Source organism: Aliirhizobium smilacinae, assembly GCF_006335145.1.
Taxonomy (GTDB): Bacteria; Pseudomonadota; Alphaproteobacteria; order Rhizobiales; family Rhizobiaceae; genus Neorhizobium; species Neorhizobium smilacinae.
The window spans coordinates 115,344-170,980 of record NZ_VDMN01000001.1; the positions used below are offsets into that span (position 1 = coordinate 115,344).

The window sequence follows — 55,637 nt, forward strand, 5'->3', positions numbered from 1 at the left end:
TGATCGCTTCGCGCGCCGCGGCCAGATGAGCCTCCGGAATTTCCTGGGCGCGCGCCTGAACAGCCACGGAGCCGGACAGAAGAACGGCTAGCACAACGGCACGGCCAAAAACCGCGGATTTGATCATGAGTGAATGCTCCTACTTTAATTTGGCCTGAAGCGTCCGCGCTCTCGCCGGGCCGGCGATGATCGCAAGGGACGCCATATGAATGAAAAGTCCGTGTTCCACGACGCCTGGAATTGAATGCAGTTCGGCAGACAGTGCCTCTGCATCAGGAATGCGGCCAAAAGATGCGTCGACGATGTAGTGGCCGCCATCGGTGGTGAAGAGTTCATCACCGCTTTTGCGCATGGAAAGCGAACCGCCGAGACCCAGTCTCGCAGCCGCCTTTTCGATCGAAATGCGCGTCGCCATCTGCCCGAACGGATTGATCTCGATCGGCAATGGGAAAGCGCCGAGCGTCTCCACCAGTTTGCTCTCATCAGCAATCACGATGACACGCTCGGATGCAGCCGCGACGATCTTTTCGCGCAGCAATGCACCGCCGCCGCCCTTTATCAGGGTCAGGTTGCCATCCAGCTCATCGGCACCATCGATCGTCAGATCGAGCTCCGGAAGTTCGTCGAGAGATTTAAGCGAAACGCCAAGCTCCAGGCAAAGCCGTGCAGTGCGTTCCGATGTCGGGACGCCTTGAACGCGCAATCCTCCATGAACCTTCTCGGCCAGCAGGCGGACGAATTCCTCTGCCGTCGATCCGGTTCCGATGCCGAGCCTCATCCCGTCCTCGACATGCGCAAGTGCCGCAGCCGCCGCCTTGACCTTCATTTCCCGGGCGTCCATCCGCCTGTCGCTCCCCGCTGTTTTCGCCGAGAGGCTGTTTACACGCCTCATCGGGAGAGCGGAAGACCCTTGCCGTCGTTTCTCACTGCCAACATGCGGCACTGGTGGCCTTTCAAATGGCGCCCCGGCATGCTTAACCGGAGCAGCCATTCAAAGCAGCAGTGAGGTAATCCCCCGTGAGTTCTCCCCTCGTCATCTTCGATCTCGACGGAACGTTGATCGATACCGCGCCTGATCTGATCGATAGCCTCAATCACACGATTGCGTCAGCCGATCTCGCTCCCGTGACATTCGACGACCTGACCCACCTTGTCGGCCAGGGCGCGCGGGTGATGATCAAGCGTGCTTTCGAGTTGCGCAAGGTGAAGCTCGACGAGACGGAAACGGATACCCTGTTCAATCTGTTTGTCGACCACTACCGCCAGAACATGCCCGGCAAGAGCCAGCCGTTTGCAGGTGTCGTAGAATGCCTGGAACGCCTCGCGGCCGCCGGCATGACGCTTGCCATCTGCACCAACAAAAGCGAGGCGCTGGCTATCCCGTTGATCGAAGCGCTCGGCCTCTCCGGCCATTTTGCCGCGATTACCGGTGGCGATACGTTCCCCGTTCGCAAGCCCGATGCCGCCCATATCTTCGGAACGATCGAAAACGCTGGCGGCAAGCGGGATCATGCGATCATGGTCGGCGATAGTATCAACGACATTCTCGCCGCCAAGAATGCAGGCATTCCGTCGATCGGGGTCGATTTCGGTTATTCCGACGTTCCGATCGCCAGCCTTTCGCCAAGCACGGTGATCAGCCATTTCGATGCGCTCACGGTCGACCTGGTGAACGACCTGCTCGTGACCAGCAAAGTCGCCTCCTGAAGCCAAAAACAAAAGAGGCGGCCAACCGGCCGCCTCTTTTCATATCGGAAACGCTTTAAGCAGATCAGCTACGCGTAGCGCGCGCCGTGGTCGTGGCATCGAAAGCCTTCTTGACCGACGTGTCGCGGTCATAGACGTCGTCGAAATATTCGACCGCACCATCCTTGTTCGGCCATGCTGTGAAATAGGCGACATAGACCGGGATCTTCGCGTTCACCTTTTCGGCAACATTCTTGCCGGCGGCAATTTCTGCATCGACCTGCTGCTCGGTTATCCCAAGCACGGCGGCCGCCATCTTGCGCGGCTCCTGCAGACGCACGCATCCATGGCTGAGCGCACGCATGTCACGCTGGAAGAAGCTCTTCGAAGGCGTGTCATGCATGTAGATCGCATGGGCGTTCGGGAACAGGATCTTCAGATCGCCGAGAGCATTGTCGCTGGATGGCGGCTGGCGCACAGAGATGTTCTGGGTCGAACCATACCAGTTGACGCTGCTTGACGGCATGACCTTGCCGTTGACGGCCACTTCGTAACCCGTACGGTCGAGATAGCTCGGGTCCTGACGCAGCTTCGGCAGCATCTCGTTGACGATGATCGACTGCGGCACACCCCAATAGGGGTTGAACTCGACCGTCTGGATCATGTCCTGGAAGAAGAAGGTCTGGTGGGCCTTGGCGCCGACGACGGCGCGCATCGAGAACTGTTCGGCGCCGTGATCGTGATAATAGACGCGGAAAGCCGGCTGGTTGATGAAGACGTAACGCTGGCCGAGATCGTCCGGTAACCAGCGGGCCTGTTCCATGGCAACGACAACCTTGTCGATCATCGCCTGCGGCGAATGACCTGCCATCTTGCGCAACGTCGCAGTGCCGATGACGCCGTCAGCCTTCAGGCCGACTTCGCCCTGGAACGACTTTACCAGATCGACGAGCTCCGGCGTGTATTCCGGGGTCTTCTGGTAGGCCGCAAGCGTTGCAGCGTGCTGCGTCTTGAGTGCCTCGGAACCCTTCTTTTCGATCACCGCAACGATCAGCGGAAGGTCGGTGCTGGCATTGCCGGGCTTGATCAGCAGTTTTTCCGGAAGCGCAATATCGTCACCGGCATTAGCTGCCTCAGCCTTCAGCTTTGCAAGTTCGGTCTTCAGCGCCTGGAAATTAGGTCCCTGCGGCGCCAGGCCGGCCAGGTAACCGGCAGCATCGGCTTCCTTGGCGGCAAACGGAAGGACAGATGCAAGGTTGGCGTCCTTGCGCTTGAAGTCGTGGTAACCGGAAATCCGGTTGGGGTCGATGCGACCGCGCACCATGTCCTGCGCAAACAGCATGGCCTTGGCAGACAAGGCGAGCTCGAACTGCATCAGCGCCTGTTCATGGGCCAAAGCCGGGGCAGGTTCGCTTGTAGGCGCAGCCTCAACGGTCGTGGCAGCAGCCTCGGCAGTCGGCGATTCTGCAGGAGCAGCAACATCCGTCACGGGTGCGGCGACAGTCTCGACGCTTGCAGTCGTCAGCGACGGCGCGGAAAGCAGATAATCGGCAGGATCGAGGCCATATTCTCCGGCTCGTTCGAAGAGGGCCAGAACGCTCCTCGCCTTTTCGTTGACATCGTCCTGCGACACCCAGACCGGCTCGCCGGCCTTGCCGTAATAGGCTTCAAGAGCCGAAGCGATGTCGGCAGGCGCCGAGACCCTTGCATTGACGAGCGAGTGAAAAGCACCGGTTGCGGCGGCAGCCGCTGCAAAGCCCGATGTCCTTACCAGACGCTGGCTGTCTGCCTTGTAGGTGTAGTAACGGGGTCCGGAAACCTTCGGCAGGGGCTCGGGGTCTGCCAGAGCGCGTTCACTCGGCATGGATTCCTGCGCCCTGGCATTCGCTTGCGCAGCACTGTCCCGCTTGCCCGGACCTCCGCGAAGAATGTCCATGAGAGTGATTGCATGGGCGGGAACGGATGCTCCTGCAAAGATCGAAATACCCGACACGAGCGCCAGCGCGATCGATGTCTTCTTATGTGTGTGCTGCAATGTAGTCCCCGTGACCTTCGTCCGCGTCTCGTTGGCGGGCTCGACTTCAGTATCACGCCATCTATCCGATCGCGTGAGGGATGGAAAGAAAACGGTCGTTCACTTCTCGGTTCCGACGGACGGAAATAAGCGACGCTTCATTCAGAGCAAAGGTTAAGAAATTATTGGTTAATTTTTTACTGACGAACGCTTGTTGCAAATCAAAAAGATCCGCAAATCCACCATATAAATTGCATCACCGTGTCATGAACGACACGCATTACCTGCTGCAAAAAGCCGCAACGGCCGCTTGCGGACATTCGGCAATCGTATAGTAATGCGCCGCGCCGGTACGGTACGCCTCCCTTCATATACTCCAAGGAGTGCGCCGCCGGCTGAAGCATCAGGGAGAAAAGGCAGCAACCATGGCATCGACCCGCACCGAAACCGATACTTTTGGCCCGATCGACGTCGCGAGCGACCGTTATTGGGGCGCTCAGGCACAGCGTTCGCTTGGCAATTTCAAGATCGGCTGGGAAAAGCAGCCGCTTGCAGTGGTTCGCGCACTTGGCATCGTCAAGCAGGCCGCGGCCGTTGCCAACATGGAACTTGCAGGACTCGACAAGGGCATCGGCAAGGCGATTATCGACGCCGCCCAGGAAGTCATCGACGGCAAGCTCGACGACCATTTTCCGCTCGTCGTCTGGCAGACAGGCTCCGGCACCCAGTCGAACATGAATGCCAATGAAGTGATCTCGAACCGGGCGATCGAAGTGCTCGGCGGCGTGATGGGCTCCAAGAAGCCCGTTCACCCCAACGACCACGTCAACATGAGCCAGTCGTCGAACGACACTTATCCGACGGCCATGCATATCGCCTGCGTCGAAACGATCGTCCGTCACCTTCTGCCGTCGCTGAAACATCTGCACGAAGCACTGGAAGCGAAGGTCAAGGCCTTCAGCCACATCATCAAGATCGGCCGCACGCATACCCAGGATGCGACGCCTTTGACGCTCGGCCAGGAATTTTCCGGTTATGCGGCGCAGGTCGCCTCGGCGATCGCCAATATAGAACTGACACTGCCGGCACTTTCGAAGCTTGCCCAGGGCGGTACCGCCGTCGGGACCGGCCTCAATGCACCGATCGGTTTTGCCGAAAAGGTCGCCGACGAAATCTCGAAGATTACCGGCCTGCCCTTCGTCACCGCGCCAAACAAGTTCGAGGCGCTTGCCTCACATGATTCGATGGTTTTCGCTCATGGCGCCATCAACGCTGCGGCCACGGCTCTGTTCAAGATCGCCAACGACATCCGCTTCCTCGGTTCCGGCCCGCGCGCCGGCCTTGGCGAACTGTCGCTGCCGGAAAACGAGCCGGGTTCCTCGATCATGCCAGGCAAGGTCAACCCGACCCAGTCGGAAGCCCTCACCCAGGTTTGCGCCCACATCTTTGGTAACAATGCTGCGCTTACCTTCGCCGGCAGCCAGGGGCATTTCGAACTCAACGTCTACAACCCGATGATGGCCTACAACTTCCTGCAGTCGGTGCAGTTGCTCGGTGATGCCGCGGTATCGTTCACCGACAATTGTGTTGTCGGTATCGAGGCGCGCGAAGACAACATCAGGAAGGGTGTCGAAAACTCGTTGATGCTGGTCACTGCGCTGAATTCGAAGCTCGGCTACGACATCTGCGCCAAGATCGCCAAGACCGCCCACAAGAACGGCACGACACTGCGTGACGAAGCGGTTGGCGGCGGTTACTTGACGAATGAAGAATTCGACCAGTATGTCCGTCCGGAAAACATGATCGGTCCGAAGTAAAAAATAATGAATGAAACTCCGCATTCCGGCGCATCGCCGGAATGCGGCCTCTGAATACCGCAAATTTCTCTATAGAAATACATATATAACTAAAACGAATAATCCTCAAATACCATACGTAACTACCTATCACATTGAGTAGAAACAAATTTTAGCGATAACGAAACTTCTTCCCGTAACTGTGGAGAAGTGCTTCTGAAATAGAACATTAATTATTTTCCAATAGTTTTTAATATAAGATTTTATCAAATACATGTAGTGGGGTCTAACTGGGGGTCGTCTATGACGACGATATCTGCATCGAAGCCGCATTCGGGTGACCTAATGGGGCAGATCATCTATGCAGTGCGGTCTATGGGCGTCTCGCCCATTCCGCGCAACTATCAACTTTTTTATGAAGCTTATATCGGGTCGAATCCAGATCTGACGCGAGAACTCGCTGCGCTTGGCAGCAGGGCCACTCAGGAAGACCTGGATATCATTTCAGAACGTTATCTTGGCGGGCCTCAGGCTGCCGTTATCGAGAAAGCAAACGACCGTTTGCTTGGGGAACTCGATGCGCTGCTGAAACTTTTGCGCCAGGAACAGAACTCGCTTGAGAGCTACGGCAAGCTGCTCAGCGAGACCGCGTCCAGAATCAACACGAAGAGCAGCTTCTCTACCGACATCATTCGCAGCGCTATCAGCCTTTTGCATCAGGCTACCGATGACAAGATGGTGCAGGGAGAAAAGACCGTCGACGACATGGTGCAGCGATCCAACGAGATGGATCAGGTGCGCCGCGAACTCGATGAGTACAAGCGCATCGCCAATACAGATTCGCTGACGCGGCTGTCGAACCGCCGTGCCTTCGATGAACGCCTGGCGAGTTCCTTCGATAATCAGACTGCACTGCCCCTCACTGCGCTGGTTCTGGCGGACATCGACAATTTCAAGAAGATCAACGACAATTTCGGTCACCCGGTTGGCGACAAGATCCTCGCGACGGTCGCTTCGGTCCTGCGCGCCAATGTCCGCAAGGATGTGTTCGTCGCCCGCACCGGCGGCGAAGAATTCGCCATCATCGTGGAGGGCAATACGCCCGACGAGGTGATGGTGATCTGCGAGCGCGTGCGCCGAGCACTCGAGACCCGCACCTTTCGCAATTCCCGCTCCGGCGTGAACTACGGACCGGTAACGATCTCGCTCGGTTATTCGATGGCCGTGCAGGCAGCCGATCCCGGCGAACTTTACGCACAGTCGGACGCGGCACTTTATTATGCCAAGAACAGCGGCCGCAACCGCTCCGTCTTCTTCGAAGATAGCATGAAGAGCCACTACATCAGCAAAAACTGGCTGATCTACAAGAAGTAAGGCGTTCGGTTCGGCCGTTTTTCAACTCTGGCGCAGAATCCTTTGTTTCACCACATGGTTTTGGCCGCACGCTGCGGCCACTCCCGATCATATGTATCGCGATCGAAATCGGCCTTGGCCGCCTTCAGCAATTGTCCAGGGGTCGGCAGTGTTGCAGGATCGACAAAACGATCGGCATTCCACAATTCGGATCGCATCAGCGCACGGGCACATTGGAAATAGACTTCGTCGATCGTGATAACCGCTACCGTTCGCGGATGTTTTCCATCCATATCGAAACTGTTCAGCAGCGCCGGGTCGATAGAGACCACGGCCTTGCCGTTGACTCGCATGGTCGTGTTTGAGCCTGGAACAAGAAACATCAAAGCGACCCGCGGATCGCGCACGATGTTGATCAGCGAATCGACACGGTTGTTGCCGCGCCAGTCCGGCAGAAGAAGCGTGCTGTCGTCCTTCACCCTCACCACACCGCCGGCATCGCCGCGTGGAGAACAGTCGAGCCCTTCCTGACCGACAGTCGCCAAGGCGACAAACGGGGCAGTCTCGATCATCAGCCTATATTCCGGTGTCAGTGCTGTGGTCACCTTCGCCACAGATGCCTCGCTGACACCGTCATAGATCGCCTTCAGCGCCTCGACCGAAGTTATGATCGTAACTGTATCGCTCATGTTGCAGCCTCCTGCGCCGCAGCCTGCGCGGCTGCGCGGCGTTCACGCTCGCGGCCTGTCCTTGCCGCGATGACGTCTGCCGGCTGCGCATTACCCTTCATCAGCGAGCGGCCTGCGTAAATTCCGCCGATCTGCTCAATGGCGAAACGTTCGCGATCCGTCTCGCGGAACTCCTCGATGATCTGGGCTGCAAGCTCCACTTCCTCGCCGAGCGTGGTCAGCACTTCGCTGCCGAAATTCAGCGCCGATTCGTAGGTCTCGCGGATCTGGTAATCGACACCGGCCTTCAGAAGATCGATGGCGTGGCCACGGTCGTAAGCGCGCGCCAGAAGCGGCACCAGCGGAAACTCGTCCTTGACGATCTGGGCGATCTTCACCGCGGCTTCCTTGTCGTCGATGCAGATCAGGATCGCCTTGGCACTCGCAGCGCCCGCCGCATGCAGGATTTCCGGCCGCGATCCGTCGCCGTAATAGACCTTGAAGCCGAAATCGCCGATGTCGCGAATAAACTCGGCATCCCTGTCGACGATCGACAATGTATAGCCACGTGCAAGAATAGGCTGGCTGACGATCTGGCCGAAACGGCCGAAACCGATCATCAGCACTGTTCCGGCAATATCCTCCGGCGCATCCAGCCCACTGGTATCGACCTGCGGTTTTGGGGCGATCCGCACATAAATGGCCACGACCAGCGGGGTCACCACCATGGACAGCACGATCGTCGCCGTCAGCAGAGCATTGGTTTCAGCGTCAAAAATACCGACCGACGTGGCGGCCGCATAGAGCACGAAGGCAAACTCGCCGCCCTGCGCCATCAGGATCGCTCGTCCCACACTTTCCGGGTGTGGTGCACCGAGAAGCCTTGCGACGCCATAGATCACCAGCGCCTTGACGATCATGTAGGCGATCACCGCGAGGATCACATGCTGCCAGTTGGCCGCGATGACAGCCAGATCGACTGCCATGCCGACGCCGAGGAAGAAAAGGCCGAGCAAAATGCCGCGGAAGGGTTCGATATCGGCTTCCAGCTGATGCCGGAAAGATGATTCGGAGAGCAGCACGCCGGCCAGAAAAGCGCCCATGGCCATGGAAAGGCCGGCAAGATCCATCAGCAGCGCCGAACCGAGGACCACGAGCAATGCTGCGGCCGTCATCACCTCGCGGGCGCCGGAATTGGCGAGCAGCCGGAAGAACGGGTTGAGCAGATAACGCCCGGCCACGACCAGCGCCACGAGCGCGGCAAAGCCGACACCGATGGATTTCAGACGTTCCAAAAGCGATACAGCCTCGCCTTGCGAAGCAAGCAGCGCCACGATGGCCAGCAGCGGCACGATGGCAAGATCCTCGAACAGCAGGATCGAAACGATATGCTGGCCCTTCGGGGTGTGCAGATGATTGCGCTCCTGCAGCATCTGCATGACGATTGCCGTCGAGGTCAGCACGAATCCGGTTCCGGCCACGAATGCCACCGGTGCGGACTGTCCGAAGCCGATGCCGATCGCCATCAGCGCCACGATACAGGCACAGACCTGCAAGGCGCCAAGCCCGAATATATCTTTGCGCATACTCCACAGCCGCGATGGCTGCATCTCGAGTCCGATGATGAACAGGAACATGACCACGCCCATTTCGGCGATATGCAGAATGGCCTGCGGATCGGAAACGAGTTTCAGGCCGAAGGGGCCGATGACCAGCCCTGCTGCCAGATAGCCCAGAACGGATCCCAGCCCGATCTTCTTGAACAGCGGCGCCGCAATGACGCCCGCACCGAGAAGGGCCACGACCTGGACCAGTTCACTCGCATTTGATTCTGCTGCCACCCGTTGGCCCCCTTTTATATTGTTCTGCCGTTACCGCGCTCGTGCGACACTATCGCGACTTAAGCCCTTAGCGGCCAGATCATCTTCGTATTGTCGAAATAGATCGTCGCCGTCCGTGCCAAGCTCGCGCAGATAGCGCCAGGTGAAGATGCCGCTATCGTGACCGTCGTCGAAGGCGATGCGCACGGCGTAATTTCCGGCCGCCACGAGATTGCGTATCCCGACCGTCCGCTTGCCCGGAACCGTCACTTTCTGGCCCGGTCCGTGCCCCTGAACCTCGGCCGAGGGCGACAGAACCCGCATTCGTTCTGCAGGCAAGGCAAAGCTCGCGCCGTCATCGAATGTTACAGTCAGCGTTCTTTTGTCCGCCGAGACGCGCAATTCCGTCGGCCAGCTGTCGTTCAAACCCTCGGTCATATCCGCTCTTTCAATTTGATCGGCTCAGGATTATGGATTTCGGCAATTCGCTGCAACCCTGTCCGCATCATCACGTTCCAGAACCTATCCTTGACGTTAAGCAAGATAGCCACCAGATTCGGACAGCAGGAGTAAAAAGACGTGAATTCGATAGTCGCCCCACCTCTACTGGCAGATCCGACAGCGGCCCACGCGCCGATGATCGATCCGTTCGGCCGATCGGTGACATATCTTCGCGTTTCCGTGACGGACCGCTGTGATTTCCGCTGCACCTATTGCATGGCGGAAAACATGACTTTCCTGCCGAAGAAGGATCTGCTGACGCTTGAGGAGCTCGACCGGCTCTGTACCGCCTTTATCGCCAAGGGCGTGCGCAAGCTCCGCCTCACGGGCGGCGAGCCGCTTGTGCGCAAGAATATCATGTTCCTGGTCGAAGCACTCGGCAAACATATCGAGGCCGGCCGCCTGGACGAGTTGACGCTGACAACCAACGGCTCTCAGCTTGCCCGCTATGCGCAGGAGCTTCATGATCACGGTGTGCGCCGGATCAACGTGTCGCTGGATACGCTGGACGAGGCCAAGTTCAAGGCGATCACCCGCTGGGGCAATTTCCGGCAGGTCATGGATGGCATCGACGCGGCGCAGAAGGCCGGTATCAGGATCAAGCTCAATGCCGTGGCGCTGAAGGATTTCAACGATCTCGAAATCCCCGAGATGATCCGTTTCGCGCATGGCCGCGGCATGGACCTGACGCTGATCGAAACAATGCCGATGGGCGAGATCGACGAGGACCGCACCGACCGTTATCTGCCGCTGTCGCAGGTGCGTGCAGGCCTGGAAGAGAAGTTCACGCTTTCCGACATTCCCTACAAGACCGGCGGCCCGGCGCGGTATTTCGAGGTGAAGGAAACCGGCGGTCGACTCGGCTTCATCACGCCCATGACGCATAATTTCTGCGAGAGCTGCAACCGCGTCCGCCTCACCTGCACCGGCACCCTCTATATGTGCCTCGGCCAGGAGGACGCCGCCGACCTGCGCACCGCGTTGCGTGCGTCGGGAGACAACGAATATCTGGCGGCCGCGATTGACGAGGCGATCACCCGCAAGCCCAAGGGCCACGATTTCATCATCGACCGGACCCACAAGCGGCCCGCCGTCGCCCGGCATATGAGCGTCACCGGCGGGTAGCCACTCGTCGCGGTCTCACATCATCGTTGACGACATCCGGCGAACGGTCGGCAAGCAGCAAAAAGCCGCCGTCGTTTCCGAAGGCGGCTTTTCGAGATTTACCCAAGACGCGAGCTCATGCCCGCATGTCAGGCTGCATCGCTGCGATATCCACGCTGCCGCGTCTCTCCATAATGCTGGCCGGTGTCTCCCGTTCTGAAGCGGCCGATCTTATGGGTCAGGTCCTCCACCCTGTGACGCAGACCACGGATCTCGGCATTGTTCTCCTCGACCATTGCGGCATTCTGCTGGGTGATCAGCTCGACGTCATGCACGGCCTGGGTGACCTGGGTAATGCCGGTGGACTGTTCTGCCGCAGCAGAGGAAATCTGTGCCACCAGTTTACGGACGTCGGTCACATGCGCGATGATCTTCGAAAGCGCCTCGCCGGTTTCCTCGACGAGCTGGACGCCGCTTTCCACCTGGTTTGCGCTAGCCGAGATCAGCTGCTTGATCTCGCGTGCAGCACCGGCACATCGCTGCGCCAGTTCGCGGACTTCCTGGGCGACGACCGCAAAGCCGCGCCCCGCCTCGCCAGCGCGAGCAGCCTCGACGCCGGCATTGAGCGCCAGAAGGTTCGTCTGGAAGGCGATCTCGTCGATCACACCGATGATCTGGCTGATCTTGTCGGAGGAACGGCTGATCTCGCCCATCGCATTGACGGCGCGCGACACGACTTCGCCGGAGCGCACCGCAAATTCTTCCGTCTCGTTGACCGATTGCGATGTCTGCCGGGCATTTGTTGCCGTGCTGCGCACGACATCGCTCAGGTGGCGCAAAGCCCGCGAGCTTTCCTCGAGTGCTGCGGCCTGCTGTTCTGTGCGCCGCGCCAGATCGTCGGCAGAGGCAGACAGGTTGGCGGTACCGCCGTTGATCTCCTGTGCAGCAAACCCGACTTCCGACAATGTCGCACGCAGCGCATCGACAGCCTGGTTATAGGTTCTGGCCATCACGACGAAATCGGCCGGCAGGTTTTCGTCCATGCCTGTCGCCAGATCGCCTTCCGCCAGATTGCCGAGCACGCCGGACAGCGCCGTCAGCGCATGCTTCTGGTCCGCTGCGACGCGGGCACGTTCGCTGGCGCGCTGTTCGGATTCAGCGGAAGAGAGTTCGCGCGCGAGGGCGGCTTCCTGCTCCAGCCGGACATTCTCCCTCGCCGCATCGCGAAACACCGTGACGGAGCGCACCATCTCGCCGATCTCGTCGCCGCGCTCTCGGCCCTCGATCGAAACCTCCAGATCGCCATCGGCAAGACGCTTCATTACTTCCGTCACCCGACGCAGCGGTCCACGCAGCGTCTCGACCAGCATCAGGCCACCGGCGATTGCCAGAACCGTACCGACGACCATGGCGACGACCGAAAGGTTTGCCGACCGTTCACTGTCTTCCTTGCCGACTTCCTGAGCCTGGGCGACAAAATCCTTCAAGCCCGCCATGGCAGCGGTCAGAGTAGCGGCCGAAGCCGTCTTCTTCTGCTGCCAGTCACCGGCAATCGCGATCAGCTTGGCTGACCCTGCGTCCAGCAATGCCAGCTGCGGCTCCAGCTTCACGCCAAACCCAGCCATGGTGAAATTGGTCTTGGCAAGCTCCGAGACGCGGGCCGAAACGGTACGCAGGCCCGCAGTCGCCTCAAGAAGCGGCCTTTGTGAAGCCTCGCTCATCGTGCCGCTCATCCGCTCGACAAGAAGTTTCAACTCGTCGATACGACGTAGCGAATCCTCTGTCTGGCCAAGCAGTTCACGCTGAGCGGTGACATCACCTTCAAGGCCGACGAACCTTTCAGCGGCGGTTACCGCCCTGCTGTTGGACAGATTATCCAGATCCCTCTGGATCGGCATGAGGGCGCTCGTTCCGACACGCGCCGCCTGCGCCTTGTCGGCAATCGCACCCTCCCCTGTAACCGCCGCCTTCAGCTTGGCAGCGGCCTGACGCGCAGGATCGAAGGCCTTGCCCGCCTTTTCGGAGATCAGCGTACTGATCTTGGCGAACTCCTCTTCCAGCGGGCCGAGATAGAGCTTTGCCGTATTGATCGCCGCGTCGTCGCTTTCGGCGCGGCGCATGGCTTCGCGCAGATCCGAGATTCGACCCGACACGGCGTTATAGGCATAGGCCTCCAATAGCATGCCCTTGGCGAATTTCTCCTTGCCCGCACTCTGCTTGCGCAGAGTGCCAATCTGCGCTTCCACCTCCGTGCCGAGCGCATCGATCTCCGCCACGGCGGTTGCCATCTGCGTATCCGTTTCATCCCGAAGCATTTTGACCGCCCACAAGGCGTCCGCATGGCCGCGCATGGCGGACGCGAGGCCGATGACCGGCGCGACGCGCGCGCGATCCCCCTCGTTTGCCAAAAGGCCATTCAGCGTGACGACACCTTTTTCCTGGGTGTCGATATCCGCCTTCAGCGCCGCCAGCGTCTTTTCGTTCGGGACTGAGGAATAGTCCTGCAGGCTTGCCTGAAGTCGCTCGAAGTCGCCGATATTCTCAATCGTCGCGCGGGTAACGGTCATGTGGCCGTTCAGCGTGTTCGCCGTATAATACCCGGCAAGGCCCACGCCTGCGATCAACAGAACCAGGGGAACAACAAACAGAAGAACCTTGGTGACAATTTTCCGGCTTTGCAAAAGTCGATCGATAAACAATTTTTTCCCCGTCATTTGGCTGCGCTGAGGGCACGACTGCATGTGTGCGCAACGGAGCGATTCCTGCCTCATGCGGGAACATTGGCACACGATGTCCACTTTCGGTTGAGCAACCGTTAATGGCAACTGGCGACATTTTCGCGCGGGGAAAAGAGAGCGGAAAAACGCTGGCAGCGACCATGCCGATCACGTAAACACGCACAGCAGGGGTGGAGGAATCAGGATGGCATTGTCGGACAACACGCGGGGCGCGCTGCTCATGGCGACCGCGATGGCAGTGTTTTCCTGCAATGACGCCATGGTGAAGTCTTTGACCCATGATCTCAGCATCCCCCAGATCATGGCGGTGCGCGGCGTATTGACGACGGCACTCGTTTTAGCGGTGTCGATCGCACTCGGCGCACGACTGTCGTTCCGCACGCTCACCCATCCACTGGTGCTGTTGCGGACCGCATTCGAGCTTGGCGCAACGCTTTGCTTCTTCAATGCGCTTGCCAGGATCGACTTTGCCTCGGCCGCATCGATCATGCAGTCGCTGCCGCTGGCGGTAACGCTCGGAGCTGCGCTTCTGTTTCGTGAACCGGTCGGCTGGCGGCGCTGGAGCGCCATCATCGTCGGTTTTCTCGGCGTACTGCTGATCATCCAGCCCGGACCGGAAGGTTTTTCCACCGATGCACTGTTCCCGCTTGCTGCCGTCTTTTTCACCGCGTCCCGCGATCTGGTAACGCGCCGGATCGCGAAGGAAATCCCGACCATTCACGTGACCCTGTTCACGTCCTTCATCATCATGGCAGTCGGCTTTGCTCTGATCGGCCCGACCGGTGGCTGGCATCCGATTTCAAGCTTCAACTGGCTGCTTCTTGTACTTACCGCAATTGCCGTATTCTGCGGCTACCAGACCATTATCCTTGCCATGCGCGGAGGAGAGATCTCCTTTGTCGCCCCGTTCCGCTACACGAGTCTGATCTGGGCGCTGGTGATCGGCGTTCTTGTTTTCGGCGAACGTCCGGGGATGACCGTTCTTGCGGGCGCGGTCGTCGTTATCTGCTCCGGCCTCTATACATTCTATCGGGAAAGCCGCCGCTCCATCGATACGGCGAAAGCGGCCGCCGTACCTCCGGCGAGCGGCTGACGATGCGCCCGCCCGGTCTGATCCTCGCCGGCGGCAGGTCGAGCCGCATGGGAGAAAACAAGGCGCTTCTCCGGCTCGGTAACGACACCATTCTCGGTCATATCGTGCGCAGACTTTCGCCGCAGGTCTCGACGCTCGCAATCAACAGCGCTGTTTCCTTTTCAGGGTTTGAGACGTTCCACTATCTTGAAGACCGTCCCGGCAGACGGCTCGGACCGCTCGCCGGCATTCTGACCGGGATGCGCCATTTTTCGGCCCAACCATCGGAACCGTCCCATTTCGCCAGCGCGCCTTGCGACAGCCCTTTCCTGCCGCTCGATCTGGTGCCTCAGCTCACCGCAGCCTGCCCCGATCCCGAGACCATCATCATCGCGACCTCACTGGATCGCCGCCACCCGGTTTTCGGGCTCTGGCCGGTGGCTCTGGCCGATGATCTCGAACAATGGCTGGTGGATGACGGAAATCGCCGCATCAACGCATTTCTCAATCGTCATCGCACGGTGACCGTGAATTTCCAGCCGCTTCATACGCGTCACGGCGCACTCGATCCCTTCTACAACATCAATACGCCCGAAGAGCTTGCCCATGTCGCAACTTTCGCGGAGAGCCTTGAATGAACAAGACGCCCGCCTTCGGCATTTCCGGATGGAAAAATTCGGGAAAGACAGGACTGACGGTTCGTCTGGTCCAAGAGCTTACCGCTCGCGGTTACCGCATCTCGACCATCAAACATGCTCACCATGAGTTCGACATCGACAAACCCGGCGCCGATTCCTTCCGGCACCGGGAAGCAGGTGCCGGGGAAGTGGCGATCGTATCGGGGACGCGCTTTGCCATCATGCATGAATTGAGAGGCGCCGCAGAGCCGACGCTTGCCGAGATCCTTTTGCGAATGGCGCCCTGCGATCTGGTGCTGGTCGAGGGCTACAAGCGGGAGGCCATCCCGAAAATCGAGCTGCGCCGAATGGAATCGAAAAACCTAGAGCCATTGGCTCCGAACGATCCCCATGTCGTCGCCATCGCTGCGGATCATCCGATCGAAAAGCAGGCATTGCCCGTCTTCGATCTGGACGACACAACGGCGATCGCCGATTTCATCGTGAGCTCAATCGGCCTTTCAATACGCTGAAAGCCGCCGGCCGGATGGCCGACGACTTTCTTTTTCAGAACATGCAGCCGAACTGCTTACTGGTTCGAGGCGACCGGCTTCACCAGCGGCGTGATACGACGGATCGTGACACGACGGTTCTCCTGGTTGGCGGCCTCGGTGTTCACCTTCAGATATTGCTCGCCATACCCCTGTGTCGTCAGGTTTTCCGGCGGAATACCGAAAGCATCAGACAGGACCACGGCGACCGATTCCGCCCGGCGGTCGGAGAGAACCAGATTGCTGTCGTCGGATCCGACCGCATCCGTATGGCCTTCGATCAGGAAGGTTTCGGATGGATCCTTCTTCAGAACCTGATTGATCGCATCGGCGACCTTGCGCAGCGAACTTGCCTGGTTCATCGGAATTTCAGCGCTTCCCGTGGCAAAGGTGACCGTATCGAGATCGATACGCGGAACCTTGTCACGGATACGGGCTGAATAACGGACCTCGTCGAGCGAATAGGGACGTTCGACCCGCTCGACCGGCGGCTGCTCGAGGAACCGGTAATAATCGCGGTCCGGCTCGCTGGACGTATCGATGATATAATCATCGACCGGCACACCGAGACGCATCGGCGGCAGATCGTCGCCCGGATCGCGCCAGGTGTAGTCCTTACGGTCTTCGAGAAGCTCCGGCGCGTAATAGAGCACGTATTCCTTGCCGCCGCGCACGATACGCGAACGCTGGACGACCTCGCCGTAGCGGTTGCGGATGGTGACGACACGGGTGCCGTCATCGCGCTCGATGACTTCGCGGAAGCGACCGTCGCCGAGACGCTCGTATTCCGGCTCGCGACCGTCCTCATAGAAGCGACGGCTGTCGTTGTGGCGGACGATGCTCTGGTTATCGATCGAGATGATCACACGACCATCGTCGCGATCACGATCCCGGTCGCGACGTGGATCGCGGTCGCCGGCAACGTCAGCCGGACCGCGGACATCCCATCCGCGCGGCTGTTCGAAATCGGGCCGGCGGTCCATGCGTTCGCCACGTTCCTCGACCATTTCGCGCCGCTGATTGCGCCAGCGGTCACGCTCTTCGCGGGTGACGGTATCGTTGGCCTGGGCATCGGCATCGGTCCGTGGCGGCGGCAGCATCGGACGATCCTGTGCCTGCTGCTGGCCTTGTGCCCGCGGGTCCCCCTGACGATCGGGACGGTTCGGATCCCGACGTGGACGGTCACCATCGCGTTGCGCGCGATCAGGCCGCTGCTCCTTGGCACTGTCGAGCACGGCAGCACCGTTTTCGACCGGAAGCCTCGGCTGCTCGGCGCTCTGCTCTACTGGACGCGGCTGATTGCGCTCGCCACCGCTCACCGCACGCTCAGGTGCCTTGTCCGCATCCTGCGCCTGCTGACGAGAAGGCTTGGGCGGCTGCCCGGCCTTCTGATCGGGCTGCGGTGCTACAGGAGCCTGGTCGGCATTCTGCTGCGGGCGAGGTTTTGGCGGCTGTATCGCGTCACCCTGACCAGCCTGCTGGCGCTGCGGACGTTCGCCCTGCGGCTGTTCAGTCTGTAGCCGTTCTGCCTGCTGCGGGCGCCCCTGGGGCTGTTCAGCTTGCGGCTGTTCGGCCTGCTTCTGGCCTTCCGGCTTTGGTTTGGGCTGCTCGGCCTGCTGCGCAGCCGGCTTTTGAGGCTGCTTTGGTTCCGGCGCCTTATCGGCATTCTGCTGCGGACGAGCTTTTGGCGGCTGTACCGCTTCACCCTGGTCTGCCTGCTGACGCTGCGGGCGTTCGCCCTGCGGCTTTTCAGTCCCTGTCTGTTCCGTCTTGGGCTGTTCCGTGTTGGGCTGCTCGGCCTGCTTCTGGCGCTCCGGCTTTGGTTTGGGCTGTTCTGCCTGTTCGGCAGCCGGCTTTTCAGGCTGCTTTGGTTCCGGTGCCTGATCGGCATTCTGCTGCTGGCGCCGCTGCGGTCGCTCACCGCCCTCGCCCTGATCCGCCTGTTGTTCACGACGCTTCGGGCGTTCACCCTCCGGCTGCTCGGCGCGCTGGCGAGGTTGCGGGCTCTCTTCGGCCTGACCGGCATCCTGTTGCTGGCGCCGTTGCGGACGTTCACCGCCTTCGCCTTGCGGCTGTTCGGCACGTTGCTGGCGCTCGCCGCGCGGGCGTTCTCCGCCCTGTCCTTCTTCGGCCTGCTTGCGGCGCTTCGGGATTTCCTCACCTTCTGCCGGAGCAACCTGCTCCTGTACCCGGATGATTGCGGGCGCCGCAGTCTGCGCCGATCCGAGGTCCAGACCGGACGGCAGGGCGTAGGCGGGTTGCATCAACAATGGCAGGGACAAAACAGGTGCCGCCACGCTGGCGAACAGTCTGGATTTCATCGACATGGCATTTTCCTTCTTCTGGCTTTCGTCCCTAGTTGCGCGACCGTCTAGACGGGCCTGCCTCTTGCGAGCAGATTTTCGCGGCACCACAACTGTATTTGTTTCAATTAGGTTCCCATTATGGCCGGCAACGAAGGTCTTAATGATCGGGACCAAAGTCTGAACTGCACTTGAATGGCGCGTTCATCGGCTCCTACGGCATGCGCCATCTTGGCGCATCGGGAACGTCTCGGAACATTGATGCAACCTGTTTTGTTATGCGAAAATCTACCGCCGCCGGATGTATCCGGCATCCGCGTCAAAGGGCTGTGAAGCCCGAGGTTGCTGCTGAAAATGCCGTTGCAATTTTTCCGGCGCCGGTATCTATAAAAAACAAGGGCTGAAAAAGCCCCTCACCGGCCGTGATAGAACAGGAAAACGCAGCCGGGTTGCCAAAAGAGAGGACCAACATGAACATTTCCACCCGTTTGTTTGCTGCCGCGTCGATTGCGGCGATCTCGCTCTTCGCTGGCGCCGCTTCGGCACAGGATAAGCTGGTGATCGGCACGGAAGGCGCTTACCCGCCCTTCAACGTTCTGGAGTCCAACGGCAATCTGACCGGCTTCGACATCGACATTGCCAAGGCGCTCTGCGTCCAGATGAAGACCGAATGCACCTTCGTCACCAATGACTGGGACGGTATCATCCCGGCTCTGCAGTCGAAGAAGTTCGACGCAATCATCGCCTCCATGTCGATCACGCCGGAACGCCAGCAGCAGGTCACCTTCTCCAAGAAGTATTACAACACGCCTCCGGCCATTGCCGTGCCGAAGGACTCCCCGCTGACGGAAGCAACTGCTGCCTCGCTGAAGGGCAAGGCACTCGGTGCGCAGGGTTCGACCAGCCACGCGAACTATGTCGAAAAGCATTTCCCTGATTCCGACGAGAAGCTCTATCCGACCTCCGACGAATACAAGCTCGACCTGACCAACGGCCGCATCGACGGCGTCGTCGATGACATCGTCGTGCTTACCGAATGGGTGAAGTCGGACGCCGGTTCGTGCTGCAAGATCCTTGCGCCGCTTCCGGTCGATCCGGAAATCAACGGTGAAGGTGCAGGCATTGCCGTTCGCAAGGACGAACAGGCGCTTGCCGACAAGTTCACTGCAGCGATCGCCGCGATCCGCGCCGATGGCACCTACAAGAAGATCCAGGACAAGTATTTCGACTTCGACGTCTACGGCGGCGACAAGTAATCTGATTTTCTCGTGAAAAAGCGGCGGAAGGGTCACCTTCCGCCGCTTTCATTTTTGTAAAGCACTTGTCCTCAGAAAAATTTCCTTTTTAATTGGTATTTGAAAGCGGCACGACATAAGCCGCAGGGGAATATGAACCGGAACATGATCCTATGAGCGGATGGCTCTCCGCCCTCTTCGATTCACTCGACCCGTTTTGCGGCCCGGTCGGTATTTTTACCTGGCTTGGCGGCACCGGCCTTATATCCTGCGGGGATAGCGGTTGGGGAGATGAAATAGCCTTCGGCGTCAAGGTGACGATCTCGCTGGCGCTCGCAACACTGCCTGTCGGACTGCTGATCGGTTTCCTGATCGCGCTTGCAGCACAGTCGGAGGAAAAACTGCTCAGGCTTGCGGCCGGCATATACACGACGATCTTTCGCGGCCTGCCCGAACTTCTGACGCTGTTCATTGTCTATTACGGCGCCCAGATGCTGATCCAGTCGGTGCTGGCGTTTTTCGGCTATGACGGCAGGGTCGAGATCAACGCCTTTGTCGCAGGCCTCGTGGCGCTCGCGGTGGTGTTTTCCTCCTATTCGTCCGAAGTGCTGCTGTCGGCCTTCCGCGCCATCCCGCGTGGGCAATACGAGGCCGGAGATGCGCTTGGCCTTCGGCGTGGCAAGACAATGTTGCTGATCGTACTGCCGCAGCTGATCCGTATCGCACTGCCAGGCATGACCAATCTCTGGCTGATCCTGCTCAAGGACACGTCCTATGTCTCGGTCATCGGCCTGGCCGATATCGTGCGCCAGACGGGTGTCGCCGCGCGGGTCAGCAAGGAAGCCTTCTTCTTCTACTTCCTCGCTTGCATGCTCTATCTGGTGCTGGCGATGATCTCCTCCTTCGGCCTCGGATTTATCGAGCGCTGGGCCAAGCGTTCGGAGGTCTCCCGATGATCGTGACAAAAGAACTTATCCCGCCACGCCCGGCTCCTGCGGTCCTCCACCGTCCACTGACGACAGCCAAGGTCGTCGGCCTTGCCGTGCTCGTGTTGTGGGCGCTACTCGCCATGGCTCTTATCAGCATGGTGATCGAAGGATGGGACCCGGCCAAGTTCGAGCGTTACGGACCGCGTTATCTGAACGGTCTGTGGACGACGATTTCGCTGGTCGGTGTATCCATCGTGCTCGGTGCCCTGCTATCGTTACCGGTCGCCTTCGCCCGCATGTCGAAAAACCGCGTGCTGAATACGATCTCCTACGCCTATGTCTACCTATTCCGCTCGACGCCGCTACTCGCCCAGCTGTTCCTCATCTATTACGGGCTCGGCAGTTTCCGGCCGCAGCTGGAATCCGTCGGTCTCTGGTGGTTTTTTCGCGAGGCATGGTATTGCGGCCTCTTCTCGCTGACACTGAATACCGCAGCCTATCAGGCGGAAATCCTGCGCGGCGCGATCCAGAGCGTTCCCACCGGCCAGCACGAGGGAGCGGCCGCACTCGGCATCTCCAAGCGTGTCGCCTTCTGGAAGATCATCCTACCGCAGGCTCTGATCGTGGCACTGCGCCCCTATGGCAACGAGATCATCCTGATGATCAAGGGCTCGGCCGTCGTCGCCATCGTGACGGTCTACGACCTGATGGGTGAAACCCGTTACGCCTTCTCGCGCACGTTCGATTACCAAACCTACCTCTGGGCGGCGATCTTCTATCTCTCCATGGTCGAGGCGCTCCGGCATTTGTGGAACTTCATCGAACGGCGCCTGACCCGCCATCTGGTGCGTTAGCAGCACTCGAAATCGAGAGATGCTAACGGCATGAAATAAAACACTAATTTCAACCACTACCGACAATCGTCAAGTTTCGGTTAAGCATGGCATGATCCCATTCTCATGACGCAGGCGATGCGTCATGGAAAAAGGGAACAGCAGATGTCGGAACTCGAAATGATGCTGCGAGGCTATGGGCTCACCACCGCCCAGATCTTCTACCGCATGCCGGACCACCCTGCCCTGTTGCAGACCTATCTCTGGCAGGATTACGATCTCGCGCCGGACTTTCCGGAAATGACCGGCTTTCTGAAATTCTGGCAGGAAAAACTGGAAGGCCCGCTGCATTCGGTCCGCTATGTACACCGCAAGCTGATTTCGGCCAGCGAATGGCGGCAGGTCAAGGGCGAGATCATCCTGCACTGATCGCAGCCTGTCCCGATCCTTAAGATTGCCAAACGGCGCCATCACGCTTAAAGCGCTGGCGACAACGAGGATATGGCAATGGCGAAGATCGACGAAGAAGCACTGGCGGAAGCCTATAACCGCGCGCTGGCACTGGAAAAGGCCGGCGATATCGACGCTGCGGTCGAAGCCTACCGCGAAGTGCTCGACATCGATCCCGAGGATCATGGCGGCGCCGCCGTCCGTATCGCCTCGATGGGCCGCGGCGAAGCGCCGCCGAGAGCGCCGGACGCCTATGTCGAGACGCTGTTCGACCAGCATGCCGAAAGCTTTGAAGACATCCTCGTCGAGCAGCTCGGTTACGCCGTGCCGGTTCTTGTGCGCCAGCGGCTGCAGGAGCTGAAGCTCGGGCCGTTCAAGCGCATGCTCGATCTCGGTTGCGGCACGGGGCTGACCGGCGGCACGCTGCGCGACATGGTGGACGACATTACCGGTCTCGACATTTCCGAAAACATGGTCGAACTCGCCCACGAAAAAGATCTCTACGAGACGCTCTATGTCGCCGAGGTCGAGGATTTTCTCGAGGACAATGACGACGAGCCCTTCGACCTCGTGACCGCCACCGACGTGCTGCCCTATCTCGGCGCGCTCGAGCCGCTGTTCTTCGGCGCCTCTGAAAACATGGTTGCCGGTGGCCTGTTCATCTTCTCCTCGGAAACGCTGCCGGAAACCGACGCACGGACCTACGCCGTTGGCCCGCATCAACGTTTCCTGCATTCGCCGGCCTATATCCGCGCACGGCTTGCCGAGACCGGTTTCGAGCTTGTCGAGATGAGCGACATCAACGTGCGCATGCAGGACGGCAATCCGAGCCCGGGCCATCTGGTCATCGCCAGGCTCAAGGGCTAGTTTCTTCGCTGCAACGGAGAACGGCCCGATGACGCCGGAGCGCTATTTCATAGCCCAGGCCTATAACAATGCCTGGGCCAACCACCGGCTGCTGAAGGGCTGCGCGCTGTTGCCGGCCGATGAGCTTTCCGCCCCGCGCACCGGCTTCTTCCCGTCGATCATCCACACGCTGAACCATATTCTCACTGTCGACTGGCTCTATGTCGGCGCACTGGAAGGACACTGTCCGGGCGCTGCCGCCTTTGAGCCGGAAATCCCGTTTCCGATCCTTGCCGATCTCGATCGCGAGCAACGGGCAGCCGACCGCCGTCTCATTCACCACTGCCGCGGCATGACTGCCGAAGCGCTCGATGCCGAAGTCCGCGTCCCTCGCGCGGCGCATGTGCAGATCGAACCGGCCTCGCGGATATTGCTGCATCTCTTCCAGCACCAGATACACCATCGCGGACAGGTGCATGCCATGCTGTCCGGCACCTCCGTCAAACCACCGCAACTCGACGAATTCTTTCCCGCCGATCCGGCAGAGCAGGCGCTGCGCGCCGATGATCTGGCGGAACTCGGCTTTACCGAATCCATGATCTGGAGTGATTGATAATGCTGTATTTCGTCATCAAGGCCCTGCACCTTCTGTCCGACTTCCTGCTGATCGGCGGCATGCTGATCAACGCCTTCGTCATATCGATGGTACCGCCACCAATCCGTGTCGGCGTGATCGAGGCGCTGCGGAAATACGACCGTACCGTCACCACGGCAGCGCTTGCCGGCGCCTGGATCTTCGGCCTCTGGCTCGCATTCGGGTATACCGGCTTTGCCGGTAACGGCTGGCTGCATGCCAAGCTGCTGCTGGTCGTCGTGCTTTCGGCACTGCACGGCATGCAGCAGGCTTCGATGCGCAAGATGGCTGCCGATCCGAAGCGCGATGCCAACGCCTTCGTGCGTCTCGGCATGCCGATCATCCTGATCTGTCTCGTGCTCGTCGTCGCACTTGCGGTGATCAAACCGTTCTGATCTCCAGCATGGCCGGATGCCATATTTCATCCGGCCGATTGTCTTTCCCAGCGAAATTATCCGAAGGCGGCAAGCCCGGCGCACGGCCGCCGCAAAACGGCCTGCTTTGCATCGTCGCAAGGAGGCATCGGAAAACCGATGCAGAATCGGAAGTCTGGCAAAGACCAGCGTGGAGAGGACATCATGACCGGAAATTCGAGCAAAACGCGCATTGGTGTCCTGTTCGGCGGACGATCTGCCGAGCATGACGTTTCCGTTCTCTCCGCCACCAATGTCATGAGCGCGCTCGACCCGGAACAATATGATGCAGTGCCAATCTTCGTCACTCACGAGGGCCAATGGCTGCTCAGCGCCTTCGAGGGCGGCACGCTTGCCAAGCCGTCCGGCGGGACCGAACTCTGCCTCGTTCCCGGCGGTTTCGGCCGCCTCGTGGCGCTTCCCATGGGCGGCGCACCTTATCAGATGCAAAATCTGGACATCCTCTTTCCCGTCCTGCACGGCCTGCATGGCGAGGACGGTGCGGTCCAGGGGCTTGCCGACGTGGCACGCGTTCCGCTCGCCGGCTGCGGCATAATCGGATCCGCCAATGCGCTCGACAAGGATATCGCCAAGAAACTGTTCAACGAGGCTGGAATTCCCGCTGCGCGATCGGTAACGATCCATCAGGACAACGCACCGGGTTTCGAGCAACTGGAACAGGCGCTCGGCCTGCCCATCTTCGTCAAGCCGGCTCGGCAGGGCTCCTCGGTCGGCGTCAGCAAGGTTTCTTCCAAAGCCGATTACGAGACAGCGCTGTCGGAAGGTTTCCGGCATGACAGCAAGCTTCTCGCCGAAGAATTCATCCGCGGTCGCGAAATCGAATGCGCAGTGCTGGAGGATGCCGACGGCACGCTGTTCGTCTCCAAGACCGGGGAAATTACCCCGGCGGACACCCACGGCTTTTATTCCTATGACGCCAAATATATCGACGAAGATGGTGCAGCACTGAAAGTACCGGCCGACCTGCCGCAGGATGTCGAAGACGAAATCCGGGCAGTAGCGATCAAGGCGTTCCGCGCGCTTGGCTGCGATGGCATGGCGCGGGCGGACTTTTTTGTCACCGCCGAGGGACGCATCCTGGTCAACGAGCTGAACACTATCCCGGGCTTTACCGATATCAGCATGTATTCGAAGGTGATGGGCGCAAGCGGCGTCAGCTATCCTCAGATCATCGACCGCCTGGTCGAACACGGGCTGACGCGGTCACGCCGATCCATCTGATAGTCATACCGACAGATCTCAGGCTTTTCCGAGAATTGTATCCAGCAGCTTGCCTTCGAGTTCGGCCAGCACCGGATCGCCATGACGGCGCGGCCGGCTTTGCGAAATCTCAAGATCAAGGCTGATACGGCCTTCGTCGAGCACGATGACCCGGTCGGCCAGATGAACGGCTTCCCCCACGTCATGCGTGACGAGAACTGCAGTAAAGCCGAGTTCGCGCCAGACATCCGTGACAAGCTCCTGCATGCCCAGCCGCGTCAACGCGTCGAGCGCACCAAGAGGTTCATCGAGTGCCAGAAGCCCCGGACGGCTGACCAGCGCCCTTGCCAGCGCCACGCGCTGGCGCTGGCCGCCGGACAGTTTCGATGGCCAGTCTCCCGCCTTTTCCGACAGCTGCACGGCCGCAAGCGCCCGCTGCGCCTCCTGCCGCCCGGTCTGTCTGGAGACACCATCGCCCAAGCCGACGGCGACATTATCCGCCACCGAAATCCACGGCAGCAGGCGCGGCTCCTGAAACACGATACGCGCATTGGGCTCGATCGTGTCTCCGCCCTCGCCATAAAATGAAATTTCGCCACCGGTCGGCTCATCCAGCCCGACCAGCAGCCGCAACAACGTGCTCTTGCCACAGCCGCTCTTGCCGACTATCGCAACGAACTGCCCGACCGGCACGTCGAGATCGATCCCCTTCAAGACGTGATTGTCACCGAAGCGCTTGTCGATCCCGCGTAATCTCAAGCCTGCAGGCGCGGCGGCCTGTGCAACAGCCGGCGTCTCCGGCAAAGCCTGATGGTGATGGTCGGTTTCGCTATCCGAGATGAGTGCAAGCGGCGACTGGTATGGTCCGATCGGCATGTCTTTTTCCTTATCCCTGGTAGGCCACGTTCCAGGCAAGCGCCCGGCGCTCCAGCGCTCGGGCAATGACGTCAGCCAGCTTGCCGAGAAACGCATAGATGACCAGCGACAGCACGACGACGTCGGTCATCATGAATTCTCGGGCGGTGTTGGCCATGTAGCCGATGCCGGAATTGGCGGCGATCGATTCCGAGACGATCAGCGTCAGCCACATGATGCCGAGCGCATAACGCAAGCCGACGAAGATCGACGGCAGGGCGCCGGGAAAGATCACCTTGCGAAACAGCGACCAGCCGCTCATGCCATAGATGCGGCCCATCTCGATCAGGTCGCGGTCGACGTTGCGCACCCCGTGATAGGTGTTGAGATAGATCGGGAAAAGCACGCCGAGCGACGTCAGGAAAAGCTTTGCTTCCTCGCCGATGCCGAACCAGAGAATGACCAGCGGGATCATCGCCAGATGCGGAATGGTGCGCAACATCTGCAGCGTCGTGTCGGTCAGCTGTTCGAAAAATTTCGATACGCCATTGGCGATGCCAAGCAGAAAACCGATCGAACCACCGATCAGCAGCCCGGCAAGTGCCCGCGCGCCGCTGACGGCGACGTTGGTCGCCAGCTCGCCGGATAAAAGCCGCTCCCAGAAAGCGGCAAAAACGGCGAGAGGAGCAGGCATGATCCGGTCGGAAATAAGACCGGTGGACGAGCCGAGCTGCCATAAGGCAACAAGTGTCACCGGCAGGAGATAAGGCAACCAGGCCGATCGACCGGCTGTTCCGTTTCCGGCTTTCGAGGCGGTGCGCGGAGCAGAATTTGTCCGCGCACCCCTCGCCGCCGCATCCTTGGGAGGATCGATGCTTCTGTCGCTCAAGGGTCTCGGCCGGCCTGCATCCTTGCGCGAGACCTGCCGGTTGTCGGTCAATGTATCGATCGTCGTCATCGCTCGCCCTTCCAGCCGTTGTTCAGGACGCCGAGACGGCGCGGATGGTCGAGTGACCGCCACCGCCAAAGAGCGATTTTTCCGAGGCGAACTCGTTGCCGAAACCGGCTCGCTGTTCCTCGCGTTTCAGCCCGAGTTCGGGGAAGAGCAGTTCCGCCACGCGGTAGGCCTCTTCCAGATGCGGATAACCGGAGCCGATCACCGTCTCGATGCCGAGTTCCTGATATTCGCGCAGACGTGCTGCCACCGTCTTCGGCGAGCCGACCAGCGCGGTGCCGGCGCCCGAACGTACCAGACCGATGCCGGCCCAAAGGTTCGGCGAAACCTCCAGCTTGTCGCGACGGCCATTGTGAAGCGCCGCCATGCGCTGCTGACCGACACTGTCGGAGTCTTTTGCGAAATGCGCCTGTGCCTTGGCGATTGTCTCGTCGGAGAGTTTCGAAATCAGCTTGTCGGCCGCTTCCCATGCCTCCTCATCGGTCTCGCGGACGATGAAGTGCAGACGGATACCGAACGAAACCTCCCTGCCCCGTTTTTCGGCCGCAGCGCGTACGGTTTTGATCTTCTGCTCGACCTGTTCCGGCGGTTCGCCCCAGGTCAGGTACTTGTCGCCACGGCCGGCGAAAAACTCGATACCGGCATCCGACGAACCGCCGAAATAAAGCGGCGGCCGCGGCTGCTGGATGGTCGGGAAACCAAGCCTGGCATTCTTCGCCTTGATATGTTTGCCATCAAGATCAGCGTGCCCTGTGGTGACGAGATCCTCGAAGACCTGAAAGAACTCTTCCGCATGGGTGTAACGTTCGTCATGCTCGAGAAAAATGCCGTCGCCTGCGAGTTCCGATGGATTGCCGCCGACCACGATATTGAGCAGCAGCCTGCCGTTCGACACCCGATCGAGCGCTGCCGCAAGCCTTGCGTAATAGGCGGGTGCGGCAGTGCCCGGACGGATCGCCACCAGGAATTTCAGTTTCTCGGTAAAAGGCGCCAGCGCCGCGGCGGTGACGAAGGATTCCTCGCAGGAAACGCCGGTCGGCAGCAGGACGCCCGAATATCCCAGCCGATCCACCGCCTGCGCCAGTTCGCGCAGATAACGGTGTTCCGGCGGACGGTTGAGTTCGCTGCCGCCCAGATAAGTGCCGTCCCCGGCCGTCGGAATGAACCACAGGAAATCGATGGGTTTCGACGTATTCGTCATCTGGAAAATCCTTGCTCTCTAATCGGGTGGCTTTTGTTTTTCGGCAGACGCGGTTCAGCTCGCCTTGGGGCGCCAGACGATGTCGGAGATTTCGAGTTTTCGCGGAATAATCTTGAGATCATAGAACTCGTCTGCCAGCGCCTGCTGGTATTGGACCGCAGCGTCCGGCACAGTCGAGACGGCACCGAGATCTGCGCCACGGCGCGACAGTACGACCTTTGTCACCTTCTCCGGCACGCCGGTGATTGAGGCGATCGACTTCACCGTCTCGTCGAAATTCGACTGTGCGGCACCACCTACCTTTTTCAGCTCGTCGATCACCTCGACGATGAGGTCACCGTTCTCGGCGGCGAAATCGCCGTTGCCGAGGAAATAGCTCCATGAGTCGACGATGCCTTCAGCCGTCGTCAGCACGCGCGTCTGCGGATCGGATTCCGCAATCGCCGTATAGGGATCCCAGATCGACCAGGCGTCGATCGAGCCGTTCTTGAAGGCGGCAGCCGCATCCGGTGGCGCAAGGTCGAGCTGGGTCACGTCGGTTGGCGCCAGTCCACCTTTTCGCAGAACCTTGACCGCAACATTATGGGCGCTTGAGCCGCGCTTGAAGGCAAGCTTCTTGCCCTTCAGGTCCTCGATCTTCTGGATCGGAGAGTCCTTGTGAATGAGGACGGCCGAACCTTGGGAACTGCCGCGATAGGTGCCGACATAAAGCAGGTTGCCGCGTGCCGCCTGGGCAAATAGCGGCGGCACGTCTCCGGTCGGGCCGAAATCGAGCGCGCCTGCGCCGAGTGCCTCGAGCAGAGGCGGGCCGGATGTGAATTCCGACCAGCTGACCTTGATGCCGCGATCAGCGAACCGCTTCTCCAGCGCACCCTGGCTTTTTGCCAAAGCCAGCACGCCGTTCTTCTGCCAGCCGATCCGCAGCTCCTTTGCCGCCGCCCTCGCCCCGCCTGCGATGGGCAACACTGCCGCAGCAGCTGCACCGATCAAGCCGAGTGTCTGTCTACGTGTGACCATGGATTGAGCCCTTCCTCATGGGATCTTCGATGACAGAAGGCTCCCATACTCTACCGCCCGGGTCGACATTCACTCGTTTCAAATAACCACCGCAATCGGAGATTTCATTTCTCCGATTCAACCGGATCGGAACGCAAAACTGCTAAACCGCAAAATTGCCTCGTCTTGCGGAAAATCATTTTCGCCTCGTTTATCCTTCCCGTCGGCCACGCTTTGTTCTAATCATCTGGAACAACAAAACCCGGAGGTTCGGCATGGCGAAAGTGGCATTCATCGGTCTCGGCGTAATGGGGTTTCCCATGGCAGGACATCTCAAGCAGAAGGGTGGCCACGAACTCAGCGTCTATAACCGCACCGCCACCAAGGCCGCCGAATGGGCTGCGAAATTCGGCGGTACGACCGGAGCGACGCCGGCAGAAGCCGCCAAAGATGCAGATTTCGTCTTCACCTGCGTCGGGAATGACGACGATCTCCGTTCGGTGACGACAGGCGAAAACGGCGTGCTTTCCGGCATGAAATCCGGTGCAATCCTGATCGACAACACCACGGCCAGCGCGGAAGTCGCCCGTGAACTGGAAGCTGCGGCAAAGGAAAAGGGTATCCACTTCATCGACGCCCCGGTTTCCGGTGGTCAGGCAGGGGCGGAAGGTGGCGTACTGACCGTCATGTGCGGCGGCGACCAGGAAATCTTCGACAGGGCAAAGCCCGTCATTGATGCCTATGCCCGCATGGTCGGCCTGATGGGTCCGGTCGGTGCCGGCCAGTTGACCAAGATGATGAACCAGATTTGCATTGCCGGTATCGTCCAGGGCCTGTCGGAAGCCATCCATTTCGGCAAACAGGCCGGATTGGACATCGAGACCGTGGTCGACGTCATCTCCAAGGGCGCTGCCGGCTCCTGGCAGATGGAAAACCGCCACAAGACGATGGACCAGGGCAAATACGATTTCGGCTTCGCCGTCGACTGGATGCGCAAGGATCTCGACATCGTACTGACCGAAGCACGCCGCAACGGAGCCAAGCTGCCGCTGACGGCACTGGTCGACCAGTTCTACGGCGACGTACAGGCCATGGGCGGCAATCGCTGGGATACGTCCTCGCTGCTCGCCCGGTTAGAGCGCAAATAGGAACAAAGGCCCAAAGGCGATGCTCAGCCCCTCCTCCGACGCAGCAGATATTGTCGATCATCTGCGCAGGTTACGGTCGGAGGAGACAATCGCCGGCATGGGCCGTTACGGCATCGCCACCGAAACAGCGCTCGGGATTTCCAATCCCGAGCTGCAGAAAATCGCCAAGGTTCTCAAACGCGATCATTGTCGCGCATTGGAGCTTTGGAAAAGCGGCATCCGCGAGGCGCGGATGGTGGCGATCTACACCGCCGATCCGAAAGCGCTTACGCCTGCCGAGGCACATGGCTGGGCCGATGACTTCGCCTCCTGGGAAATCGTCGATACCGCCGCCGACCTCTTCACCGAGGCCCCGTTCTGGCGGGATCTGGTCACCGAATTTTCCGCCGACGAGCGGGAGTTCGTCCGCCGCACGGCTTTTGCGATGATCGCAGGTGCATCCGTTCATCTGAAGAAAGAGCCGGACACGACGTTGATCGGCTACCTGAGCCTGATCGAAGCGCATTCCACCGACCCGCGCAACTTCGTCAGAAAGGCCGTCAACTGGGCGCTGCGTAATATCGGCAAGCGAAATGTCACCTGCCACGAACCCGCACTCGCGCTTGCGCGCAAACTTATGGAATCGAATGACAGGACCGCCCGCTGGATAGGCACGGATGCAGCAAAAGAACTGTCGAGCGAGAAGATCCTCAGACGGCTAAAAGGCTGAGTAGGGAATCAAAAACGCTGCAATCCGATCAGGATTGCAGCGTTCTCAAGCGTGTAAAAGGCGGGGACCGCTCAGTCTTCGCCGGATTTCTGGTTGTCGATCATCATGTAGTCGAGCGGCAGTTCGGTCGTGTATTTGATCTGCTCCATGGCGAAGACGGAGGAGACGTCGCGGATCTCGATCTTGGCGATCAGACGCTTGTAGAATGCGTCATAGGCCGCAATGTCCGGCACGACGACGCGCAGGAGATAATCCACGTCGCCGCTCATGCGATAGAATTCGACCACCTCCGGAAAATCGACCACCACTTCGGAGAAACGCTTCAGCCATTCGATCGAGTGGCTGGCGGTGCGGATCGAGACGAAAACGGTGACCTTGGTGTTGACCTTGCCCGGATCGAGCAGAGCGACGCGACGGCGGATCACGCCATCCTCTTCCATCTTCTGGATGCGCCGCCAGCAAGGCGTCGTGGACAGACCGACCTTCTTGGCGAGATCCGCCACTGCGAGTGTGGAATCTTCCTGCAGAATACGCAGGATTTTGCGGTCAAGACGGTCCATCATTGTCCCCTTCGAAATGATTTTTCGTTATACACCCTAATATCGCACAGTTAAGCGAATTTTGTTCCGCGGATCAAGCTATCCACATGCTGCCGAAGTACAGGCAAAACCTCCTCCTCAAACCAGAGGTTCTTTTTCAGCCATCCGCTATTGCGCCAGCTCGGATGTGGCAGCGGCAGGATACGAGGCCCATGGTTGACGAGGAAATATTCTCGCCAGTTCTGTACCGTCTCGGTTGTCGTTTTCTTTCGGCGCGCACCCAGATGCCATTTGGCTGCATATTGGCCGATCACCAGAATGGTGTCGATCTGCGGCATGGCTGACATCACGTCGCGGCGCCATGCCGGGGAGCATTCCCTGCGCGGTGGCAGGTCGCTTCCCTTCGTGCCATAGCCGGGAAAACAGAACCCCATCGGCACGATCGCCAGACGGCTCGCATCGTAAAACTCTTCGCGCGTCACGCCCATCCAGTCGCGCAGGCGGTTGCCGGAAGCGTCGTTGAACGGCAGTCCGCTCCCGTGAACCCTCAATCCCGGCGCCTGCCCCGCAATCAGCAGGTTTGCCGTCGATGACAGGGTCGCGACGGGACGCGGTTCATGCGGAAGCGGATTGTTTGCTATCGCCGGATGATCGCGACAGATGCGGCAGCTCGCAATCGATGCGCCGAGAGCAACAATCCGGTCCGGCTCGGTCACGACCACGGAAGCAGCCCCTTCAGCCGGTTGAAGATCGATTCCGGTCCGTTCCCGGCCTCTACCGCGCCGTCATCCTCAGGAGCCGCGCCCTTGGCGGCACGCCAAGCCTTCGGGGTCTCGAAAGGACCGGACCAGATGCCTTTGTTTTCGTTGCGGGCGGCGGTCTCCTCCCCGACATAATCACCGTAGGCGACGGCCATGCCCTGGCGCACGAGCTCGGCATTGATATCCGTTTCTCCCGCCCGGCAACGAACCAGCACGCGACTGTAACGATCCCGCGAGGATCCGGAGCAATAGGCCTGTTGCGAGGATGCGAATTTCGACAAAGCCTCGCGGGCGGTATCACCGCATGCCCAGCCCTTTGTCGCTTCGCCGCCACAGGATTGATCCGCCTCCGGTGCATCGATGCCGATCAACCGTAACCGCTCTGCACCTGCCGCCAGCGTATCGCCATCGATTGCGTAAAACGGCCCGTCGATGCGGGTGTCGTTGCTGAGATCGATCTTGGCAACGATCAGCGAGGCAAGGACGAGGAAGGCGCCGAGGAACAGGCCATCCTTCAGGGTTTTGGTTATGCGGGTCACAATCCGGTCTCAATCACGAACAGAAGCTTCAGGGAAATGGAAAACAAAACCTTTCGCGGCAGTATCTTCTTAAGGTTTGGAACATAAGCTCTCAATCATCCGAGGAAGTTAGTTCACAATCAATGAGTAGCGGCGTAAGTACCTCGACCGACAAGATAATCGTTGATCGATCCCGTGGCCACCGCAACAAGGCGGTATCCAAGGCCGTTCGTGCGACCCGTGAACGCCTGCAGCTTTCCACCAGTGGCAACCAGGCCTTCGACCGGGACATGCTGTCTATGCATGTCAATGCCGTACTTCAGTCCGCAGCCGTCGTGCCGCTGTTTATCGCGCTCATCACCGCAATCGGCATGTATCTTTCGCCAAGCGCCAATCTGGTGGCGTGGGCGCTTCTGATGCTCAGCCTGCATGCGATCAATCTGCTGCTTGCCCGGCGTTTCAGCCGCAAGGAAATCGCCGCGACAGAAGCAACGAAGTGGCGCCGGCGACTACTTTTTGCTCAGGTTCTGCTGGGTATCGGCTGGGCAATTTTCGCACTACAGTCCTGCAAATCCTGTGGTGGTGACGGATTTTATTTCTACAAAGGCGCGGTGCTTCTATTCGCCATTTCGATCACCGCCATGGGCAGCTTCATGCTGCGCCAAGGCGTCCTGATCGGTTTCGTGCCGATGATCGCAGCACTTCTGTTTCAGGCGGTCGTCTCCCGCGATCTGCTCGATATCGGACTGACTGCCATCTGCGCCATCGCCGTCGTCTTCTTCCATTTCATCGGCGACCGCCTCTATCGGTCCAACCTGACGCTGATGTCCTATCAGTCGGAAAAGGACGACCTGATTGCCGAACTGGAAGTCGCCAAGTCGATGTCCGATGAGGCGCGGCGCCGCGCGGAGGAAGCCAATCTGGCGAAATCCCGCTTCCTCGCCTCGATGTCGCATGAACTCAGAACACCGCTCAACGCCATTCTCGGTTTTTCCGAAGTCATGAGTTCGGAAGTGCTCGGCCCGCTGCCGAACCCCACTTACCGCGAATATGCCGGCGATATCCATCGTTCCGGCGAGCATCTGTTAAACCTGATCAACGAAATCCTTGACCTCTCGCGTATCGAAGCCGGCCGTTACGATCTCAATGAGGAAACGCTGTCGCTTCTGGAAGTGGCGGAAGACTGCATCGGCATGGTGCAGCTGCGGGCACGGGCCAAGAACATCGCCATCCGCCATGCTTTCGAAAACGAGATGCCGCTTGTCTGGGCGGACGAAAAGTCGATCCGTCAGGTCATCCTCAACCTGCTTTCCAACGCCGTGAAATTCACGTCGCAGGGCGGCGAAATCTCCGTCAAGGTCGGCTGGACTGCAGGTGGCGGGCAATATGTGGCGATCAAGGACAACGGCCCGGGCATTCCCGAGGAGGAGATCCCGGTGGTGCTGTCGGCATTCGGACAGGGCTCGATCGCCATCAAGAGCGCCGAACAGGGCACAGGCCTCGGCCTGCCGATCGTGCAGGCCATTCTTGCCAAGCATGACGGCCAGTTCGTACTGCGCTCCAAATTGCGCGAAGGTACCGAAGTCATCGCCATCCTGCCGGCGACACGCGTGATGCAGAGCCTTCCGGCCGTTGCAGACGCGCCGGCCATCGAAAAGCGCCGCCGCTCCTTCGCCTGAGCCGGTAGATAGTATCTCACCGCCGCAGCGCGTAACTCTCTCTCCATTCGAACAGACTAGTGGCGACGCCCTTCCGACTTCTTGGCTATTTGGTCGATCCTTATCCGCTGGCCTGCGGCCCAGGAATGGGCATGATCGGCAATGTGAAAAACGCGCTCGCTCACCTGCCCGCCCTCATATACCCGGACGATCCATTTGAAATCGCATTCAAGAATTTCAATCTTGTCATTGGTCAAATCGACAGGCCCGCAATCCCCCAAAACATGACAAATGCTAATTTTTTGAGATTTGCGCGTCCACTACAAAAAGTTGCACTGCGCCTTCACGGATCCGTGATGGCAACCTGAGTGGATATATTCTGTTGTTCGAATGCAATCAGAAGAACGCTTTGATCACGACATAAAGCGCGAAAAGCCCGTTTGCCGCCAGAAGGCAGAAAACGGCGAAGGAGCCGAGATCCTTCGCATGACGTCCGACTGTAGAGACTTCGGGAGAAATCCGGTCAACCAGTTCCTCGATCGCGGTGTTGAGTGCCTCGACGGAAAACAGAACCAACATGAGAATGAGAAAAATAAAATAGTCCGCCGCTGTCGCGCCGACGATGGCGAAGAGCGCAAGGCCCGCTGCGAAAGCATAAACTTCATGCCGGAAGGCCTCTTCCTTCCACAGGCGCAAAAGTCCCTGCATCGAATACCGCGTGGCCGCGATAATACGACGAACGCCGCTCGCTTTTTCGATATTGCTGTCGAGCGGCGTCTTTTCCATAGGCTATTCTTACACCTTGTTGGTAACGCCGGCCTGTTCGTAGGTCGCCATGCCGGAGTGGCAGGCTGCCGCCGATTTGACGATGCCGGCGGCGAGTGCCGCACCCGTGCCTTCGCCAAGCCGCATGCCGAGAGCCAGCAGTGGCGTCTTGCCGAGTTTTTCGATCGAGCGGAGGTGCCCTGGTTCGGCCGACACATGGCCGATCAGGCAATGGTCGATCGCCGATGGGTTGATGGCCTTGAGGATCGCAGCAGCAGCCGTAACGACGTAACCGTCGAGCAGGACCGGGATCTTTTCCATACGGGCGGCAAGGATTGCACCTGCGATCGCAGCGATCTCGCGGCCACCGAGACGGCGCAGGATTTCCAGCGGATCATCCAGATGACCCTTGTGCGTCTCAAGTGCCTGTTTGACGACCGCGATCTTGCGGGCCATCAGCTCACCATGGGAACCGGTGCCGGGGCCAACCCAGTCTTCCGCCTCGCCACCATAGAGCGCCAGATGAATGGCGGCCGCGATCGTCGTGTTGCCGATTCCCATCTCGCCGAGGCAGAGAAGATCGGTGCCGCCGGCAATCGCTTCCATGCCAAAGGCCATGGTCGCGGCGCAGTCGCGCTCGGAAAGCGCCGGTTCGGTGGCTATGTCACCGGTCGGATAGTCGAGAGCCAGATCGAAGATCTTCAGGCCCAGGTCGTGGGTGACGCAGATCTGGTTGATCGCAGCACCGCCTGCGGCAAAATTCTCCACCATCTGCTGCGTTACCGACGGCGGAAACGGCGTGATGCCATGTTTCGTGACGCCGTGGTTGCCGGCAAAGATCGCCACCAGCGGACGGTTGACTGCCGGCGCCCTGCCTGTCCAGGCAGCAAGCCAGAAGGCGATTTCCTCAAGTCTTCCAAGTGCTCCGAGCGGCTTGGTCAGTTTTGCGTCGCGTTCGCGGGCATCCACCAGGGCGCGCGGGTCCGGTCCCGGCAGGTTGGCAATCAGGTTGCGAAAATCGTCGAAAGGCAGGCCGCTCAAGCTCATTGGAAGTCTCTCTCGTCATGACCGGCACGCGTTTCTCACACTTGTGTTTGCCGGCAAATCGCGCTTTGTGTGCGCATCTCTTAATCGCCTATATCGGGAGCGACAACTGCCAAACGCGACGGATTTTATTGCCGACCTCGCCCGCTCGGTCGCATTCCTCAGCCGAATCCCCGTGCCGGACCGGTTCTTTCTCGGCCAGAGCGGCTCGTTCTCACGCACTGTGAGGGCATTTCCACTCGCCGGCGTGCTGATTGGTCTTATCCCCGCGCTTCTGCTTTACACGTTGTCGCAGACCGGTGACGCGCTCGTGACAAGCCTTATCGCACTGTCGCTGATGGTGCTGATGACGGGCGCGCTGCATGAGGACGGTCTCGCCGATGCGGCGGATGGCCTCGGCGGCGGGCGCGATAAGGAACACGCACTGGCGATCATGAAGGACAGCCGAATCGGCTCCTATGGCGTCGTCGCGATGATCCTGTCCTTCTTGTTGCGCGCAGCGTCGCTTGCGGCACTCGCCCGGTTCGATTCCAGTCTGGCGGCGGTCTCGATGCTTGCCGCCGCCTGCGTCAGCCGATCGGTGATGATCTGGCATTGGAGCGCCCTTCCCCCGGCACGAACCAACGGCGTCGCCGCATCCATCGGCGCACCGGAGCGGACGGCCCGCAACGTGGCGCTGCTCACCGGCGGCGTAATGGGGCTCATCTTCGTCGCCTCGCATCTCGGCGTCATGGTCGCCATATTCGTGGTTCTCGTCGCCGCGGCTGCGGGCCAGCTGTTCACCGGCTTCGTCCGCCGCAAACTCGGTGGCCATACGGGTGACACGATCGGTGCGACACAACAGATTAGCGAAATCGTGCTTCTGGCGACCCTTGCCCTGATCGCCTGAACCACCGATATATTCTCGCATGATTTCGCCCTGCACTCTCGTCTGTTCGATCGACATGAAGACCGGCTACTGTTTCGGCTGCGGCAGGACGCGTGACGAGATTGCCGGCTGGATCGACTATTCGGATGCCGAACGGCAGTCGATCATGGATATCCTTGCAGCTAGGCTTGAGACGGTCGAGCGAAAGCCGCGGCGGGAGACGCGACGGCAAAAAATAGCCCGGGAATCGGCAAAGGAGCGCCAGACCCCATGAATGGACTGACCTTCGTGTTACTCGTGCTGGGCGCAGGGCTTGCGCTGCTTGTCTTCAATCACGATTCCGGCCAGACCTTCGGCATAGACAACAATGATTTCGGCCAGCTGATCTATCTCGTCCCGATTGCCGGCCTGCTCGGCGCCGGCATTCTTGCCGGCCGCCGCGGCGACGCGGGTCAGGCGCTGCGCAATCTCGCCATCTGGCTGGTGATCATTCTCGGTCTGGTCGCCGCCTATCTCTATCGCAACGATGCGAACCAGTTCGCCGGCCGCATGGTTGCGGGCCTGATGCCCGGACGCGCCGTCGTGGTCACAGGGCGAGACGGAAACGAAGTGATCATCCAGAAGGCACTCGGCGGACATTTTCGGGCCGACGTCTCGGTTGATGGTAAAACCATCCCGATGCTGGTCGATACCGGCGCCAGCAGCGTCGTCCTGTCCTTCGACGATGCGGCTGCAATCGGCATCGATACCGGCGGGCTCGCCTATACGATCCGGGTGATGACGGCAAACGGCGCGGCCATGGCGGCTCCCGTCAGACTGGACGAGATCGCCATCGGCCCGATCTCGCGCCGCAATGTCCGCGCCATGGTGGCGCAGGACGGAATGCTCGACGAAAGCCTGCTCGGCATGAGCTTTCTCTCGACGCTCAGTTCGCTCAACATGCAGACGGATGAACTCAGACTGCGTGACTAGCGCCTATTCCGCAGCGATCAGGTTCACGACCGCAGGAAACTCTTCTCCCCTGCCGCGGAAATGGCTAGGCGGGTCGCCGATGATGCGTTTGAAGGCGCGGCTGAACGAGGCTTCGGCGTCGTAACCGAGTTTTTCGGCGGCAGTCGCCACCCGCATGCCTTCTTTCAGCCAGAGCCGCGCCTGATGCATTCTCACACGCGCAACATATCGTGCAGGAGTTTCTCCCACCACGCGGGCGAAACGTTCGGCAAAGCCGGAGCGCGATGCGCCCATCAGCCTTGCAAGCTCGGCAACCGACCAGTCGCGCTCCGGCTCGAGATGAATGGCGGCCAGAACGCGCCCGACTTCCGGATTGCGCACCGCGGCGATCCAGCCGGTGGTATTGCCGCAGCCGTGTTCGACCCAGGTGCGGATGATCGTCGCCGTCAGCACATCCGCCAGTCGCGCCAGAATGCCGCCTGCCCCGACCCGGTCCATATCGACTTCGCGCGCCATCGCGTCGAGCAGATGCGGAATGGCCGGTTCGCTGGTGGCAAGATCGCTGGTCAGCATCGTTTCGGGCATCAATTGCAGCAGCGGATGCAGCTTGTCGATGTTGAACCGCATGGACGCCGTCAGAGCAACCGTGCCGCAGCGGGAATCGGCGCATTGCACATCGAACACGCCCTGGCAGACTTCCTTGCGGCCATATCTGCCGAATGGCAAAGGTTCGACATTTTCGGCGCTGGCAATCACATGGGCGTCACCGCGCGGCAGTATAACTGCATCGCCGGCATTCAGCCGCAGCCATTCACCCGATGGGCTCTTCAGCACCGCTGCACCGGAAGAAATGAAATGAAACCGCGCGGCATCCTCGGCCGGAAAGGCCGTGGCCCAGGGGTCGGCAAGCCGACAGCGGCCGTATTCGACCCCGTCCAGGCGCAGGCCGCGCAGCATTTCCGACAAGGGATCGGTTGTGACCGAAGATGAGTATTTGGACGAATTATCAAGCATGTCGGATTTTCTAGCATAGAAACACCAGGGCGTCACGCCTATTCCTGACGAAAGCCAACTCGGCCGCGAATCAGGAGAATCTCATGCACGGCACCCCCTTACCATCTGACGATGCAGCACGAACGGAACACGATGTCGCACGTTGGGGCGCAGTCACGTCGCTCACGCTTGGCGTCTTCGGCCTCGTCACTGCCGAATTCCTGCCCGTCAGCCTGCTGACCCCGCTTTCCGCCGATCTCGGCGTCAGCACCGGCGTTGCCGGCCAGTCGATCACCACCACCGCCGTGATCGCCGCCATTGCCGGCCCCGGCGTCGTCATCGGCACCCGCAATATCGACCGGCGCCTGACGGTGCTGGTTCTGACCTCGCTGCTGGTGATCTCCAGCCTGATCGCCGCAACCGCGTCGAACATCTATATGGTGCTGGCCGCCCGCGCCCTTCTGGGCATCGGGCTCGGCGGCTTCTGGGCGATGTCGGCGGCGCTCGCCATGCGGCTCGTACCGCCGGCGAAAATGCCGCGGGCAATGGCGATCATCATGGCTGGCGTGTCGCTCGCCACCGTCTGCGCCGCGCCGCTCGGCGCCTGGATCGGCGATACGCTCGGCTGGCGGGCAGCTTTTTATCTCTCCGCCGCCGTTGGCGTCGTCGCGCTCGCGGTACAGGCATTCACCCTTCCGGCCTTGCCGCCGACCGGCCATGCAGGCCTCGGCACACTGATGGCACTGATGCGCCGCCCGTCGATCCGCACCGCGCTGTTCACCATCCTTCTGTTCGTCGCGGGTCACTTCGCTGGTTTCACCTATATCCGGCCCTTCCTCGAACAGGTTCCGCATCTTGATGTCGAGACGATCTCGCTTATTCTGCTCGCCTATGGCGTGGCCGGTTTCGTCGGCAATTTCCTCGGCGGCCTGGTCTCCGAGCGCAGCCCGCGGCTTTCGGTGACGCTGTTTGCCACGCTGGTTGCCGCATCTGCCGTGGTTCTGGCCATCGGCGGCGCGTCGCTTGCCGTGGCAGCGACCGCGATCGCAATGTGGGGCCTTGCCTTCGGCGCCTTCCCGGTCAGCATCCAGAGCTTCGTCGTCCGCCACGCGCCGGACGAAGCCGAAAGTGCCGGCGCGCTGGTGATCCCCGCCTTCCAGATCGCGATCTCGAGCGGCGCCATTCTCGGCGGCGTGCTGATCGAGATGCAGGGGCCGGTCTCGGTCATCTTCGTTCTCGCCATCGCCTCGCTGCTTGGCGCATCGGTGATGGCCGCACGCGGCGAACGCCGCCAGTTGTCGCTCGGATAAGCATCGGCAAGTTACGGTCCCGGCCTCAAGTCTGGACATTCATCAAATCATCGTGAAAATCCCCTCGCAATTTCAACATTGCGGGGGGTTTTTATTTTGCAGATCAATTTTGTTCTTCAATACATCCGATATTTCAAGCACATCACGCATCGCGTATTCTCACGTTAAATAAAAAACAGAGACATTAAATTTCACATCGACAGATTACGGCAGTAGAATTCAAATTGACTTTAATTCAACTTGCAATTTTAAATACAAACAATAGAAAACCATTATTGCGTAACAATAAAATCCGGTATGGAGACTATATGCTTCGCCCATCTCTTTTGGACGGCGTGGATGCTTTTCTTCGGCTTGAAAACGCCTGGAATGATCTCGCAAGATCCGTCACAACCTGCCATTTCACACAGACTTTCGAATGGGCAAAGCTGGGCTGGGAAGCACGGGATGCCTCAGCGGGCGACCGCCTCATCTGCGCAACCGTGTGGTCCGGCGAGCGGCTTGTCGCCGTGTGGCCCTTTCAGCGCAACCGGCTCGGCTTTGCGACACGCCTCGAGCCGCTTGGCTGCGGCATGCACGAGGAATACGGCGATCCGCTCATCGCATCGGGCATCAATGCTGCCAGCATTTGCAAGGAACTGATGCTGCTCTTGCGACCGATGGCCGATGTCATCGAGGTTCCGTTCGTCAGGCACGACAGCCCGATCCGGAAGGAGCTTATCAATGCCGGAGCCTTCCACATTCCGGATCCTTTGGATGCTTATGCACTTGAGAGGCGCGGATCACAAAGCTTCGATTCTCTGCTGCAGACTTATTCGGCCAATTTCCGCGCCAACCTGAAACAGAAACGCAAGCGGCTACAGAAGCTCGGGACGTTGCGCTTCGAACTTCCGGAAGACTACGACAGCTGCAAGGAGACGATCGACTGGGTGGTCGGGGAAAAGCGGCGATGGCTGCAGCGGCTGGACAAGCAATGCTCCTGGCTCGGCAAGGATGAGGTGGTCCGGTTCTTCCGGGCGGCGTCGACGAGACGCAGCGAGTTCGGGCGCGTAGGGCTTTTCCGCCTGACGCTGGACGGCAAGCCGGTTGCAGCCTTTCTTGCTACCATCGATCGAGCACGTGTCGAAATGTTGACGACCAGTTTCGAGCCGGAATATGGGCGCTTTTCGCCGGGCATGCTGATCATCGAGGATGTGGCGCGCTGGTGCTTCGAGCGCGGCTTGGATTTCGACATGCGCATATTGCACATGGACTACAAGGAACGCTGGGCGAATGCCGCGACCTCCAGGATCAAATACCGCGTGCCTATGACCTGGAAGGGCGCAGGCGCGTTGCTGCCTGACTATCTCCGGTTCTCCCTGCGCCATATGCTGCACGTCGCCACCAATGCGGAACAGCGGGCCGCTCTTCGCCGTATGCTGAAATGGCGCCCGGCGCCAAAAGGCCGCAACCCTTCATCCGGCGGGCAGATCGGCTTGCGACCGATACAGGAAGAATAGGCGCGACCGGCGAAGTCAAACGCAACCGGCGGCCACCTGCCGCCGATCTGGTGGTTTCCATCAGCTCCGCAGCCGGTAACCGGTCTTGAACATCCAGCCGAGCACCGACAGGCAGATTGCCAGAAACACACCGATCATCACCAGGCTGATGACGGGATTGACGTCGGCGATCTCGTAAAAACTCCAGCGGAAACCGCTGACGAGATACAGCACCGGGTTCAGGTGGCTCACCGCTTGCCAGAAGGGCGGCAGCATGTCGATCGAGTAAAAACTTCCGCCCAGAAAAGTCAGCGGCGGCACAACCAGCATCGGCACGATGTTCAGCTGTTCGAAATTCTTCGCCCAGATGCCGATGATGAAACCAAACAGGCTGAAGGTGATCGCGGTCAGCACCAGAAAAAGCACCATCATAAACGGATGGGCGATACGGATGTCGACGAAGAAGGATGCGGTCGCAAGGATGATCAGGCCTATAAGAAGCCCCTTGGTCGCCGCTGCCCCGACATAACCGACGAGGATTTCCGTCATGGCGACGGGTGCAGAGAGGATCTCGTAGATCGTGCCGGTGAATTTCGGAAAATAGATGCCGATCGAACCGTTGGAGACGCATTGCGTCAGCAGCGTCAGCATGATCAGGCCGGGCGTGATGAAGGAGCCGTAGGAGACGCCCTCTATCGTCTGGATGCGCGAGCCGATCGCGGTGCCGAAAACGATGAAATAAAGCGAGGTGGTGATGACCGGCGAGATGACGCTCTGCATCAGCGTGCGGCGCATGCGCGCCATCTCGAACCCGTAGATGGATTTGATCGCTTCGAAATTCATGCCTTCTCCTCCACCAGAGCGACGAAAATGTCCTCCAGCGAACTTTGCCTTGTCGAGAGATCCCTGAAGTGAATGCCTGCCGCCGTCAGCGCCGAAAGAAGCGACGCGATACTGTCCTGGCTTTCCTCGTGGCTGTATTCATGCACCAGCGACATGCCGTCTTCGCCGAGCGAAAGCGCGAAGGATGCAAGGCTCGGCGGGATCGTCTCCAGCTTTTCGGTCAGGTCGAGTTTCAGCTGCTTGCGGCCGAACTGCTTCATCAGCGCAGTCTTTTCCTGCAGAAGAAGAAGCTTGCCACCGTTGATGACCCCCACCCGGTCGGCGATCTCCTCCGCCTCCTCGATATAATGGGTGGTGAGGATGATGGTCACGCCCTCTTCGCGCAGACGCTTCACCACTTCCCACATATCGCGGCGCAGGCTGACATCGACGCCGGCGGTCGGCTCGTCGAGGAACAGCACTTCCGGCTCATGCGACAAAGCCTTGGCGATCAGCACGCGCCGCTTCATGCCGCCGGAAAGCTCGCGCAGCATGTTGTCCTTCTTTTTCCACAAGGACAGTTCGCGCAGGATCTTTTCGATCAGCGCCGGGTTCGGCTTCTTGCCGTAAACGCCACGGGAAAAGCTCACCGTGTTCCAGACCGTCTCGAACTGGTCGGTGGTCAGTTCCTGCGGCACCAGCCCGATCAGCGAGCGGGTCCGGCGAAAGTCCTTCACGACGTCATGGCCGTCGACCAGAACCTTGCCGCCGGTCGGATTGACGATGCCGCAGACGATCGAGATCAACGTCGTCTTGCCGGCCCCGTTCGGCCCAAGCAGCGCCAGGATTTCGCCGCGCTCGATATCGAGATCGACGCCCTTCAAGGCTTCGAACCCATTGCCATAGGTCTTGGTCAGTTGCTGGACGGAAATAATAGGAGGCATGAGGACCGCATTCGTATTGGAAGATGTTTTCCGGAGATGCCGCAATATAGGGGCGCATTCCTATGAAGCTATCCCTTCATGGAAGAATATTGCGTTCCGGATTTCGGGGTAATGAGGCGCGCCGATATTGACTGGGGTCGACCCGGAGCAGCCGATTGGCCGCATCGGCGCCGTGTCCTGCATCACTTTGATTATTCCAAGCGGCCGCCTCCTGCGCCAATATTTCGTCGGAAGAACGCGACCACCTCCGCATTGAACTCCGCGTGAAACGCCGCCCGGTCAAAACCTGGAGCATCAATGCATACTTCCGAATCCTTGTGGGTATCGGGGCACAACGTCAGAAACGATAGATGAACGGCATTCGGTGCGATCCGGAAATCAGGTTTTTCAGGCAAGACACCAGCCAGTGTCGCGACATCTTTAGGCGACGCTCCGCCACCGCCTCCCAGTTCCGATCCCCATAACTGAAGCGGAATCGCAACGTTTTTCACGCTGTTCACGGTCTGAAAGACAACACTGAGCGGGTCGGCAATAACCATTGCCTTGATGCGGGGATCATGGGCGAGCACTTGGGGCCGCGGCTCCTGTTGCACAGGTCGGACTTGATTGACCTGTGGGCAGCCGGTTGCTTTCGGGTCCGCGCAACGCGGCGGCAATTTGCTGAAATCCGGATCCGCTCCAGCGATAACGAGGCCCGTATAGCCGCCTTGCGAGAACCCGTAAAAACCGACGCGTTGCGGGTCGATCTTTCCGGCATCAGGCGAAGCCGTGAGCATGAAATCAACGGTTCGCATGATATCGAAGGGGCGCCTGATCAAAGCGCCAAGACCATTTGCCCTACTCATATCGGCATGATTTGCGTGCGGATGATTGATGGCGACGACGACAAATCCGGCATCGGCCAGGGCTTCGGCCGTATCGTGGTGGCCGAGATACCAGCCGCCATAACCATGAGAGATGACCACCAGCGGCAGTCTCTCTCCAGCAACAGGGCAATCTGGTACGGCCGGCACCATCAGCACGCCGATCCGCACATCCGCGGGCGCCATCGCACAGGGCGACCACATCGCCGCATCGATTGCCGGACTATCCTCCGGTCCCGCCGGAATTTGAATAAACTTCAGTCCCGCTGCATGGGCAGACGATACAGCAAGACAAAAGGTGGCCGCCAGGACCAGGCATAAACGCATCATAGTCGTTGCTCCAGCTTATGAGCAGCCGGTTGCCCGGCCTGACAGACCGAACGCTCGCCGTGCTGAGGATGAAGGCAACGCGATGTCTGCAACTCAACACGCTACCTTGCATTAACAGGTAGCGTGTTATACATAATCTGTAAATACGGGGAATCGCATGACCGACTCGATTCAGGTCCAACTGAGAAAAGGCGCACTTGATCTGTGCGTTCTGGCCGTGCTGTCTCGGGGCGAGAACTATGGCTATGAAATTGCCAACACTCTGGTTACGGCCGTCGGGATGGGGGAAGGCACGATCTACCCTCTCATGCGTCGCATGCAGAACGATGGGCTCGTTGCGACCCGCCTTGTCGAATCGAGCAGTGGGCCTCCCCGCAAATATTACCGGCTCACACCCTTGGGCCTGACGGTTTTCGAAGCCCATCGGCGCGACTGGCGCACTTTCGCGAATTCGGTAGAAAAACTTCTCGGGGAGCTGGAATGAACAGGGACAGTTTTTTGCACGCATTGAGACGGGGTCTCGCGGGCCTGCCTCCTCAAGAGATCGAAGATATCATTGCCGACTACGCGGCCCATTTTGTCGAATCCAAAACCTCTGGCCGTCAGGACGCAGAGGTTGCAGCCGCTTTGGGCGATCCGGCCAGAATTGCGCGAGAACTCAAGGCGGACGTCAAGCTTCGCCGTTTCGAAACAAACTGGAGCGTCTCGAACATGCTGGCGGCAGTCTTTGCCCTGGCTGGCCTCGCCATCGTCGATGTTCTTTTCCTGCTGCCGCTGTTGATTGTCATGACGGTGGTAACGCTTGCTTTCGCCTTGGCTCTGCTGGCCATCGGCGCTCTCGGGATCAAGGTCATCGTCACCGCGATCTTGGTTCCGGATGGCATCACGCTTACGGCGATCCTGAGCCACTTTTCCATCGGAGCCGGACTGGTTAGCGGCTTCATCGGCGGAGGCGCTCTGCTGTTACTCGGGATGGGCGCAGCCATCCATCTGTTCGGGCGATATGCCCGGCTACATTTTCAACTCGCTCAACCAGCTCAACATCGCGTCTGATCGACGCCTTCCCTTTTGAAGGAAAACGGACATGGGCCGAAGACTGTTATTGGTCGCGATCACAGGCGTGAGTGGCGCAATTCTATTTCTGATAATGGGCATAGGTTTCGCGGAACGGAATCCGGGAAGCCTGACGAGCTTATGGGGCGCGATGACATCAACCTGTGGACCATCCGGCTCTACCAGGCAACAAATCACCCTGCCCCTTGCGGCGATTGACGGTCTGGCGATAAGCTTGCCGGCTACCGTCCGCTATCAGCCGGGCGGAGAGGCGCAGGCCATCGTCAGCGGCGATCAGACGCTGCTCGAACATGTGCGGCTCGAAAACGGCAGACTGGATCTCGATTGCGAACCCGGCTGGCCGTCTCCGCGGCTCGAGGTCAGTATTTCGGGACCACCGATCACCGAGTGGAAAATGCTTGGCAACGTCGATCTTTCCTTGACCAATATCGATCAGCCCCAGATACGCTTCGTCATCCAGGGCAGCGGCAACATCACGGCGGCCGGTACCACCGAGAGCGTTCGCATGGAGATTTCAGGTTCCGGCGCAGCAAACCTGAAGGAGTTGAGCAGCCAGTCCACAGAGATCGAAGTCCGAGGCAGCGGCGATGCGCAAATTACCGCGAAGGCAACGGCCGATGTCTCCATTTCCGGAAGCGGCAATGTCGAGCTGTTCGGCAATCCGATGCTGCGCCGTTCGGAAATACGGGGTAGCGGCCGAATTCAGCAATTTCCATAGCCGTCGCTTGCAGGCACCAACCTCAAAAAATCACGCTGGCAAAAAACTGCGCCGCGATCGCGACGAGGAACAGGGCGAAGCCGAATTCGAGCTGCCGTTTCGACATGGCATGCGCAAGCCTTGCCCCATAAGGCGCCGTATAGAGTGTTACCGGGATCAGCAGCGCGACGGCCAGCCAGTTGATATAGCCGGTCGAAAACGGCGGCAGGCCGGGCTTGCCCCAGCCGCCCCAAATATAACCGACCAGGCCCGGGATCGAGATCAGCACGCCGACGCCCGATGAGGTGGCGACCGCCTGGTGGATGGTGCGCCCGTAAAGCGTCATGAAGGTGTTGTTCATCACCCCGCCACCGATCCCCATCAGGCCCGACAGGATGCCGATGAGGGTGCCGACCAGGAACTTCAGCGGATTGGCAGGGAGATCGTCGCCGAGTTTCCAGCTGGCGCGGTTAAAAATCATCCTCAGCGCCAGTACCAGCGCGATCACCGCGAAGATCAGCCTCAGCTCGGTGCTGGACGCCCAAGCGGCGATCAGCGTGGCGATGATCGTGCCGAGGGGCACGGCGACGACCCAGCCCTTGAGGAGATCGATATCCACCGCGCCGCGCTGACGGTGCGCAGCAAAAGAACGGACCGACGTCGGCACGATGATCGCCAGCGAGGTGCCGAGCGCCAGATGCATGCGCACCTCGTCAGCGACACCCAGAAGCCCGAACACATGGAAGAAGATCGGCACAAGGATCGCACCACCGCCGATGCCGAACAGGCCGGCAAGCAGTCCTGCGAGTACACCTGCGGCAAGCAGTGCCGCAACGAAGGGAAGAATATCGAGAAAGGTAGGCATCGCGTTCTCCGGCGACGGGTACTCATGAGCCGGATCGAAAAGGCATGAGCTGGTAGGGCGGGCATGACGATGACATGGTGAAAGCCTGTCTTTCGCCCTGTCATCTTGCGGTGACCTATTCGCATCATTGTTTGCGCCAGGCAAGCCGCGGTCGCGCGAACGCCGCCGCACCTCGCGCAGACCGTCAGAATGCTCGGCCACCGGGCCAACAGATGGCTTGCCCCGATGCTTGCGACGACACGCTCGTCGGCCGGTCCCGTTTTTCCCGACCACGACGTGGCGGAACGCCGGGGCCGGCTTTTTTGTTTGTTAAAATATCCACTCATTTCAAGACGGCTCACCCAAACGGGTGGCGACGACAGTCCGGACCGGTGCTGGACTACAGCTTGACATCAGGGAGGCGTAAACACCGGCGATATGGTTCAAGGGCTGGCGTTTAGAAATCGGCAATCATTATGCCGATAGGATCGCTGTACGTCCTGACCGCCCTTTGGGCTCAAGCGGCACGATGACAATCGTCTCCACCGAATTTCGTGTTCGCAACAATCCAGGCCCCGGCATTTGACGTATGCCAAGAGAGGTATCTTGTCCTGTAAGTGGTGCCAGGATACCTGATTGCATATTGTTCAAATTCATTGCCACAGCCGAAAGTCGACCATCATGCCGAACTCCGTCAAGAAACACAGATTTCCGCAGGAACCCGTCACCGCCCCGGAGGCGGATGATGATTTCGACTTCGGATCTCTCGACGAGCTGGCGACAATGATGGTGGATGCGCTGACGCTTCCGCTGCCGGGTGATTTTCGCGACGCGGACGGATCAGATACCGGCGCAATCGATCCGCGCACGCCTCATACCTCGAAGCGGATCAACTGAAAATCCGAACGAATAAGCTGATCTTCTTGCCTCATATCCAGAGCGCCGTCAGTCGCAATACTGGCGACCGCCCTTGCGGGAGCGCAGGTCGAAATGAAAGTGGTTCCAGTGTTCGGCATTGCTGCCGGGTCCGAGCACGGTGGAGAAATACTTGCAGCTGTCGCCGCGCACCGATTTGAGCAATCCGCCTTCGCGGAAGGAGAACAGGCCCTTCTTGCGGACGTCGATATCGTGGCCGTTCTTCAGCGTGATCCGGCCGATATCGATCGCGTTGCCACGCGCATGTTCCGACATCGGATTGTAGCGCTGGCGGCTGTTGTTCATCTTGCGGCAGGAATAACCGCCCATCGGCTGGATTTGGCGGATGCCGGTGAGATAACGGGTGCGGGCGGAGATGGCGAGATCGTTCTTCACCCATTTGGCGAAGGCAAGCGTCACCTGGCAATTCAGCGTTACCGCCGGCCTCACGTCGATGCCGCCGGACAAGCCGGCAAGTTTTACCGGATAATCGATGCCGCAGCTATTGCCCTGTGAGATGCGCGGCAGATCCTTGAACTCGACGCCCAGGCGACGAAGCTCGGTGCGGCAGGAAACTTCCGACTGGGGCATGACGGTGCGCTGCCAGGCGCCGTCAGGCGTACTCATCGGCGCATCGCTTGCCACCGGATTGTTCGGCCGCAGCATCGCGACCTCCTGTGTTCCCGCAGGCGCGCGGCGCGCCGCAACGACGGGAGAATTGTCGTCCCAGGTCATCGAGGCCGATGCCCCCTGCCCGCCGATGCCGGCAGCTTGCCGTTTCGGGGGCACGATCACTCGGTCGTCCGAACGTGGGGCGTCGATAGGCTGATGCCTTGCCTTGAGCGCAACGGGATTGTCGGTGCCGATCCCATCGACCACCGGCTGGTCGCCGACGCCTTCGGCGATATCGGTGTCCTGTTCTTCGGCAAGTCCCGTGACATCGCTTTCATCGGGGGCAAACCCGAATTCCTCGTCCATGCTGACGCCACCGGGCGGGATCGTCGCCGGTGCGCCGTTCGGCGCACGCAGATAATGACCATTGTCACCGGATGGCGCGGTCGCCGCCCCATATCCGCCGCCACCCACCTGAGACATAGGCGCGGATGCGACGGAATAAGGTTGCTGCGTTGCAGGGTGGGATATCGGTGCCGGCGGGGAAGAACGCGAGATCGAGCCGACCTGCGTGCCGTTGTCGATCGATGCCGGAGGCACAAGGCTGTCGGCCGAACAGGCTACCAGCATGGTCGAAACCATCAGCGAGGCTATTACCCGCGTCGATAGGGAAGCATACGCCATACCAGTTGCCGCTCTCTCGATGCCGAAATGACACAGATCTTGATTTTAGGCAGATTGGGTAAACGAAAGCTTGATGAAGAATGGCCGTTTCTGGGCCATTTAGGATTACTGTCGCCACATTGGGATGGGCGATAGACAAAAAGGGCCGGAACGCTTGTGCATCCCGGCCCGAACATGAACTGAAATTCTGCTAGCTTTGCATCACGCTGCGCGTGACACCGATCGGGCATCCGCATGTCCCAAACGGAACGTGCCAAGCAATTGCTGCAGATGCAGGCTCTGGTCGGCAAGTGTCTGGCTCGCCGCCGTCGTCTCTTCCACCATCGCAGCATTCTGCTGGGTCATCTGGTCCATGTGATTGACCGAGGCATTGATCTCGGCCAGCCCGCTCGCCTGTTCCTGCGATGTGGTGGCGATCGTCTCCACATGGGCATTGACCTTCTCGACCAAAGTCGCAATCTCCACCAGCGCATCGCCGGTCGAACGGACGAGTTTTACGCCACCCTCGACCTCCTGCACCGAATTGCCGATCAGAACCTTTATTTCCTTGGCAGCCTTAGCGGATCGTTGCGCCAGCTCGCGCACTTCCTGCGCCACGACGGCAAATCCCCTTCCCGCCTCGCCTGCACGTGCAGCCTCGACGCCGGCATTGAGCGCCAGAAGATTGGTCTGGAATGCTATTTCGTCGATAACGCTGATAATCTGGCTGATCTGGCCGGACGAACCCTCGATGCGGCCCATGGCATCGATCGCATTGCGAACGATCTCACCGGAGCGGCTGGCGCTGAGTTTTGTTTCGCTGACCATCTGGCGGGCTTCCCCTGCGCGTTGCGAGGCAATGCGCACGGTGGTGGTGATCTCGTCGAGCGCTGCGGCGGTTTCTTCGAGTGCGGCGGCCTGCTGTTCGGTCCGTCTGGCGAGATTGCCGGTCGCGCCGGAAATATCCGAAGCGCTGTCGCGGACGATCATACCGGTTTCGGAAATCGCCATGATCGCCGCGTTGAGTGCACCTACCGCATCGTTGAAATCCTGCCTGAGCTTGGTGTAGTCCTGACCGATATCACCGAGGGACACGGAAAGATCGCCGGCAGCAAGACTTTCCAACGCCTGCCCGAGTTCGCGCATGGCGTAGGACTGCCGGTCCGCGGCGCTGGAAATCATCCTTTCGCTTGCCGAACGCTCGGCCGCGATGGAACGCTGCTGCTCCGCCTCGCGGGTCTGCAATGCCGCCCGTTCCTCGACATTGTCGCGCAGCACAACCAACGCCCGTGCCATCTTGCCAATCTCGTTCTTCTGTTCGGTGCAAGGCACAGCCACGCCGGAAGAACCACCGGCAATCGACTGCAGTACCGCCTGCACTTTCGACAGCGGGCCGGTCACGCTTTTTACCACCAGCCACGCTCCGCTGATCAAGAGAGCCGCGCCAACTGCAAATATCATGGCGAAATCTGTCGCGTCCTTGCGGAACATCGCCTTCAGGTCATCGACATAAACACCGGTGCCTACGACCCAGCCCCAGGGCGCGAAACCGGCCACATGGGAAAACTTCTCCACCGGTTCGCTGGCGCCCGGTTTCGGCCAGTAATAATCGACAAAACCCTTGCCGTTTGCCTTCACCACCTGAACAAATTCGACGAACAGGAATTTGCCGTTCGGATCCTTGTTCTGGCTGAGATCCGATCCGTTCATCTCCGGCTTCACCGCATGCATGACCATTTTCGGATGCATGTCGTTGATCCAGAAATAACCGGAGCCATTGTCGTAGCGCATGGCGGCGATCACACCTTTCGCCTCTGCCTGTGCCTGATCACGAGACATGGCACCGGACGTTTCGAGCGCCTGATATTTTGCAAGCACGGCAAGCGCCGTGTCGTTCATCTGGGCAAGCCCTGCCTTGCGCTCGCGCTCGGATGAAGTATAGCTCTCGAATAGACTGAAGGTCAGTGCCCCGGCCAGAATGACCAGCGACAGCGCGACGAGACAATAAAGACGCCAGGAAATGGCAAGACGCTGCATGATATCTCCCCCGATATTTGCAAATCTCATTAAATGATAATGATCGGAAGTTACCGGGCCGTGAAGAACTTGAAAGGCAACATCCAACCAAGTCGAATGCAGCTTTGTTCTTTGGATACTCTCCTTCGCCAAGTCATGATGATCGGACATAGTCGCCATGACCAAAAGAAACTGGCATTCGCCAGAAACAAGGCTAGTGTCCGCCTCCCGACAAACACGTCTAATTGTAAAGGATAATCCCGGAATGACCGACGCCGCCAAACCGACCGGTGAACTGACACTTCGAACGCTGGCCATGCCGAGCGACGCCAACCCTGCCGGCGATATCTTTGGTGGCTGGGTCATGGCCCAGATGGACCTTGCCAGCGGCATCCGCGCCGCAGAACGCGCCCGCGGCCGCGTCGTTACCGCAGCAGTCAAGGAAATGGCATTCCAGCTACCGGTCAAGATCGGCGACACACTCGCCATCTACACGGAAATCACCCGCGTCGGCACGACATCGATCACGCTGAATGTCGAGGCATGGGCCCATCGCTCGCGCCACCAGGCGCAGGAAAAGGTCACGGCAGCAACCTTCGTCATGGTCGCGCTCGACGAGGATGGCAAGCCGAAGGCTGTACCGGCCGAATGATTGCGCTCTGTCCCATCGCCCACGCGTTCTATAGGCTTGACGGGTGCCTGCGTCGCTTCAGTTAACGCAGCGGTAAAGCCAAGTGTGCCGCCAACGCGGCTTGGGGAGAGACAAGCCCCTCCCGCACCCGGCAGTTGATATAGATCGGCTGGATAGGCGAAAAAGGGTTCACTACCGTACAGAGAAAGGCCCCTCGTGTGGTTCCGAGGGGCCCGTATCTTGACTGGAGGTCAAAGGCGCCAAAGCAACGCCCCGACGTTATTTAGCCATAACTAAATAAACTTGTCCATTTACTGCTCTATCGTACCAGAATTTGTCTGAGGAAACTCTTCGACGGGCAATCACACTACGCCGATGTCGGGAGGGATACACCAGCCTGAGAAATTTTCACGCAGCGCTGCTGCTCGGCAGTTTTTCGTTACCGTGATAGCCATGCCAGAATTTGTCTGCGTCAGGATTTGTGCGGTCAATTGCCTTGATGATTGCAAAGGCCTTTTTACCCGATCTTGCCACATAGATGACGAGGGATGGAAATGAACTCGCAAGGTCATTCAAATACATCGGGCGCCCGTGAGCGATATCGTAGATTGACACTTTCCCGGTCTCAGGGACTTGGAGAAGGTGTTCGATTGATTTTATCAAATGGGCCCGCGAGAAAGGTGCGACCGCATGATGCGCGGGTTCATATCGTGCCGCGAGAAGTCTTACAGTCTTGCCATTGGTAAAATGGGACGCCGAGATATCGAGAGGTGCTCCTTCGAGGCCAGTCATCGCAGTGACAAAATCTTCTTCGCTAATGGGCTTTGTAAACATTATGTTCTCCGATCTTCACGCGGCCGAGTTACCACTCGATCACTCTGAAGGCATAAACTCTTCATTCCTAATGATCGATATAAAAACTCGACGACTTGAGTTCGGAGCTTTTGCTTCAAACCGATTGATTGCCGAAAGCTAAACACGAATTGGTGTTATCCAGAGAAAACCGGCAGCAGAGATAAAACGTCCGCTCAAAACAGAAGCAGCTTATCACCAGCGCATCGCATTATGGGCGGCAGTGAGCGCCACCTCACCCCTTCAAAAACACCGAGCCCTCATCAAATCCCAGCCCCGGAAACACGCGGCTGGTCAGGTTGCTTGGCTTGATGTCGAACTGACGGTAGAGCATGGCGGCGGCGACTTCGCGGACGTCGCCGGTCGGCATCTGGTCGCGCTCGTCGAGCAGTTTTCCCTCACCCAGTCCCGGCCACTGCCCAAGCACCTTGCCGCCGGCCACACCGCCACCGGCCAGCACCGCCAAGCCGCCCGTTCCGTGGTCGGTGCCGTTGGTGCCGTTTTCCCGTGCCGTGCGCCCGAATTCGGTCATCGCCAGAACCACGGTCTTGTTCCAGACTTCGTCGCCGAGAGTATCCTTCAGTGTCGTGATCGCGGTCGCAAGGTCGCCGGCTGCCTTCTTGAACTGTCCGGCCTGCCCGACATGGGTATCCCAGCCGTTGATCGAAAAGCTTGCGACCCGGTATTGCTCCCGCAGCATTCCGCCGGCGAGCCTCGCCATGTCGGCAATGCCCGATCCGCGCTTTCCGTCCGTGTAAAGAAGATCCGCCGCCTTGTCCCTCGTCTTGGCCTCGTCAAAAACCTTGGCGAAAAGCGGATCGTGGGAATAAAGCCGGTCGAGGAAGGCGATCTCGTCGTCGGCCAGAGAAAAGTCGCTCTGGCTGGACCAGCTATCCGTCTGGTTCGGTCCGGTCAGGATCAGTTCCATCGACGTGTTGATATCGATCGCCTTGCGCGCATCCGAACGCGGGATGACGGCCAGCGCCCGGTTCAGCCAGCCGCTCTTCTGGCTCTTGTCGGCACCGCCAGTCTCCAGAATATCCTGACCGTCGAAATGGCTTCGCTGGTCGCGATAAGGTGTCGAAACGGCGTGAACGAAAGACAGATGCCCTGCCTTCCATAGCGGCATCAGCGCCGAAGCTGCCGGATTGAGGCCGAAAAATCCGTCGAGGTCGAGCAGGCCCGTATCCGGCGTCAGCGCCAGCTTGGGCCGCAGCGCGGCAAAAGCCGGGTCGCCATAAGGCTGCACAAGGTCGAGGCCATCCATCGCGCCGCGCAGGATGATGGTGACGAAACGATTGTCTCCGGGCATGGCCGCAAAGGTGACCGGCGTCAGGACCGGCGCCGCCGCCGCGCAGCAGGCTCCAGCGAGAAATCCCCGACGGGAGAGGCGAAAATTCGTGGCGCTCTCGTTCTGGCTCATCGGTCTATCTCCTGTTGAATTCCGGCGATGCCAGAACCATCGTGATCCCGTGCAGTCTGCTTGGCGCCTGCGAAATGATCCGCACGGTCTCCGCAGATGCAGCATCTCCGAGCGCGGCCTGCAGGAATTCGGAAGGTTCGAGCTTCTGCCCCAGCAGCTTTGCGACGCGGCGCGACCAGTCGATCCGTTCGCTGAGTTGAGCGGGCGTCAGCCAGGCACCGCTCGTATCGGGCACGCCTGCCGGGCTTGGCGGTTGCCAGATCGGTTGCCCCATCTTCTGCAGCGCCCCTAGCGTCAGCGCATTCGCCTGCCCGGCACGTCTGCGCCGCAATTCGGCAGCCTTGGCGGTACCGGCCATCTGCATCGCCTTTCCAACCGGCCCGACATCATCGTCATCGCCTTCCATGTCGGCCAGAAGCGCCGACATGTTGTCGTCGGGCAAATTCAGGGCGCGGAAACCCGACACGACGAATTCGAAGGGCTGCTTGATCTTCCCGCCCGGTTCTTCCCAGGCGAGCGGATGTTCAAGCATGGCCCGATAAACCTCGCCAAGATTGCCGTCACTTTCCTTCCAGGCCGCGACCATCACCTCGGTGATTTCAGTCGGCGGCGTGTCGCTGATGAAGTGGGCCGCCAGCTTGCGGCAGATATGGGTTGCCGTGCGGGGATCAGCAGCAAGATCCTCCAGCATGCGCACATGGTCCTGGCTGCCGGCCTCGTCGTCCTGGTATTCCCGCCCGAGCAGCGTGATCGTCCCGCCTTGGGCGCGTCGCGGGCGATAGACCATCTGCAGCGCACGATTGTCGACGGTCAGGCCGGTCAGGATCAGAGCCGCTGCCCGCACATCTTCCTGAGTGTAGCCGCTTCCGGCGCCGAGCGTGTGCAGTTCCAGTAATTCGCGGCCGAGATTTTCATTCAGGCCGCGACCGGTTTCCTGGCCGGCCCGCGAATCCGGTCCAACGCTCTGGTCCTGGTCGAGATAGATCAGCATCGCCGGATGCAGGATTGCGGCCTGCAGCATCTGGGAGAACGTAGCCGCCATATTGGGGCGGATCGCTTCCGTTTCATACAGCGGCACGATCATCCGCATCGGCAGGGATTTCAGTGCGCTGGTGGAAAAATGATCCATCCAGAAACTGCCCAGCCGTTCGTAAAAACCGAAAGGCGAATGAATTGCCTGCGCCAGGCGCGACATCGCATCGACGCGATAGATACGCTGCGCTTCCCGCTGGGTTTCCTTGCGAATGCCCTCGTTCGGCTTGCCTTCGCGGGCAGCCTTGGCCTCCGCGGCCCGCAGGGAGATTACGCGGGTGGCGGATTCGCGACGGCCCACAAGCCCTTCCCGCGGGAAACGATCCTTCGCCGCAATGCCTTTCTTGAGCTGTGTCATCAGCCCATCGGCATCGGACGGGCTGTCC

Annotated in this window: 57 protein-coding genes (2 of these 57 cut by a window edge); 29 read left to right on the forward strand and 28 right to left on the reverse strand. The window is 59.6% G+C overall.

Annotation, left to right across the window (positions count from 1 at the left end; translation table 11 throughout):
• Positions 1-127, reverse strand: the start of a protein-coding gene (locus FHP24_RS00495; protein WP_139671363.1) for a DUF2059 domain-containing protein. It extends 494 nt beyond the left edge of the window; 127 of the gene's 621 nt are visible here — the first part of the coding sequence; it begins with the start codon at positions 125-127; its stop codon lies beyond the left edge, outside the window.
• Between the two features lie 12 nt (positions 128-139).
• Positions 140-841 (reverse strand): ribose-5-phosphate isomerase RpiA, encoded by a 702-nt coding sequence (gene rpiA, locus FHP24_RS00500; RefSeq protein ID WP_139671366.1) that lies wholly within the window; start codon positions 839-841, stop codon positions 140-142.
• A 176-nt stretch (positions 842-1,017) separates the two neighbouring features.
• Between rpiA and FHP24_RS00505 the strand changes: the two genes are divergently transcribed.
• Positions 1,018-1,707, forward strand: a complete 690-nt coding sequence (locus tag FHP24_RS00505) for an HAD family hydrolase (protein WP_139671369.1) — start codon at positions 1,018-1,020, stop codon at positions 1,705-1,707.
• Positions 1,708-1,771: 64 nt separating this feature from the next.
• Here the strand turns inward: FHP24_RS00505 and FHP24_RS00510 are convergent, their stop codons facing one another.
• Entirely contained in the window at positions 1,772-3,721 is a 1,950-nt protein-coding gene (locus tag FHP24_RS00510) for a L,D-transpeptidase family protein (protein WP_139671371.1), read from the reverse strand.
• Positions 3,722-4,125: 404 nt separating this feature from the next.
• Between FHP24_RS00510 and fumC the strand changes: the two genes are divergently transcribed.
• Both fumC and FHP24_RS00520 read left to right on the forward strand, forming a co-directional pair.
• The gene (fumC, locus tag FHP24_RS00515; protein ID WP_139671374.1) at positions 4,126-5,517 is read left to right on the forward strand and encodes a class II fumarate hydratase; all 1,392 of its coding nucleotides are present in this window, start codon (positions 4,126-4,128) and stop codon (positions 5,515-5,517) included.
• 282 nt (positions 5,518-5,799) lie between these two features.
• Positions 5,800-6,870, forward strand: a complete 1,071-nt coding sequence (locus tag FHP24_RS00520) for a GGDEF domain-containing protein (protein ID WP_139671377.1) — start codon at positions 5,800-5,802, stop codon at positions 6,868-6,870.
• Positions 6,871-6,917: 47 nt separating this feature from the next.
• Here the strand turns inward: FHP24_RS00520 and FHP24_RS00525 are convergent, their stop codons facing one another.
• Genes FHP24_RS00525 through FHP24_RS00535 form a run of 3 tightly spaced genes read right to left on the reverse strand, consistent with a single transcriptional unit; the run spans position 6,918 to position 9,775 of the window.
• On the reverse strand, positions 6,918-7,538 hold the full coding sequence (locus tag FHP24_RS00525; protein WP_139671379.1) for a pyridoxamine 5'-phosphate oxidase family protein: 621 nt from the start codon (positions 7,536-7,538) through the stop codon (positions 6,918-6,920).
• Positions 7,535-9,358: a monovalent cation:proton antiporter-2 (CPA2) family protein gene (locus tag FHP24_RS00530; protein ID WP_139671382.1), complete on the reverse strand. Its 1,824-nt coding sequence runs from the start codon at positions 9,356-9,358 to the stop codon at positions 7,535-7,537. The genes FHP24_RS00525 and FHP24_RS00530 overlap by 4 nt, the downstream gene beginning before the upstream one ends.
• Positions 9,359-9,388: 30 nt before the next feature.
• A complete protein-coding gene (locus FHP24_RS00535) occupies positions 9,389-9,775 on the reverse strand; it encodes a gamma-butyrobetaine hydroxylase-like domain-containing protein (RefSeq protein ID WP_180355841.1) in 387 nt (128 codons plus the stop codon).
• Positions 9,776-9,973: 198 nt separating this feature from the next.
• On the opposite strand from FHP24_RS00535, the gene moaA reads away from it, so the two are divergent.
• Positions 9,974-10,963, forward strand: a complete 990-nt coding sequence (gene moaA / locus FHP24_RS00540) for a GTP 3',8-cyclase MoaA (protein ID WP_139676056.1) — start codon at positions 9,974-9,976, stop codon at positions 10,961-10,963.
• A gap of 128 nt (positions 10,964-11,091) precedes the next feature.
• Here moaA and FHP24_RS00545 read toward each other — a convergent pair whose 3' ends face one another.
• Positions 11,092-13,656, reverse strand: coding sequence for a methyl-accepting chemotaxis protein (locus FHP24_RS00545; RefSeq protein WP_139671385.1), 2,565 nt, complete (start codon positions 13,654-13,656; stop codon positions 11,092-11,094).
• A gap of 208 nt (positions 13,657-13,864) precedes the next feature.
• Here FHP24_RS00545 and FHP24_RS00550 point away from each other — a divergent pair, with 208 nt between their 5' ends.
• Genes FHP24_RS00550 through mobB form a run of 3 tightly spaced genes read left to right on the forward strand, consistent with a single transcriptional unit; the run spans position 13,865 to position 15,902 of the window.
• Positions 13,865-14,773: a DMT family transporter gene (locus FHP24_RS00550; RefSeq protein WP_139671388.1), complete on the forward strand. Its 909-nt coding sequence runs from the start codon at positions 13,865-13,867 to the stop codon at positions 14,771-14,773.
• A 2-nt stretch (positions 14,774-14,775) separates the two neighbouring features.
• The gene (gene mobA, locus FHP24_RS00555) at positions 14,776-15,390 is read left to right on the forward strand and encodes a molybdenum cofactor guanylyltransferase MobA (protein WP_139671391.1); all 615 of its coding nucleotides are present in this window, start codon (positions 14,776-14,778) and stop codon (positions 15,388-15,390) included.
• A complete protein-coding gene (mobB, locus tag FHP24_RS00560) occupies positions 15,387-15,902 on the forward strand; it encodes a molybdopterin-guanine dinucleotide biosynthesis protein B (RefSeq protein WP_139671393.1) in 516 nt (171 codons plus the stop codon). The genes mobA and mobB overlap by 4 nt, the downstream gene beginning before the upstream one ends.
• 56 nt (positions 15,903-15,958) lie before the next feature.
• Here mobB and FHP24_RS00565 read toward each other — a convergent pair whose 3' ends face one another.
• The gene (locus tag FHP24_RS00565; protein WP_139671396.1) at positions 15,959-18,247 is read right to left on the reverse strand and encodes an OmpA family protein; all 2,289 of its coding nucleotides are present in this window, start codon (positions 18,245-18,247) and stop codon (positions 15,959-15,961) included.
• Positions 18,248-18,542: 295 nt separating this feature from the next.
• Positions 18,543-18,695, reverse strand: a complete 153-nt coding sequence (locus FHP24_RS28585; protein WP_180355842.1) for a hypothetical protein — start codon at positions 18,693-18,695, stop codon at positions 18,543-18,545.
• Between FHP24_RS28585 and FHP24_RS00570 the strand changes: the two genes are divergently transcribed.
• The 8 genes from FHP24_RS00570 (at position 18,694) to FHP24_RS00605 (ending at position 24,805) form a co-directional block, all read left to right on the forward strand.
• Entirely contained in the window at positions 18,694-19,479 is a 786-nt protein-coding gene (locus FHP24_RS00570; protein ID WP_139671398.1) for an ABC transporter substrate-binding protein, read from the forward strand. The genes FHP24_RS28585 and FHP24_RS00570 overlap by 2 nt on opposite strands.
• 152 nt (positions 19,480-19,631) lie before the next feature.
• Positions 19,632-20,414, forward strand: coding sequence for an ABC transporter permease (locus tag FHP24_RS00575; RefSeq protein ID WP_139671401.1), 783 nt, complete (start codon positions 19,632-19,634; stop codon positions 20,412-20,414).
• Positions 20,411-21,241, forward strand: a complete 831-nt coding sequence (locus FHP24_RS00580; protein ID WP_139671404.1) for an ABC transporter permease — start codon at positions 20,411-20,413, stop codon at positions 21,239-21,241. The genes FHP24_RS00575 and FHP24_RS00580 overlap by 4 nt, the downstream gene beginning before the upstream one ends.
• A gap of 144 nt (positions 21,242-21,385) precedes the next feature.
• Positions 21,386-21,649 (forward strand): usg protein, encoded by a 264-nt coding sequence (locus FHP24_RS00585; RefSeq protein ID WP_139671407.1) that lies wholly within the window; start codon positions 21,386-21,388, stop codon positions 21,647-21,649.
• A gap of 72 nt (positions 21,650-21,721) precedes the next feature.
• Positions 21,722-22,537, forward strand: coding sequence for a methyltransferase (locus tag FHP24_RS00590; protein ID WP_139671410.1), 816 nt, complete (start codon positions 21,722-21,724; stop codon positions 22,535-22,537).
• Positions 22,538-22,565: 28 nt separating this feature from the next.
• The gene (locus FHP24_RS00595; protein ID WP_139671413.1) at positions 22,566-23,129 is read left to right on the forward strand and encodes a DinB family protein; all 564 of its coding nucleotides are present in this window, start codon (positions 22,566-22,568) and stop codon (positions 23,127-23,129) included.
• A gap of 2 nt (positions 23,130-23,131) precedes the next feature.
• Positions 23,132-23,545 carry a CopD family protein gene (locus FHP24_RS00600; protein ID WP_139671416.1) on the forward strand — a complete coding sequence of 138 codons (414 nt, stop codon included), beginning with the start codon at positions 23,132-23,134 and terminating at the stop codon, positions 23,543-23,545.
• Between the two features lie 183 nt (positions 23,546-23,728).
• Positions 23,729-24,805, forward strand: a complete 1,077-nt coding sequence (locus FHP24_RS00605) for a D-alanine--D-alanine ligase family protein (RefSeq protein ID WP_139671418.1) — start codon at positions 23,729-23,731, stop codon at positions 24,803-24,805.
• Between the two features lie 18 nt (positions 24,806-24,823).
• Here the strand turns inward: FHP24_RS00605 and FHP24_RS00610 are convergent, their stop codons facing one another.
• From FHP24_RS00610 to FHP24_RS00625, 4 genes are read right to left on the reverse strand one after another with little or no spacing between them, the layout of a single operon-like run.
• Positions 24,824-25,660, reverse strand: coding sequence for an ATP-binding cassette domain-containing protein (locus FHP24_RS00610; protein WP_139671421.1), 837 nt, complete (start codon positions 25,658-25,660; stop codon positions 24,824-24,826).
• Positions 25,661-25,670: 10 nt separating this feature from the next.
• Positions 25,671-26,597: an ABC transporter permease subunit gene (locus FHP24_RS00615; protein ID WP_246091556.1), complete on the reverse strand. Its 927-nt coding sequence runs from the start codon at positions 26,595-26,597 to the stop codon at positions 25,671-25,673.
• A gap of 22 nt (positions 26,598-26,619) precedes the next feature.
• The gene (gene ssuD / locus FHP24_RS00620; protein WP_139671424.1) at positions 26,620-27,795 is read right to left on the reverse strand and encodes an FMNH2-dependent alkanesulfonate monooxygenase; all 1,176 of its coding nucleotides are present in this window, start codon (positions 27,793-27,795) and stop codon (positions 26,620-26,622) included.
• Between the two features lie 54 nt (positions 27,796-27,849).
• On the reverse strand, positions 27,850-28,812 hold the full coding sequence (locus FHP24_RS00625) for an aliphatic sulfonate ABC transporter substrate-binding protein (RefSeq protein ID WP_139671427.1): 963 nt from the start codon (positions 28,810-28,812) through the stop codon (positions 27,850-27,852).
• Positions 28,813-29,036: 224 nt separating this feature from the next.
• On the opposite strand from FHP24_RS00625, the gene FHP24_RS00630 reads away from it, so the two are divergent.
• Entirely contained in the window at positions 29,037-29,939 is a 903-nt protein-coding gene (locus FHP24_RS00630) for an NAD(P)-dependent oxidoreductase (protein ID WP_281287411.1), read from the forward strand.
• Between the two features lie 19 nt (positions 29,940-29,958).
• Positions 29,959-30,648, forward strand: coding sequence for a DNA alkylation repair protein (locus tag FHP24_RS00635; protein ID WP_139671433.1), 690 nt, complete (start codon positions 29,959-29,961; stop codon positions 30,646-30,648).
• A gap of 71 nt (positions 30,649-30,719) precedes the next feature.
• On the opposite strand, the gene FHP24_RS00640 is transcribed toward FHP24_RS00635, so the two are convergent.
• From FHP24_RS00640 to FHP24_RS00650, 3 genes are read right to left on the reverse strand one after another with little or no spacing between them, the layout of a single operon-like run.
• Positions 30,720-31,208 carry an Lrp/AsnC family transcriptional regulator gene (locus FHP24_RS00640; RefSeq protein WP_112455767.1) on the reverse strand — a complete coding sequence of 163 codons (489 nt, stop codon included), beginning with the start codon at positions 31,206-31,208 and terminating at the stop codon, positions 30,720-30,722.
• 50 nt (positions 31,209-31,258) lie between these two features.
• Positions 31,259-31,903, reverse strand: coding sequence for a uracil-DNA glycosylase family protein (locus FHP24_RS00645; protein WP_139676058.1), 645 nt, complete (start codon positions 31,901-31,903; stop codon positions 31,259-31,261).
• Complete coding sequence (locus FHP24_RS00650) at positions 31,900-32,487, reverse strand: thermonuclease family protein (RefSeq protein WP_180355844.1); 588 nt, start codon at positions 32,485-32,487, stop codon at positions 31,900-31,902. The genes FHP24_RS00645 and FHP24_RS00650 overlap by 4 nt, the downstream gene beginning before the upstream one ends.
• A 122-nt stretch (positions 32,488-32,609) precedes the next feature.
• Here FHP24_RS00650 and FHP24_RS00655 point away from each other — a divergent pair, with 122 nt between their 5' ends.
• A complete protein-coding gene (locus FHP24_RS00655; protein ID WP_139671439.1) occupies positions 32,610-34,145 on the forward strand; it encodes a sensor histidine kinase in 1,536 nt (511 codons plus the stop codon).
• A 59-nt stretch (positions 34,146-34,204) separates the two neighbouring features.
• Positions 34,205-34,492, forward strand: a complete 288-nt coding sequence (locus FHP24_RS00660) for a hypothetical protein (RefSeq protein WP_139671442.1) — start codon at positions 34,205-34,207, stop codon at positions 34,490-34,492.
• 28 nt (positions 34,493-34,520) lie between these two features.
• On the opposite strand, the gene FHP24_RS00665 is transcribed toward FHP24_RS00660, so the two are convergent.
• Positions 34,521-34,910 carry a diacylglycerol kinase gene (locus FHP24_RS00665; RefSeq protein WP_139671446.1) on the reverse strand — a complete coding sequence of 130 codons (390 nt, stop codon included), beginning with the start codon at positions 34,908-34,910 and terminating at the stop codon, positions 34,521-34,523.
• Between the two features lie 9 nt (positions 34,911-34,919).
• On the reverse strand, positions 34,920-35,936 hold the full coding sequence (cobT, locus tag FHP24_RS00670; RefSeq protein ID WP_139671449.1) for a nicotinate-nucleotide--dimethylbenzimidazole phosphoribosyltransferase: 1,017 nt from the start codon (positions 35,934-35,936) through the stop codon (positions 34,920-34,922).
• 106 nt (positions 35,937-36,042) lie between these two features.
• Here cobT and cobS point away from each other — a divergent pair, with 106 nt between their 5' ends.
• From cobS to FHP24_RS00685, 3 genes are read left to right on the forward strand one after another with little or no spacing between them, the layout of a single operon-like run.
• Positions 36,043-36,822, forward strand: a complete 780-nt coding sequence (gene cobS / locus FHP24_RS00675) for an adenosylcobinamide-GDP ribazoletransferase (protein ID WP_139676059.1) — start codon at positions 36,043-36,045, stop codon at positions 36,820-36,822.
• A 19-nt stretch (positions 36,823-36,841) separates the two neighbouring features.
• Positions 36,842-37,075 (forward strand): DUF1289 domain-containing protein, encoded by a 234-nt coding sequence (locus tag FHP24_RS00680; protein WP_139671452.1) that lies wholly within the window; start codon positions 36,842-36,844, stop codon positions 37,073-37,075.
• Complete coding sequence (locus FHP24_RS00685) at positions 37,072-37,773, forward strand: retropepsin-like aspartic protease family protein (protein ID WP_139671455.1); 702 nt, start codon at positions 37,072-37,074, stop codon at positions 37,771-37,773. The genes FHP24_RS00680 and FHP24_RS00685 overlap by 4 nt, the downstream gene beginning before the upstream one ends.
• A 3-nt stretch (positions 37,774-37,776) precedes the next feature.
• Here FHP24_RS00685 and FHP24_RS00690 read toward each other — a convergent pair whose 3' ends face one another.
• Positions 37,777-38,766, reverse strand: a complete 990-nt coding sequence (locus tag FHP24_RS00690; RefSeq protein ID WP_139671458.1) for an AraC family transcriptional regulator — start codon at positions 38,764-38,766, stop codon at positions 37,777-37,779.
• Positions 38,767-38,849: 83 nt separating this feature from the next.
• On the opposite strand from FHP24_RS00690, the gene FHP24_RS00695 reads away from it, so the two are divergent.
• Positions 38,850-40,055: an MFS transporter gene (locus FHP24_RS00695; RefSeq protein WP_139671461.1), complete on the forward strand. Its 1,206-nt coding sequence runs from the start codon at positions 38,850-38,852 to the stop codon at positions 40,053-40,055.
• Positions 40,056-40,363: 308 nt separating this feature from the next.
• Positions 40,364-41,554, forward strand: a complete 1,191-nt coding sequence (locus tag FHP24_RS00700; RefSeq protein WP_139671464.1) for a GNAT family N-acetyltransferase — start codon at positions 40,364-40,366, stop codon at positions 41,552-41,554.
• Between the two features lie 60 nt (positions 41,555-41,614).
• Here the strand turns inward: FHP24_RS00700 and FHP24_RS00705 are convergent, their stop codons facing one another.
• From FHP24_RS00705 to FHP24_RS00715, 3 genes are all read right to left on the reverse strand, one after another.
• Complete coding sequence (locus FHP24_RS00705; RefSeq protein WP_139671467.1) at positions 41,615-42,376, reverse strand: ABC transporter permease; 762 nt, start codon at positions 42,374-42,376, stop codon at positions 41,615-41,617.
• Positions 42,373-43,299 (reverse strand): ABC transporter ATP-binding protein, encoded by a 927-nt coding sequence (locus FHP24_RS00710; RefSeq protein WP_139671470.1) that lies wholly within the window; start codon positions 43,297-43,299, stop codon positions 42,373-42,375. The genes FHP24_RS00705 and FHP24_RS00710 overlap by 4 nt, the downstream gene beginning before the upstream one ends.
• Positions 43,300-43,490: 191 nt before the next feature.
• Positions 43,491-44,492, reverse strand: coding sequence for an alpha/beta hydrolase family protein (locus FHP24_RS00715; protein ID WP_139671473.1), 1,002 nt, complete (start codon positions 44,490-44,492; stop codon positions 43,491-43,493).
• 157 nt (positions 44,493-44,649) lie between these two features.
• Between FHP24_RS00715 and FHP24_RS00720 the strand changes: the two genes are divergently transcribed.
• From FHP24_RS00720 to FHP24_RS00730, 3 genes are all read left to right on the forward strand, one after another.
• Complete coding sequence (locus FHP24_RS00720; RefSeq protein ID WP_139671476.1) at positions 44,650-44,976, forward strand: PadR family transcriptional regulator; 327 nt, start codon at positions 44,650-44,652, stop codon at positions 44,974-44,976.
• Positions 44,973-45,545 carry a DUF1700 domain-containing protein gene (locus FHP24_RS00725; RefSeq protein WP_139671479.1) on the forward strand — a complete coding sequence of 191 codons (573 nt, stop codon included), beginning with the start codon at positions 44,973-44,975 and terminating at the stop codon, positions 45,543-45,545. Before FHP24_RS00720 ends, FHP24_RS00725 begins: the two co-directional genes overlap by 4 nt.
• A gap of 151 nt (positions 45,546-45,696) precedes the next feature.
• The gene (locus FHP24_RS00730; protein WP_342782278.1) at positions 45,697-46,284 is read left to right on the forward strand and encodes a GIN domain-containing protein; all 588 of its coding nucleotides are present in this window, start codon (positions 45,697-45,699) and stop codon (positions 46,282-46,284) included.
• 22 nt (positions 46,285-46,306) lie between these two features.
• Here FHP24_RS00730 and FHP24_RS00735 read toward each other — a convergent pair whose 3' ends face one another.
• Complete coding sequence (locus tag FHP24_RS00735; RefSeq protein ID WP_139671485.1) at positions 46,307-47,128, reverse strand: sulfite exporter TauE/SafE family protein; 822 nt, start codon at positions 47,126-47,128, stop codon at positions 46,307-46,309.
• 615 nt (positions 47,129-47,743) lie between these two features.
• On the opposite strand from FHP24_RS00735, the gene FHP24_RS00740 reads away from it, so the two are divergent.
• Positions 47,744-48,004: a hypothetical protein gene (locus FHP24_RS00740; protein ID WP_139671488.1), complete on the forward strand. Its 261-nt coding sequence runs from the start codon at positions 47,744-47,746 to the stop codon at positions 48,002-48,004.
• Positions 48,005-48,052: 48 nt separating this feature from the next.
• Here the strand turns inward: FHP24_RS00740 and FHP24_RS00745 are convergent, their stop codons facing one another.
• Both FHP24_RS00745 and FHP24_RS00750 read right to left on the reverse strand, forming a co-directional pair.
• A complete protein-coding gene (locus FHP24_RS00745) occupies positions 48,053-49,318 on the reverse strand; it encodes an extensin-like domain-containing protein (RefSeq protein ID WP_139671490.1) in 1,266 nt (421 codons plus the stop codon).
• A 201-nt stretch (positions 49,319-49,519) separates the two neighbouring features.
• A complete protein-coding gene (locus tag FHP24_RS00750) occupies positions 49,520-51,334 on the reverse strand; it encodes a methyl-accepting chemotaxis protein (protein WP_139671493.1) in 1,815 nt (604 codons plus the stop codon).
• Between the two features lie 244 nt (positions 51,335-51,578).
• Here FHP24_RS00750 and FHP24_RS00755 point away from each other — a divergent pair, with 244 nt between their 5' ends.
• Entirely contained in the window at positions 51,579-51,965 is a 387-nt protein-coding gene (locus FHP24_RS00755) for an acyl-CoA thioesterase (RefSeq protein ID WP_139671496.1), read from the forward strand.
• Positions 51,966-52,352: 387 nt separating this feature from the next.
• On the opposite strand, the gene FHP24_RS00760 is transcribed toward FHP24_RS00755, so the two are convergent.
• From FHP24_RS00760 to FHP24_RS00770, 3 genes are all read right to left on the reverse strand, one after another.
• Entirely contained in the window at positions 52,353-52,778 is a 426-nt protein-coding gene (locus tag FHP24_RS00760; RefSeq protein WP_139671499.1) for a hypothetical protein, read from the reverse strand.
• Positions 52,779-53,031: 253 nt separating this feature from the next.
• Positions 53,032-54,219, reverse strand: a complete 1,188-nt coding sequence (locus tag FHP24_RS00765) for a DUF1501 domain-containing protein (RefSeq protein WP_139671502.1) — start codon at positions 54,217-54,219, stop codon at positions 53,032-53,034.
• 4 nt (positions 54,220-54,223) lie between these two features.
• A protein-coding gene (locus tag FHP24_RS00770) for a DUF1800 domain-containing protein (protein WP_139671505.1) crosses the window boundary here: on the reverse strand, positions 54,224-55,637 show its 3' portion. Its footprint extends 62 nt past the window's final position; 1,414 of the gene's 1,476 nt are visible here — the last part of the coding sequence; its start codon lies off the right edge, out of view; its stop codon occupies positions 54,224-54,226.

What these genes read in the sequence shown, in the direction of transcription:
- rpiA (WP_139671366.1), bottom strand. Translation starts at nt 841, where the DNA reads ATGGACGCCCGGGAAATGAAGGTCAAGGCGGCGGCTGCGGCACTTGCG.
- fumC (WP_139671374.1), top strand. Translation starts at nt 4,126, where the DNA reads ATGGCATCGACCCGCACCGAAACCGATACTTTTGGCCCGATCGACGTC.
- FHP24_RS00520 (WP_139671377.1), top strand. Translation starts at nt 5,800, where the DNA reads ATGACGACGATATCTGCATCGAAGCCGCATTCGGGTGACCTAATGGGG.
- FHP24_RS00525 (WP_139671379.1), bottom strand. Translation starts at nt 7,538, where the DNA reads ATGAGCGATACAGTTACGATCATAACTTCGGTCGAGGCGCTGAAGGCG.
- FHP24_RS00535 (WP_180355841.1), bottom strand. Translation starts at nt 9,775, where the DNA reads ATGACCGAGGGTTTGAACGACAGCTGGCCGACGGAATTGCGCGTCTCG.
- moaA (WP_139676056.1), top strand. Translation starts at nt 9,974, where the DNA reads ATGATCGATCCGTTCGGCCGATCGGTGACATATCTTCGCGTTTCCGTG.
- FHP24_RS00545 (WP_139671385.1), bottom strand. Translation starts at nt 13,656, where the DNA reads ATGACGGGGAAAAAATTGTTTATCGATCGACTTTTGCAAAGCCGGAAA.
- FHP24_RS00550 (WP_139671388.1), top strand. Translation starts at nt 13,865, where the DNA reads ATGGCATTGTCGGACAACACGCGGGGCGCGCTGCTCATGGCGACCGCG.
- mobA (WP_139671391.1), top strand. Translation starts at nt 14,776, where the DNA reads ATGCGCCCGCCCGGTCTGATCCTCGCCGGCGGCAGGTCGAGCCGCATG.
- mobB (WP_139671393.1), top strand. Translation starts at nt 15,387, where the DNA reads ATGAACAAGACGCCCGCCTTCGGCATTTCCGGATGGAAAAATTCGGGA.
- FHP24_RS00565 (WP_139671396.1), bottom strand. Translation starts at nt 18,247, where the DNA reads ATGTCGATGAAATCCAGACTGTTCGCCAGCGTGGCGGCACCTGTTTTG.
- FHP24_RS00570 (WP_139671398.1), top strand. Translation starts at nt 18,694, where the DNA reads ATGAACATTTCCACCCGTTTGTTTGCTGCCGCGTCGATTGCGGCGATC.
- FHP24_RS28585 (WP_180355842.1), bottom strand. Translation starts at nt 18,695, where the DNA reads ATGTTGGTCCTCTCTTTTGGCAACCCGGCTGCGTTTTCCTGTTCTATC.
- FHP24_RS00575 (WP_139671401.1), top strand. Translation starts at nt 19,632, where the DNA reads ATGAGCGGATGGCTCTCCGCCCTCTTCGATTCACTCGACCCGTTTTGC.
- FHP24_RS00580 (WP_139671404.1), top strand. Translation starts at nt 20,411, where the DNA reads ATGATCGTGACAAAAGAACTTATCCCGCCACGCCCGGCTCCTGCGGTC.
- FHP24_RS00585 (WP_139671407.1), top strand. Translation starts at nt 21,386, where the DNA reads ATGTCGGAACTCGAAATGATGCTGCGAGGCTATGGGCTCACCACCGCC.
- FHP24_RS00590 (WP_139671410.1), top strand. Translation starts at nt 21,722, where the DNA reads ATGGCAATGGCGAAGATCGACGAAGAAGCACTGGCGGAAGCCTATAAC.
- FHP24_RS00595 (WP_139671413.1), top strand. Translation starts at nt 22,566, where the DNA reads ATGACGCCGGAGCGCTATTTCATAGCCCAGGCCTATAACAATGCCTGG.
- FHP24_RS00600 (WP_139671416.1), top strand. Translation starts at nt 23,132, where the DNA reads ATGCTGTATTTCGTCATCAAGGCCCTGCACCTTCTGTCCGACTTCCTG.
- FHP24_RS00605 (WP_139671418.1), top strand. Translation starts at nt 23,729, where the DNA reads ATGACCGGAAATTCGAGCAAAACGCGCATTGGTGTCCTGTTCGGCGGA.
- FHP24_RS00610 (WP_139671421.1), bottom strand. Translation starts at nt 25,660, where the DNA reads ATGCCGATCGGACCATACCAGTCGCCGCTTGCACTCATCTCGGATAGC.
- FHP24_RS00615 (WP_246091556.1), bottom strand. Translation starts at nt 26,597, where the DNA reads ATGACGACGATCGATACATTGACCGACAACCGGCAGGTCTCGCGCAAG.
- ssuD (WP_139671424.1), bottom strand. Translation starts at nt 27,795, where the DNA reads ATGACGAATACGTCGAAACCCATCGATTTCCTGTGGTTCATTCCGACG.
- FHP24_RS00625 (WP_139671427.1), bottom strand. Translation starts at nt 28,812, where the DNA reads ATGGTCACACGTAGACAGACACTCGGCTTGATCGGTGCAGCTGCTGCG.
- FHP24_RS00635 (WP_139671433.1), top strand. Translation starts at nt 29,959, where the DNA reads ATGCTCAGCCCCTCCTCCGACGCAGCAGATATTGTCGATCATCTGCGC.
- FHP24_RS00640 (WP_112455767.1), bottom strand. Translation starts at nt 31,208, where the DNA reads ATGGACCGTCTTGACCGCAAAATCCTGCGTATTCTGCAGGAAGATTCC.
- FHP24_RS00655 (WP_139671439.1), top strand. Translation starts at nt 32,610, where the DNA reads ATGAGTAGCGGCGTAAGTACCTCGACCGACAAGATAATCGTTGATCGA.
- FHP24_RS00665 (WP_139671446.1), bottom strand. Translation starts at nt 34,910, where the DNA reads ATGGAAAAGACGCCGCTCGACAGCAATATCGAAAAAGCGAGCGGCGTT.
- cobT (WP_139671449.1), bottom strand. Translation starts at nt 35,936, where the DNA reads ATGAGCTTGAGCGGCCTGCCTTTCGACGATTTTCGCAACCTGATTGCC.
- FHP24_RS00680 (WP_139671452.1), top strand. Translation starts at nt 36,842, where the DNA reads ATGATTTCGCCCTGCACTCTCGTCTGTTCGATCGACATGAAGACCGGC.
- FHP24_RS00685 (WP_139671455.1), top strand. Translation starts at nt 37,072, where the DNA reads ATGAATGGACTGACCTTCGTGTTACTCGTGCTGGGCGCAGGGCTTGCG.
- FHP24_RS00690 (WP_139671458.1), bottom strand. Translation starts at nt 38,766, where the DNA reads ATGCTTGATAATTCGTCCAAATACTCATCTTCGGTCACAACCGATCCC.
- FHP24_RS00695 (WP_139671461.1), top strand. Translation starts at nt 38,850, where the DNA reads ATGCACGGCACCCCCTTACCATCTGACGATGCAGCACGAACGGAACAC.
- FHP24_RS00700 (WP_139671464.1), top strand. Translation starts at nt 40,364, where the DNA reads ATGCTTCGCCCATCTCTTTTGGACGGCGTGGATGCTTTTCTTCGGCTT.
- FHP24_RS00705 (WP_139671467.1), bottom strand. Translation starts at nt 42,376, where the DNA reads ATGAATTTCGAAGCGATCAAATCCATCTACGGGTTCGAGATGGCGCGC.
- FHP24_RS00710 (WP_139671470.1), bottom strand. Translation starts at nt 43,299, where the DNA reads ATGCCTCCTATTATTTCCGTCCAGCAACTGACCAAGACCTATGGCAAT.
- FHP24_RS00715 (WP_139671473.1), bottom strand. Translation starts at nt 44,492, where the DNA reads ATGATGCGTTTATGCCTGGTCCTGGCGGCCACCTTTTGTCTTGCTGTA.
- FHP24_RS00720 (WP_139671476.1), top strand. Translation starts at nt 44,650, where the DNA reads ATGACCGACTCGATTCAGGTCCAACTGAGAAAAGGCGCACTTGATCTG.
- FHP24_RS00725 (WP_139671479.1), top strand. Translation starts at nt 44,973, where the DNA reads ATGAACAGGGACAGTTTTTTGCACGCATTGAGACGGGGTCTCGCGGGC.
- FHP24_RS00730 (WP_342782278.1), top strand. Translation starts at nt 45,697, where the DNA reads ATGACATCAACCTGTGGACCATCCGGCTCTACCAGGCAACAAATCACC.
- FHP24_RS00735 (WP_139671485.1), bottom strand. Translation starts at nt 47,128, where the DNA reads ATGCCTACCTTTCTCGATATTCTTCCCTTCGTTGCGGCACTGCTTGCC.
- FHP24_RS00745 (WP_139671490.1), bottom strand. Translation starts at nt 49,318, where the DNA reads ATGGCGTATGCTTCCCTATCGACGCGGGTAATAGCCTCGCTGATGGTT.
- FHP24_RS00750 (WP_139671493.1), bottom strand. Translation starts at nt 51,334, where the DNA reads ATGCAGCGTCTTGCCATTTCCTGGCGTCTTTATTGTCTCGTCGCGCTG.
- FHP24_RS00755 (WP_139671496.1), top strand. Translation starts at nt 51,579, where the DNA reads ATGACCGACGCCGCCAAACCGACCGGTGAACTGACACTTCGAACGCTG.
- FHP24_RS00760 (WP_139671499.1), bottom strand. Translation starts at nt 52,778, where the DNA reads ATGTTTACAAAGCCCATTAGCGAAGAAGATTTTGTCACTGCGATGACT.
- FHP24_RS00765 (WP_139671502.1), bottom strand. Translation starts at nt 54,219, where the DNA reads ATGAGCCAGAACGAGAGCGCCACGAATTTTCGCCTCTCCCGTCGGGGA.